The sequence below is a fragment of the Achromobacter sp. 01N37 genome (genome assembly GCF_056399725.1).
Genome location: NZ_JBFTRX010000006.1, coordinates 228,677 through 284,619 on the forward strand (window position 1 = coordinate 228,677; position 55,943 = coordinate 284,619).

53 protein-coding genes and 1 tRNA gene (2 of these 54 running past the window's edge) are annotated in these 55,943 nt (G+C 64.3%); 38 read left to right on the top strand and 16 right to left on the bottom strand.

Going from position 1 to position 55,943, the window contains the following annotated elements:
• From AC1DSJ_RS16535 to AC1DSJ_RS16560, 6 genes are all read left to right on the top strand, one after another.
• A protein-coding gene (locus AC1DSJ_RS16535) for a glycoside hydrolase family 19 protein (RefSeq protein ID WP_476760344.1) crosses the window boundary here: on the top strand, positions 1–410 show its 3' end. 2,179 nt of this gene lie to the left of the window's left edge; only the last 410 of its 2,589 coding nucleotides appear in the window; its start codon lies beyond the left edge, outside the window; the stop codon is at positions 408–410.
• A gap of 732 nt (positions 411–1,142) precedes the next feature.
• On the top strand, positions 1,143–1,853 hold the full coding sequence (locus AC1DSJ_RS16540; protein WP_054427576.1) for a GntR family transcriptional regulator: 711 nt from the start codon (positions 1,143–1,145) through the stop codon (positions 1,851–1,853).
• Positions 1,853–4,468 carry a Fe/S-dependent 2-methylisocitrate dehydratase AcnD gene (gene acnD / locus AC1DSJ_RS16545; protein WP_441371701.1) on the top strand — a complete coding sequence of 872 codons (2,616 nt, stop codon included), beginning with the start codon at positions 1,853–1,855 and terminating at the stop codon, positions 4,466–4,468. Before AC1DSJ_RS16540 ends, acnD begins: the two co-directional genes overlap by 1 nt.
• Positions 4,469–4,553: 85 nt before the next feature.
• Positions 4,554–5,738: a 2-methylaconitate cis-trans isomerase PrpF gene (gene prpF / locus AC1DSJ_RS16550; protein ID WP_441371655.1), complete on the top strand. Its 1,185-nt coding sequence runs from the start codon at positions 4,554–4,556 to the stop codon at positions 5,736–5,738.
• A gap of 554 nt (positions 5,739–6,292) precedes the next feature.
• Complete coding sequence (locus AC1DSJ_RS16555; RefSeq protein WP_054427573.1) at positions 6,293–7,981, top strand: sodium:solute symporter family protein; 1,689 nt, start codon at positions 6,293–6,295, stop codon at positions 7,979–7,981.
• A gap of 31 nt (positions 7,982–8,012) precedes the next feature.
• Positions 8,013–8,135, top strand: coding sequence for a putative transporter small subunit (locus AC1DSJ_RS16560; protein WP_217483381.1), 123 nt, complete (start codon positions 8,013–8,015; stop codon positions 8,133–8,135).
• Here the strand turns inward: AC1DSJ_RS16560 and AC1DSJ_RS16565 are convergent.
• Positions 8,124–8,558: a PaaI family thioesterase gene (locus tag AC1DSJ_RS16565; RefSeq protein ID WP_054427572.1), complete on the bottom strand. Its 435-nt coding sequence runs from the start codon at positions 8,556–8,558 to the stop codon at positions 8,124–8,126. The genes AC1DSJ_RS16560 and AC1DSJ_RS16565 overlap by 12 nt on opposite strands.
• A gap of 4 nt (positions 8,559–8,562) precedes the next feature.
• Complete coding sequence (locus AC1DSJ_RS16570; RefSeq protein ID WP_342066767.1) at positions 8,563–9,363, bottom strand: IclR family transcriptional regulator; 801 nt, start codon at positions 9,361–9,363, stop codon at positions 8,563–8,565.
• A gap of 169 nt (positions 9,364–9,532) precedes the next feature.
• Here AC1DSJ_RS16570 and AC1DSJ_RS16575 point away from each other — a divergent pair, with 169 nt between their 5' ends.
• The 10 genes from AC1DSJ_RS16575 to AC1DSJ_RS16620 all read left to right on the top strand — a co-directional run bounded on the left by AC1DSJ_RS16575 (position 9,533) and on the right by AC1DSJ_RS16620 (position 20,946).
• Complete coding sequence (locus AC1DSJ_RS16575) at positions 9,533–11,119, top strand: acetate--CoA ligase (RefSeq protein WP_441371656.1); 1,587 nt, start codon at positions 9,533–9,535, stop codon at positions 11,117–11,119.
• A 20-nt stretch (positions 11,120–11,139) separates the two neighbouring features.
• Entirely contained in the window at positions 11,140–12,285 is a 1,146-nt protein-coding gene (locus AC1DSJ_RS16580) for an FAS1-like dehydratase domain-containing protein (protein WP_054427569.1), read from the top strand.
• Positions 12,286–12,441: 156 nt separating this feature from the next.
• On the top strand, positions 12,442–13,698 hold the full coding sequence (locus AC1DSJ_RS16585) for a CaiB/BaiF CoA transferase family protein (protein WP_427945055.1): 1,257 nt from the start codon (positions 12,442–12,444) through the stop codon (positions 13,696–13,698).
• A 41-nt stretch (positions 13,699–13,739) separates the two neighbouring features.
• The gene (locus AC1DSJ_RS16590; RefSeq protein ID WP_175170990.1) at positions 13,740–14,705 is read left to right on the top strand and encodes a Bug family tripartite tricarboxylate transporter substrate binding protein; all 966 of its coding nucleotides are present in this window, start codon (positions 13,740–13,742) and stop codon (positions 14,703–14,705) included.
• A gap of 255 nt (positions 14,706–14,960) precedes the next feature.
• A complete protein-coding gene (locus AC1DSJ_RS16595) occupies positions 14,961–16,391 on the top strand; it encodes a gamma-aminobutyraldehyde dehydrogenase (protein ID WP_054427566.1) in 1,431 nt (476 codons plus the stop codon).
• A 9-nt stretch (positions 16,392–16,400) separates the two neighbouring features.
• Entirely contained in the window at positions 16,401–17,186 is a 786-nt protein-coding gene (locus AC1DSJ_RS16600) for a nuclear transport factor 2 family protein (protein WP_054427565.1), read from the top strand.
• 51 nt (positions 17,187–17,237) lie between these two features.
• Positions 17,238–18,011, top strand: a complete 774-nt coding sequence (locus AC1DSJ_RS16605; protein WP_441371657.1) for a FadR/GntR family transcriptional regulator — start codon at positions 17,238–17,240, stop codon at positions 18,009–18,011.
• Between the two features lie 116 nt (positions 18,012–18,127).
• On the top strand, positions 18,128–18,898 hold the full coding sequence (locus tag AC1DSJ_RS16610; RefSeq protein WP_346551665.1) for a cache domain-containing protein: 771 nt from the start codon (positions 18,128–18,130) through the stop codon (positions 18,896–18,898).
• Between the two features lie 94 nt (positions 18,899–18,992).
• Entirely contained in the window at positions 18,993–19,364 is a 372-nt protein-coding gene (locus tag AC1DSJ_RS16615; RefSeq protein WP_346551667.1) for a DUF805 domain-containing protein, read from the top strand.
• Between the two features lie 172 nt (positions 19,365–19,536).
• Positions 19,537–20,946, top strand: coding sequence for an NAD(P)/FAD-dependent oxidoreductase (locus AC1DSJ_RS16620; protein WP_342066825.1), 1,410 nt, complete (start codon positions 19,537–19,539; stop codon positions 20,944–20,946).
• On the opposite strand, the gene AC1DSJ_RS16625 is transcribed toward AC1DSJ_RS16620, so the two are convergent.
• Entirely contained in the window at positions 20,943–22,346 is a 1,404-nt protein-coding gene (locus AC1DSJ_RS16625; RefSeq protein ID WP_441371658.1) for an MFS transporter, read from the bottom strand. The two genes, AC1DSJ_RS16620 and AC1DSJ_RS16625, sit on opposite strands and share 4 nt — an antisense overlap.
• A gap of 157 nt (positions 22,347–22,503) precedes the next feature.
• Between AC1DSJ_RS16625 and AC1DSJ_RS16630 the strand changes: the two genes are divergently transcribed.
• Positions 22,504–23,406 carry a LysR family transcriptional regulator gene (locus tag AC1DSJ_RS16630; protein WP_441371659.1) on the top strand — a complete coding sequence of 301 codons (903 nt, stop codon included), beginning with the start codon at positions 22,504–22,506 and terminating at the stop codon, positions 23,404–23,406.
• 35 nt (positions 23,407–23,441) lie between these two features.
• On the opposite strand, the gene AC1DSJ_RS16635 is transcribed toward AC1DSJ_RS16630, so the two are convergent.
• On the bottom strand, positions 23,442–25,034 hold the full coding sequence (locus AC1DSJ_RS16635; protein WP_441371660.1) for an argininosuccinate lyase: 1,593 nt from the start codon (positions 25,032–25,034) through the stop codon (positions 23,442–23,444).
• A 431-nt stretch (positions 25,035–25,465) separates the two neighbouring features.
• On the opposite strand from AC1DSJ_RS16635, the gene AC1DSJ_RS16640 reads away from it, so the two are divergent.
• Positions 25,466–26,260, top strand: a complete 795-nt coding sequence (locus AC1DSJ_RS16640) for a YggS family pyridoxal phosphate-dependent enzyme (RefSeq protein ID WP_054427557.1) — start codon at positions 25,466–25,468, stop codon at positions 26,258–26,260.
• A 155-nt stretch (positions 26,261–26,415) separates the two neighbouring features.
• Positions 26,416–27,624, top strand: a complete 1,209-nt coding sequence (locus tag AC1DSJ_RS16645; RefSeq protein ID WP_427945069.1) for a benzoate/H(+) symporter BenE family transporter — start codon at positions 26,416–26,418, stop codon at positions 27,622–27,624.
• A gap of 35 nt (positions 27,625–27,659) precedes the next feature.
• Here the strand turns inward: AC1DSJ_RS16645 and pdxR are convergent, their stop codons facing one another.
• The 4 genes from pdxR to AC1DSJ_RS16665 all read right to left on the bottom strand — a co-directional run bounded on the left by pdxR (position 27,660) and on the right by AC1DSJ_RS16665 (position 32,167).
• Positions 27,660–29,159: a MocR-like pyridoxine biosynthesis transcription factor PdxR gene (gene pdxR, locus AC1DSJ_RS16650; protein ID WP_441371661.1), complete on the bottom strand. Its 1,500-nt coding sequence runs from the start codon at positions 29,157–29,159 to the stop codon at positions 27,660–27,662.
• A 64-nt stretch (positions 29,160–29,223) separates the two neighbouring features.
• A complete protein-coding gene (locus AC1DSJ_RS16655) occupies positions 29,224–30,000 on the bottom strand; it encodes an SDR family oxidoreductase (RefSeq protein ID WP_441371662.1) in 777 nt (258 codons plus the stop codon).
• 24 nt (positions 30,001–30,024) lie between these two features.
• Entirely contained in the window at positions 30,025–30,939 is a 915-nt protein-coding gene (locus AC1DSJ_RS16660) for a beta-keto acid cleavage family enzyme (protein ID WP_427945072.1), read from the bottom strand.
• Positions 30,940–30,952: 13 nt separating this feature from the next.
• Entirely contained in the window at positions 30,953–32,167 is a 1,215-nt protein-coding gene (locus tag AC1DSJ_RS16665) for an ABC transporter substrate-binding protein (RefSeq protein WP_342066826.1), read from the bottom strand.
• Between the two features lie 251 nt (positions 32,168–32,418).
• On the opposite strand from AC1DSJ_RS16665, the gene AC1DSJ_RS16670 reads away from it, so the two are divergent.
• Positions 32,419–33,084, top strand: coding sequence for a cyclic nucleotide-binding domain-containing protein (locus AC1DSJ_RS16670; protein WP_175171049.1), 666 nt, complete (start codon positions 32,419–32,421; stop codon positions 33,082–33,084).
• Between the two features lie 109 nt (positions 33,085–33,193).
• A complete protein-coding gene (locus AC1DSJ_RS16675) occupies positions 33,194–33,571 on the top strand; it encodes a hypothetical protein (protein WP_342066778.1) in 378 nt (125 codons plus the stop codon).
• A gap of 7 nt (positions 33,572–33,578) precedes the next feature.
• Here the strand turns inward: AC1DSJ_RS16675 and AC1DSJ_RS16680 are convergent, their stop codons facing one another.
• From AC1DSJ_RS16680 to AC1DSJ_RS16690, 3 genes are all read right to left on the bottom strand, one after another.
• A complete protein-coding gene (locus tag AC1DSJ_RS16680) occupies positions 33,579–34,805 on the bottom strand; it encodes a type II toxin-antitoxin system HipA family toxin (protein ID WP_441371663.1) in 1,227 nt (408 codons plus the stop codon).
• The gene (locus tag AC1DSJ_RS16685) at positions 34,805–35,218 is read right to left on the bottom strand and encodes a helix-turn-helix domain-containing protein (protein ID WP_441371664.1); all 414 of its coding nucleotides are present in this window, start codon (positions 35,216–35,218) and stop codon (positions 34,805–34,807) included. Before AC1DSJ_RS16685 ends, AC1DSJ_RS16680 begins: the two co-directional genes overlap by 1 nt.
• Before the next feature lie 271 nt (positions 35,219–35,489).
• Positions 35,490–35,563 (bottom strand) — tRNA-Gly (locus AC1DSJ_RS16690).
• Positions 35,564–35,759: 196 nt separating this feature from the next.
• Here AC1DSJ_RS16690 and trmB point away from each other — a divergent pair.
• The 5 genes from trmB (at position 35,760) to lysM (ending at position 38,927) form a co-directional block, all read left to right on the top strand.
• Positions 35,760–36,608, top strand: a complete 849-nt coding sequence (trmB, locus tag AC1DSJ_RS16695) for a tRNA (guanosine(46)-N7)-methyltransferase TrmB (protein ID WP_441371665.1) — start codon at positions 35,760–35,762, stop codon at positions 36,606–36,608.
• The gene (pip, locus tag AC1DSJ_RS16700; protein WP_054427547.1) at positions 36,608–37,549 is read left to right on the top strand and encodes a prolyl aminopeptidase; all 942 of its coding nucleotides are present in this window, start codon (positions 36,608–36,610) and stop codon (positions 37,547–37,549) included. Before trmB ends, pip begins: the two co-directional genes overlap by 1 nt.
• An 11-nt stretch (positions 37,550–37,560) precedes the next feature.
• A complete protein-coding gene (thiS, locus tag AC1DSJ_RS16705) occupies positions 37,561–37,761 on the top strand; it encodes a sulfur carrier protein ThiS (protein ID WP_006222389.1) in 201 nt (66 codons plus the stop codon).
• Between the two features lie 356 nt (positions 37,762–38,117).
• Positions 38,118–38,438, top strand: a complete 321-nt coding sequence (locus tag AC1DSJ_RS16710; RefSeq protein ID WP_054427546.1) for a hypothetical protein — start codon at positions 38,118–38,120, stop codon at positions 38,436–38,438.
• Positions 38,439–38,480: 42 nt separating this feature from the next.
• Positions 38,481–38,927, top strand: coding sequence for a peptidoglycan-binding protein LysM (lysM, locus tag AC1DSJ_RS16715; RefSeq protein ID WP_054427545.1), 447 nt, complete (start codon positions 38,481–38,483; stop codon positions 38,925–38,927).
• Between the two features lie 310 nt (positions 38,928–39,237).
• On the opposite strand, the gene ffh is transcribed toward lysM, so the two are convergent.
• Positions 39,238–40,644, bottom strand: a complete 1,407-nt coding sequence (gene ffh, locus AC1DSJ_RS16720) for a signal recognition particle protein (protein WP_054427544.1) — start codon at positions 40,642–40,644, stop codon at positions 39,238–39,240.
• A 106-nt stretch (positions 40,645–40,750) separates the two neighbouring features.
• On the opposite strand from ffh, the gene AC1DSJ_RS16725 reads away from it, so the two are divergent.
• The 4 genes from AC1DSJ_RS16725 (at position 40,751) to AC1DSJ_RS16740 (ending at position 43,141) form a co-directional block, all read left to right on the top strand.
• A complete protein-coding gene (locus AC1DSJ_RS16725) occupies positions 40,751–41,593 on the top strand; it encodes a cytochrome C assembly family protein (protein WP_054427543.1) in 843 nt (280 codons plus the stop codon).
• Position 41,594: 1 nt separating this feature from the next.
• Positions 41,595–41,846: a PP0621 family protein gene (locus tag AC1DSJ_RS16730; RefSeq protein WP_054427542.1), complete on the top strand. Its 252-nt coding sequence runs from the start codon at positions 41,595–41,597 to the stop codon at positions 41,844–41,846.
• Positions 41,847–41,922: 76 nt separating this feature from the next.
• Positions 41,923–42,501, top strand: coding sequence for a 1,6-anhydro-N-acetylmuramyl-L-alanine amidase AmpD (ampD, locus tag AC1DSJ_RS16735; protein ID WP_175171003.1), 579 nt, complete (start codon positions 41,923–41,925; stop codon positions 42,499–42,501).
• A gap of 19 nt (positions 42,502–42,520) precedes the next feature.
• A complete protein-coding gene (locus AC1DSJ_RS16740; RefSeq protein WP_054427540.1) occupies positions 42,521–43,141 on the top strand; it encodes a glutathione S-transferase family protein in 621 nt (206 codons plus the stop codon).
• Between the two features lies 1 nt (position 43,142).
• Here the strand turns inward: AC1DSJ_RS16740 and AC1DSJ_RS16745 are convergent, their stop codons facing one another.
• Positions 43,143–43,961 (bottom strand): IclR family transcriptional regulator, encoded by an 819-nt coding sequence (locus AC1DSJ_RS16745; RefSeq protein WP_054427539.1) that lies wholly within the window; start codon positions 43,959–43,961, stop codon positions 43,143–43,145.
• A 307-nt stretch (positions 43,962–44,268) separates the two neighbouring features.
• On the opposite strand from AC1DSJ_RS16745, the gene AC1DSJ_RS16750 reads away from it, so the two are divergent.
• Genes AC1DSJ_RS16750 through AC1DSJ_RS16765 form a run of 4 tightly spaced genes read left to right on the top strand, consistent with a single transcriptional unit; the run spans position 44,269 to position 48,540 of the window.
• Positions 44,269–45,408, top strand: coding sequence for a 2-dehydro-3-deoxygalactonokinase (locus tag AC1DSJ_RS16750; protein WP_441371666.1), 1,140 nt, complete (start codon positions 44,269–44,271; stop codon positions 45,406–45,408).
• A complete protein-coding gene (locus AC1DSJ_RS16755; protein WP_054427538.1) occupies positions 45,405–46,058 on the top strand; it encodes a 2-dehydro-3-deoxy-6-phosphogalactonate aldolase in 654 nt (217 codons plus the stop codon). Before AC1DSJ_RS16750 ends, AC1DSJ_RS16755 begins: the two co-directional genes overlap by 4 nt.
• Positions 46,055–47,203, top strand: coding sequence for a galactonate dehydratase (dgoD, locus tag AC1DSJ_RS16760; protein ID WP_054427537.1), 1,149 nt, complete (start codon positions 46,055–46,057; stop codon positions 47,201–47,203). Before AC1DSJ_RS16755 ends, dgoD begins: the two co-directional genes overlap by 4 nt.
• Before the next feature lie 26 nt (positions 47,204–47,229).
• Entirely contained in the window at positions 47,230–48,540 is a 1,311-nt protein-coding gene (locus AC1DSJ_RS16765; RefSeq protein WP_441371667.1) for an MFS transporter, read from the top strand.
• A 76-nt stretch (positions 48,541–48,616) separates the two neighbouring features.
• On the opposite strand, the gene AC1DSJ_RS16770 is transcribed toward AC1DSJ_RS16765, so the two are convergent.
• The 3 genes from AC1DSJ_RS16770 to AC1DSJ_RS16780 all read right to left on the bottom strand — a co-directional run bounded on the left by AC1DSJ_RS16770 (position 48,617) and on the right by AC1DSJ_RS16780 (position 51,645).
• Complete coding sequence (locus tag AC1DSJ_RS16770) at positions 48,617–49,816, bottom strand: MFS transporter (protein WP_054427535.1); 1,200 nt, start codon at positions 49,814–49,816, stop codon at positions 48,617–48,619.
• 244 nt (positions 49,817–50,060) lie between these two features.
• A complete protein-coding gene (locus AC1DSJ_RS16775; RefSeq protein ID WP_441371668.1) occupies positions 50,061–50,858 on the bottom strand; it encodes an IclR family transcriptional regulator in 798 nt (265 codons plus the stop codon).
• Positions 50,848–51,645: an IclR family transcriptional regulator gene (locus AC1DSJ_RS16780; RefSeq protein ID WP_441371669.1), complete on the bottom strand. Its 798-nt coding sequence runs from the start codon at positions 51,643–51,645 to the stop codon at positions 50,848–50,850. Before AC1DSJ_RS16780 ends, AC1DSJ_RS16775 begins: the two co-directional genes overlap by 11 nt.
• Positions 51,646–51,813: 168 nt before the next feature.
• On the opposite strand from AC1DSJ_RS16780, the gene AC1DSJ_RS16785 reads away from it, so the two are divergent.
• The 4 genes from AC1DSJ_RS16785 to AC1DSJ_RS16800 form a co-directional block, all read left to right on the top strand.
• The gene (locus AC1DSJ_RS16785) at positions 51,814–52,980 is read left to right on the top strand and encodes an acyl-CoA dehydrogenase family protein (RefSeq protein ID WP_441371670.1); all 1,167 of its coding nucleotides are present in this window, start codon (positions 51,814–51,816) and stop codon (positions 52,978–52,980) included.
• A 68-nt stretch (positions 52,981–53,048) separates the two neighbouring features.
• Positions 53,049–54,032, top strand: a complete 984-nt coding sequence (locus AC1DSJ_RS16790; protein ID WP_054427532.1) for a Bug family tripartite tricarboxylate transporter substrate binding protein — start codon at positions 53,049–53,051, stop codon at positions 54,030–54,032.
• A 26-nt stretch (positions 54,033–54,058) separates the two neighbouring features.
• Complete coding sequence (locus AC1DSJ_RS16795) at positions 54,059–55,222, top strand: acyl-CoA dehydrogenase family protein (RefSeq protein WP_441371671.1); 1,164 nt, start codon at positions 54,059–54,061, stop codon at positions 55,220–55,222.
• 14 nt (positions 55,223–55,236) lie between these two features.
• Positions 55,237–55,943: the 5' portion of an acrylyl-CoA reductase family protein gene (locus AC1DSJ_RS16800; protein WP_441371672.1), read on the top strand. Its footprint extends 289 nt past the window's final position; the window shows 707 of its 996 coding nt (coding positions 1–707); the start codon lies at positions 55,237–55,239; its stop codon lies beyond the right edge, outside the window.

The following is a 55,943-nucleotide window of genomic DNA, read 5'->3' on the forward strand; positions in this document are numbered from 1 at the left end:
TAACGGGGCGAGCCAACTATAGAAGATATGAAGAATATCGCCGAATCAACGTAACCCTTGAACCTCATCAACTTTTGCTTGAGCAAGATGCATATTCAGCTTGTGACGCGTCCGGCTTCTATTGGGTCGCGGAACGAACTCGAGATAGGACACTAAACCCCCCGGACAGCGCCAACAAATATCGGTGGCGATTAGATGGCCTCACCAACATAAACACAAGAGCGGATATACAGAACTTTCAAGACTTGAATGCCGGCTCACACATTACCGCCGACGTATTAAATGTGACTCTTCAAGTAAATCGCGCAGCGCTGCACTTGAACAAGAGAGTGATGTATTTTTCCCACGCATATCAAGCGGTATCAGACGATATTTTGATTACCCTTCCTGGCGGCAACATTCGATCATGAAAAGGAAAATGACGTTAGGCGGAATACTCATCTGCATCAGCACTGTATTTTTCGATTCCCGAGCTTCAGACCGGGTGACTGCCTTTGACTTATCTTCTGTGTGCGGATATTCGGTCGAGTCATCTCGACCATTAGATATTCAAGCCACTGGCTGCAGACTGTTTTATGAAGATAAAGTTAACAGTCCTGCGTTCTACGGGAGCATTAACTCTTTCAAGTCAAGCGAGAAGTTTTATGTTGACCTAACGCATCTTAAGTATGTGAATGGCCGATTACATTCCTTAAGAAACGACTACTACGATGGAGCGCGCGACACGAGACAGACCATTATTAAGAGACGACACTATTCGTTCCCGCATAAAAACAAACAGAACACCGTAATAATTACGCGCCTGGAGGTCGACTACCTAAGGGAAACACCGGGTTCTTCAGAAATAGAGTCCGTCAAAGAGCAATACGATTGCTGGGACGGCGTGGCCTACGGCACCACTTTTGGCGTTCGGTATTCGCTCTGCTCCTTAGTGGATGCCCGCTCAGCCGAGCTATTTTCGAATACGCGCTGGCAATACCAAGTCATACAGAGCCTCAAAATCCAGTAGGGGACGCGCGCTCCCCGCAAGCCCCTCCGCCGCTTGCACCTTGCCCCATCCCAAGCTAAATTGTTGACAATCTGGCGTCCAAGCACGCCTTATCCCGATTTTTACCCCTGAAACCGGATAGATTGTTGACACAATGAGCAAAGTGCTGACCCTGCCGGGCACCGTGCCGGGCGATGGTGAAACGCTGTCGGATCACATCTTCAAGAAGATCCAGGCCGCTATCGTCAAAGGCGAGATCGCCCCGGGCAGCAAGATTTCCGAGCCCGAGCTGGCGCGCATTCATGGCGTGAGCCGCGGGCCGCTGCGCGAGGCGCTGCATCGGCTGGAAGGCCAGAAGCTGCTGGTGCGCGTGCCGCATGCGGGCGCGCGTGTCGTGTCGCTGTCGCAGCAAGAGCTGTCCGAACTCTACGAAATCCGCGAATCGCTGGAAGGCATGGCGTGCCGGCTGGCTGCCGAACGCATGCCGCCGTCTGAAATCGCTGAACTGCGCGGCGTGCTGGAAGCGCACGAGCGCGACGCGGCCTTTCAAGCCGGGCTGGGCTATTACCAGCAGGAAGGCGATTACGATTTCCACTACCGCATCGTCAAGGGCAGCGGCAACCAGATGCTGTTTCGCATGCTGTGCGACGAGCTCTATCAATTGGCGCGCATGTACCGCATCCAGTACTCGACCACGCCCAACCGGCCGCGCCAGGCCTACGCTGAACACCACCGCATTCTTGACGCCATTGCCGACCGCGATGGCGAGCTGGCTGAAATCCTGATGCGGCGGCACATCCGTGTGTCGCGCATCAACATCGAACAACAGATCGCGCAGAGCAAGCAGCAGCGCACGGAGGCATGATGAATCACTCGTACCGCAAGACCCTGCCCGGCACCCGCCTGGACTATTTCGATGCGCGCGCCGCCGTCGAAGCCATTGCGCCGGGCGCTTACGCCGGCCTGCCCTATACGTCGCGTGTGCTGGCTGAAAACCTGGTGCGCCGCTGCGACCCGGCCATGCTGACCGATGCGTTGAAGCAGCTGATCGAACGCCGCCGCGACCTGGACTTTCCGTGGTTTCCGGCGCGCGTGGTCTGTCATGACATCCTGGGCCAGACCGCGCTGGTGGACCTGGCAGGCCTGCGTGACGCCATCGCCGAAAAAGGTGGTGACCCGGCCAAGGTGAATCCGGTGGTGCCGGTGCAGTTGATCGTGGACCATTCGCTGGCCGTGGAATTTGACGGCACCGACCCCGACGCCTTCGCGCGCAACCGCGCGGTGGAAGACCGCCGCAACGAAGACCGCTTCCACTTCATCGACTGGACCAAGCAGGCGTTTCGCAACATCGAAGTCGTGCCGCCGGGCAACGGCATCATGCACCAGATCAACCTGGAGCGGATGTCGCCCGTCATCTACACGCAAGACGGTGTGGCGTTCCCCGATACGCTTGTCGGCACCGACAGCCACACCCCGCACGTGGACGCGCTGGGCGTCATCGCCATCGGCGTGGGCGGCCTGGAAGCAGAAAACGTGATGCTGGGCCGCGCGTCGTGGATGCGCCTGCCGGACATCATCGGCGTTGAACTCACCGGCCGCGCGCAACCCGGCATCACCGCCACCGACGTGGTGCTGACGCTGACCGAATTCCTGCGTAAGGAAAAGGTGGTGGGCGCGTACCTGGAGTTCTACGGCGAAGGCGCCGCCAGCCTGACCTTGGGCGACCGCGCCACCATTTCGAACATGGCGCCCGAGTACGGCGCCACCGCCGCGATGTTCTCGATTGACCAGCAGACCATCGACTACCTGCGCCTGACCGGCCGCGAAGACGACCAGATTGCGCTGGTGGAAACCTATGCCAAGACGGCGGGCCTGTGGTCCGACAGCTTGAAGACCGCCGAGTACGAACGCGTGCTGCGTTTTGATTTGTCGACCGTCGTGCGCACGCTGGCCGGCCCGTCGAACCCGCATCGCCGCCTGCCCGTGTCGGATCTGGCCGCGCGCGGTATTTCCGGCGTGGTGGAAAACGAACCCGGCCTGATGCCGGATGGCGCGGTCATCATCGCCGCCATCACCAGCTGCACCAACACCAGCAACCCGCGCAACGTGATTGCCGCCGGCCTGTTGGCGCGCAACGCCAAGGCCCGCGGTCTGACGCGCAAGCCCTGGGTGAAGAGTTCGCTTGCGCCGGGCTCCAAGGCCGTGCAGCTGTATCTGGAAGAAGCCGGCCTGCTGCCCGACCTGGAAGCGCTGGGCTTTGGCGTGGTCGCGTTTGCCTGTACCACGTGCAACGGCATGTCGGGCGCGCTGGACCCGAAGATCCAGCAAGAGATCATCGACCGCGACCTCTATTCCACCGCCGTGCTGTCCGGCAACCGCAACTTCGACGGCCGCATCCATCCCTACGCCAAGCAGGCCTTCCTGGCGTCGCCCCCGCTGGTGGTGGCCTACGCCATCGCCGGGACAATCCGCTTTGACATCGAACGCGACGTGCTGGGCCGGGACCAGAATGGCCAGGAGATCCGCCTGAAAGACATCTGGCCCAGCGACGAAGAGATCGACGCCGTGGTCAAGTCCGCCGTCAAGCCGGAACAATTCCGCAAGGTGTACGCGCCGATGTTCGGCATTCAGGATGACCGCAAAGCCGGCGTCAGCCCGCTGTACGCCTGGCGCCCGCAAAGCACCTACATTCGCCGTCCGCCGTACTGGGAAGGCGCGCTGGCCGGCGAGCGCACGTTGCGCGGCATGCTGCCGCTGGCCGTGCTGGGCGACAACATCACCACCGACCACCTGTCGCCGTCCAACGCCATCCTGCTGGATAGCGCGGCGGGTGAATACCTGGACAAGATGGGCCTGCCCGAAGAAGACTTCAACTCGTACGCGACCCATCGCGGCGACCACCTGACCGCACAACGCGCCACCTTCGCCAACCCCAAGCTCTTTAACGAGATGGTGACCAACGACGACGGCAGCGTGAAGCAAGGCTCGCTGGCGCGCGTGGAGCCCGAAGGCCAGGTCATGCGCATGTGGGAAGCCATCGAAACCTATATGGACCGCAAGCAGCCCCTGATCATCGTGGCCGGCGCCGACTACGGCCAAGGCTCGTCGCGCGACTGGGCCGCCAAGGGCGTGCGGCTGGCGGGCGTGGAAGCCATCGTGGCCGAAGGCTTTGAGCGCATCCACCGCACCAACCTGATCGGCATGGGCGTGCTGCCGCTGGAATTCAAGCCGGGCGTGAACCGCAAGACGCTGGTGCTGGATGGCACCGAAAGCTACGACGTCATCGGCGAACGCAAGCCGCGCGCTGACCTGACGCTGGTGATCCACCGCCGCGATGGCGAGACCGTGCACGTGCCCGTCACCTGCCGTCTGGACACGGCGGAAGAAGTGTCGATCTACGACGCGGGCGGCGTGCTGCAACGCTTTGCGCAAGACTTCCTGGAAGCCGAATCCGCCACCGGCGCCAAGCAGGCCGGCTGAGTATGCCTTCGACTGGCGGGCGCCCGCGCTCGCCGGTCTTTCACACCGAATCCGCACATTCGCACCGAGACATCAGGACAACCCCATGGCCCATGCTCCCCAGACCAAGATTGCCGCCACCTACATGCGCGGCGGCACCAGCAAAGGCGTGTTCTTCAAGCTGGACGATCTTCCCGAATCCGCCCGCGTACCCGGCGCCGCGCGCGACGCGCTGCTGATGCGCGTGATCGGCAGCCCCGACCCCTACGGCAAGCAGATCGACGGCATGGGCGCGGCAACGTCCAGCACCAGCAAGACCGTTATCGTCGGCAAAAGCACGCAGCCCGATCATGACGTGGACTACCTGTTCGGCCAGGTCTCCATCGACCAGCCGTTCGTGGACTGGAGCGGCAACTGCGGCAACCTGTCGGCCGCCGTCGGCCCATTTGCCATCACCAACGGCCTGATCGACCCCGCCCGCGTGCCTGCCAACGGCATCGCGGTAGTGCGCATCTGGCAGGCCAACATCAAGAAGACCATCATCGCCCACGTGCCGATGACTGACGGCGCGGTGCAGGAAACTGGCGACTTCGAACTGGACGGCGTGACCTTCCCCGCCGCCGAATTGCAGCTGGAATTCATGGACCCGGCCGAAGACGGCGACGGCGGCTCGATGTTCCCCACCGGCAATCTGGTGGACAACCTGGAAGTGCCGGGCGTGGGCACGTTCAAGGCCACGATGATCAACTCGGGCATTCCAACCATCTTCCTGGACGCGTCCGCGCTGGGTTACACCGGCACGGAACTGCAGGACGACATCAACGGCGACGCTGCGGCGCTGGCCCGCTTCGAAACCATCCGCGCGCACGGAGCGCTGCGCATGGGCTTGATCAAGAACATCGAAGAAGCCGCCGCCCGCCAGCACACGCCCAAGGTGGCGTTCGTGGCGCCGCCCAAGGCGTATGAATCTTCCGCCGGCAAGGCCATTGGCGAAGGCGACGTCGACGTGCTGGTGCGCGCGCTGTCCATGGGCAAGCTGCACCACGCCATGATGGGCACGGCGTCGGTCGCCATCGCCACCGCCGCGGCCGTGCCCGGCACGCTGGTAAACCTGGCGGCAGGCGGCGGCGAACGCGATCAGGTGTGCTTCGGCCACCCCTCCGGCACGCTGCGCGTGGGCGCGCAGGCGCAGTTGGTGGACGGCGAATGGAAGGTCACGAAAGCCATCATGAGCCGCAGCGCGCGGGTGTTGATGGAAGGGCGGGTTCACGTGCCAAACGTCGGATTCTGAGCCGGAATTGATCGTCTCCGGTTGCGAGCAAACACTCGCAACCCCCATTTTTACCGGGTTTTTTAGGCCTGAAGGGTAGACGCCGACGTCGTCTATCCCTATACTCTTGGCCTGTTGTTACTCATCACCGGACCCTGACGATGCATCGTCATCCCAGGGCAACCGTCACACGGCCGCGCACAGCGGCCCGGCGCCAGCGCCGAAACACCACCACCCAGCCGCCAGGCTTATACCGGCGGCTGCGGAACAAAAACCTGCTTACCCAGCAGGACCATTGCTCACCGCATTGAGCTGCGCCTGCATCTAGGGCTTCGAGCTATGGCGTCGAATTACGCGTTCTGACTACGCGCTCGAACGACGTCTTCGTTTCCATGATGCGCCGGCCCGATGCCGCAGCAAGACACCATCACGGTGTGTCTTGTGTCTTGTCCACCCCGGGCTGCCATCCCCTGCCCGGGCGGGCAGGCATGTGATCGCGCGCGCGAAACGTGCAACCCCTGCGCCGCGATCAATGGTGTTTCGTGCCTGGCCGTCTACGAGCAAGGACCTACACGATGCAAGAGAGTGTTTTCTTCCAGTTATCGGCCACCACGGCCATTTTGTTGCTGGCCGGCTTCTACGGCGCCACGTTTCTCATGTCGCTATTCATCGGCGAAAAGCACGAGAACGTGGATGGCTTCATGGTGTCGAACAACGCGGTCGGTTTCGGCCTGTCGGCCGCCAGCATGATCGCGACCTGGATCTGGGCGGCGTCCTTCTACGCCAGCGCCACGTCCGGATTCAAGTACGGCTTGTCCGGCCCGCTGCATTACGGCTTCTGGGGCGCGTTGATGATTCTGTTCATCTACCCCTTCGGCAAACGCTTCAGACAGCTGGCGCCCAAGGCGCACACGCTGGCCGAAGTGATCCATGCGCGCCACGGCACGTCCAGCCAGATGATCATGGCGGTGTCGAACATTGTGGGCAGCTGCATCAGCTTGATGGTGAACTTCACAGCGGCAGGCGCGCTGGTGTCGATACTGAGCCCGCTGACGTTCATCCAGGGCGTGCTGATCGCCGGGCTTGGCGTGCTGTCTTACACGCTGTGGTCGGGCTTTCGCACATCTGTCATGACCGACTTCGCGCAACTGGCGGCGATGATCATCGCCGCCGTCATCATCATCCCGCTGATCTTCTTCAACGCGGGCGGGCCAGACTTGCTGCAAGCCAACATGTGGCGCTTGAACAGCGACCAGGCCGACTTCTATTCGACCAAAGCCATCCTGGAACAAGGCGCGCCCTACTTCGTGGCGGTGCTGGCCTACGCCATCGGCAACCAGACCATCGCGCAACGGCTATTTGCCGTGCGTGAAGACTTGATCAAGCCCACGTTCCTGACGGCCACCATCGGGTACGGCGCGGTGGTGATCGGGCTGGGCATGCTGGGCCTGCTGGCGTTGTTCGTCGGGCTTGAGCCCGCCAACGGCGACATGAACAACATCATTCCGCAGATGGCGTCGACCTACTTGCCGCCGTTTGGCATCGCGCTGTTCTTTCTGCTGGTGGTGGGTTCGCTGTCGTCCACGGCGGACTCCGACCTGGCTGCGCTGTCGGCCATCGTCATGACGGACGTCTACGCCAAGAACCTGGCGCGCGGCCGCCCGGACCCGCGCCGCATGCTGTGGTGGGGCCGCGCCACCATGATCATCGCCACGATGATTGGCGTGATCTTCGCCAGCCTGCGCCTGGACATCCTGGTCATGCTGGTGTTCGTGGGTGCGTTGTGGGGCGCGATCGTCTTTCCGGTGATCGCCAGCTTCTACTGGGACCGCGTCAACAACCGCGCATTCGTGTGCTCGGTGCTGTCCGCCGTGGCGCTGTTCACGATCGTGCGTTTTGAACTGCTGCCCATGACGGGCGTGATCGCCGTGTTCTTTGAAATCTGCGCGGCCGTGGGCGGCGGCGTGGTGTTGGGCTTGATGACGTTCGGCTTCTTCGGCCGCACCGCCGCGATTGCCGTGGGCACATTGGGCGTCATCGTCATGCTGCCCGCCTTCATCGGCAACCTGCGCGACTACATCGTGCTGCTGGCATCGCTGACCGCTTACGGCGCCAGCGCCATCGTGTGCGTGGCGCTTAGCCTGCGCAACCGCGAACGGTTTGATTTCTCGCTGCTGGCAGACCGCGTGACGTCGTTTCATCACGAGCAGGAGGTCATGATGAAAGCGCCTTCAGGCAAGCTTTCCGCCGACGCCGCGCAATGAAACCCCAGCCATCAACACCAAGGAGATTGATATGTGGTTGACCGCCTATTTTCTGATCTGGCCGGCGATATCCGCGGCCATTCTGGCGATCTTGTGCGTGACGCTGTGGAAAGATATCCGCGCGGCGAAGCAAAGCGGCAAGTCAATGATCTGACGCGGCCGCCAGCACCTTCAACACCGCCGCGCCCGTTGCCACGACATGGCCGGCCACGCTTAATTCGCCGCGCATGAATACCAGGCTGGCGGTGGTGCGCATGACGTGGCCGCGCACTTCCAGAAATTGGCCGGCGCGCGCCGCCGTCAGAAAGTGCGTGTCCAGCTGCACCGTCACGCACGGGCGGCGGTCCAGCGCTTGCCAGGCGATGGCGCTCAAGCCGTGATCCAGCATGGCGGTCAGCAGGCCGCCATGCACCACGCCTGCGGGATTCAAATGGTCTGCTGTCGCCAGCAATCCATACGCCCACGCTTGCGCTTCCTTGCGCACCCACAAGGGGCCGATCAGCCCCGCGAATCCCGGCAAGGTCTTCTGATGCCAGCCATCGGCAGCCAGCGATTCGGCGGTGGGTGGCGCATGCATGGCATCAGCTCCGGGCGGACAACAGTTGCGACAAGGTCTGCGCTTCGGCCTGCAATTCCTTGGCCAGCGCATGGGCGCGTGCGTCGTCCAATTGCTCGGCCAAGCCCGCGGCCACCAACGAATGCGTCATGCGCTCGTGCTTGTCCAATACCGGCACCGCAATCACAACGACGCCGTTGATGTAGTGGTTGCGATCCAGGCTATAGCCATCACGGCGCACGGCGTCCACGTCCGCCTTCCACTCGGCGTATGGCGGCGCCTGATCCCAGCGCAAGGCCTTGAAGCGGCGTTCCAGTTCTTTATCCGATAGCTCGGAAAACGCGGCCACCAGGCGGCCCGTTGCGCTGATCAACGCGGGGAAACGGCTGCCCACGTCCACATGCAAACGGAACGGCGCGGTCGAACGCGATAGCGCCAACACCACCATGTGTTCGCTGCCCGCCACTTCCACACCGATCGCGGTGACGTTCGCGGCACTGGAAAGCTTGTCCAACACAGGCTGCACCAAGGCCGGAAAGGGACTGCTTTCGATCACGCTGCGCGCCAGCGTCAGCATGCCCACGCCCAGGCTGTAGCGCTTGGTGGCGGCATCCACTTTCACCAGGCCCTCTTCCACCAGCACACGAAGAATGTGCAGGCAGGTGCTGGTGACCATGTCCAGTTCCTGCGAGATCGCCTTCAAGGTCATCGGCGCGCCGCCCCGGCCCAGCAATCGCAGGATGGCGATTGACCGCGTCACGGCCGGCACGGGCCGCACGCGTGGCCCTGCGGCTGCGGGGGATTCCTGGGAACTGGCTTCGCTCATCTGCATCTCCGATTTTTACTGCGGCAAGCATACCTTGCCGGGCCTGCGGCGTCGCCGTTTTAGGATGCCCGTAATTGTCTATATACAATCAATAGACGCCATTGACAATTTAAAAGCCGGCGCGCATAGTCTGCCCAACGGATTGCCGAACCCACACAGGTACGACGACATGACGACGCTGACCCAGACCACTTCTTACGCGGACGCCCAGGCGCTCTGCTCCTCGGACAAGCTCTGGGAGCTGTTCGACGGCAACCGCGAGCAGATGAACATTGCCCACGAGTGCATCGACCGGCATGCGGGCAAGGACGATCCCGCGATCATCCTGGTGCGCGCGGCGGGCGGTGATGAGATCTACTCGTTTCGCCAGATCGCCGAGCTGTCGTCGCAATTTGCGCACGCACTGGTTGAGCATGGCATCCGCCCCGGCGACCGCGTGGCGGTGATGCTGGAACCGTCGCTGGCGTTCTACGTGGCGATGTTTGGCGCGATGAAAATGGGCGCCATCGCCGTACCGCTGTTCACCTTGTTCGGCCCCGACGGCATCCGCCTGCGTGTGCAGGACTGCAAGCCGCGCATGCTGGTCACCAACGCTGAAAAAGCGCCCATGGTGGCGGCAGGGGACGACATGCGCGTCGTCATTGCCGACGACACGTTCCTGGGCAAACTGGCCAGCTACCCCACGCACTACGCCTGCAATACGCGGGCCGACGACTTGGCCATCTTTCAGTACACCTCGGGCACCACCCGAGAATTGCCGGATGCCGTCAAACACACGCACCGCGCACTCGTCACGCTGATGCTGGCGGCGTTGTACGGCACCGGCGTGCGCCCCGGTGACCGCTTCATGTGCCCGTCATCGCCCGCTTGGGGCCACGGCTTGTGGCATGGCACGCTGGCCCCGTTGGCGCTTGGCGTGACCATTGGCGCCTACGCCGGCAAGTTCAACGCCGAACGCTTGCTGCAAGCCTTGCAGGATCACGCGTTCAACAACATCTCGGCCGCCGCCACGCACTACCGGATGATGCGCAATTCCGGCGCGGCAGGCCGCTACCGCTATCAACTGGACAAGGTGTCCTTCACCGGCGAACCCATCGACAGCGAAACGTCCGCGTTCGTGGAAGCCACCTTCGGCCGGCCCGTTTGCAGCATGTACGGCACCACCGAAATCGGCGTGTGCCTGGTGAACTACCCCGGCGCGACGGACTTCACGGTCAAGCCCGGCTCGCTCGGCAAACCCGTGCCTGGCCTGCGCGTTGAAGTGCAGGACGCCAACGGCGCGCCTTGCCCGCCCGGCGTCACCGGCGAATTGAAGCTGTGGCGGCGCGATGATTGGGTGGCCACCAAAGACCTTGGGCGTGTCGATGAAGACGGCTATTTCTGGCATGGCGGCCGCGCCGACGACGTCATCATCTCGGCCGGCTGGACCATGAGCGCCGTCGAAATCGAAGACGCCATCCTCAAACATCGCGACGTGTCCGAAGCCGCCGCCATCGGCGTGCCGGACGCGCTGCGCGGCCAGGTCGTCAAAGCCTTCGTGGTGTCAGCCCGCCCGGGCGACGACGCCTTCGTGGAAGAAATTCAGAACGCCGTGCGCAGCCAGCTGGCGCAGCACGAGTACCCGCGTCAGGTGGTGTTCGTGCCTGAACTGCCCAAGACGCCGGCCGGAAAGATCCATCGCCGAAAACTGCGGGAGCAAGAACTTGCAACCGCTGATGCATCAACCGTAAACGCCGCGCCCGCCGCGCACGTCTGACCATCCCCCCAGGAGACATCATGCTGACCAAGACCAAAATCGAACGTAGCTTCCCGACCATCACCGAGCAAGGCCTGGACGAACTGCGCGCCCGCATCGGCGTGAAGATCGGCGCCACCGCCGAACCGTGGTGCTACGAAGCCACGCGCGACAACATCCGCCACTACGCCCATGGCATTGGCGACGACAACCCCTTGTGGTCTGACCCGGAGTACGCGGCCAAGACCCAGCACGGCGGCATCATTGCGCTGCCCAGCTTCCTGTTTTCCACGAGCCGTATCGTGTCGGGCTACGTCGGCGGGCTGCCGGGCGTGCATGCGATGTGGTCGGGCGCAGATTGGACGTGGCACAAGACCGTCAAGCGCAACGACACCATCTCTACTGAGGCGCACCTGAAGAACCTGATCGAACACCAGACCCGCTTTGCCGGCCGCGCGATCCAGCAGATCTATCACGTGGACTTCTTCAACCAGGATGGCGACAAGGTGGCCGAGGCCGACAGCTGGTGCTTTCGCACCGAACGCGACCACGCCCGCGAGCAAGGCAGCAAGTACAAGGAAGTGCGCGCCCGCGAACCGCGCCGCTACAGCCCCGAAGAAATCAAGGAGGCCTACAAGCTCTACGCGCAGGAAGAAGTGCGCGGCGCCACGCCCCGTTACTGGGAAGACGTGAAGGAAGGCGAAGCGCTTCCCGTGATGTTCAAAGGCCCGATGACGGTGACCGGCTTCATCGCCTATGCGCAGGGCTGGGGCGGCCTGTACATCCGCGCCAACAAATTGGCGTGGCAACTGATCGACGCGCACCCGGGCGTGGGCATCACCAACCGCTTCGGCATTCCTGACGTGCCGGAACGCGTGCACTGGGAAGAAGAATTCGCGCTGGAAGTCGGCGCGCCGGGCGCCTATGACTACGGCCCCGAACGCAATTCCTGGCTGACGCATCACCTGACCAACTGGATGGGCGACGCCGGCTTCCTGCGCAAGTCCACGTGCAAGATCCGCCGCCACAACCCCGAAGGCGACATGCTGTTCTTCAAAGGCCGCGTCACGCGCAAGTACGTTGAAGACGGCCGCCATCTGGTCGAAATCGAACAGGAAGCCCGCAATCAGGACGACGAATTGTCCGTGCTGGGTTCCGGCGTGGTTGAATTGCCCACCCGCGCGTGATGTCAGCGTGATTCAAGCGTGACGTAATCGGGCCGCCCGGCGCACATCGCGCGCGGCGCGGCTTGTTTTCCCGACGGCTGACCAGCCGCCGCTGCTTGCCATGATCGCGCGCGTGCGCTTGCCGCCCGCGCGTCGGACATGACCATAACGAGGTCAATGATGTCTGGTTCATCGGAGCATGCTGCACACGCCCCCGACGCCCCCAACGCCCGCGCGCCGGGCGCGTTGGCAGGCTTACGGGTCATTGATCTTTCCCGCGTGCTGGCGGGGCCGCTTTGCACTCAGATGCTGGCGGACCAGGGCGCAAGCGTGATCAAGGTCGAGCCGCCGGGCGGCGACGAAACACGCATGTTGGGCCCGCCCGTCAATGCCGACGGCGACGCCGCCTACTTCACCGCCGTCAACCGCGGCAAGCGCGCGATCGGCCTGGACCTGTCACGCGCAGAAGGGCGCGACGTGTTGTTGCGCCTGTTGGAAGATGCCGATGTGCTGGTCGAGAACTTCATTCCCGGCACGATGGCCAAGTGGGGGCTGGACTACGAAACGGATTTGAAGGCCCGCTTTCCCCAACTGATCTATTGCGCCATTTCCGGCTTCGGCGAAGACGGCCCGCTGGGCGGCCTGCCGGGCTACGACGCCATCCTGCAAGCGATGTGCGGCTTGATGAGCGTGAACGGCGACGCCGCCAGCGGCCCCACGCGCATCGGCATCCCTATCGTGGACCACCTGACGGGCTACACCGCGCAGGCTGGCATCTTGCTGGCGCTGTACCACCGCGCACGCACCGGACGCGGCCAGCGCGTTGAGGCCACGCTATACGACACCGCGCTCAGCCTGCTGGTGCCGCACGCCGCCAACTGGATGCACACGCAGCGCACGCCGGGCCTGCTGGGCAGCGCGCACCCCAACATCGCACCGTATGACCGCTATGCCTGCCGCGATGGCGACATCTTCCTGGGCATCGTCAACGACCGCCAGTTCCGCAAGTTCTGCGACTACATCGGCCTGGCGCCCTTGCTGGAAGACGAACGCTTTGCCACCAACCGCCAGCGCCTGGAACACCGCGATGCGCTGCGCACCGCCATCGACGAAGCGCTTGCCCATCGCGCGCGCGACACCGTCTGCCACGACCTGATGCAGCTGGGCGTACCCGTCGGCCCCGTCCATACGGTGCCGGAAGCGTTCGAGCACGCACACACGCGCCACCGCGGCATGCGCATCGACCGCGACGGCTATCACGGCATCGGCGCGGCCACTCGCCTGTCGGATGCGCCCGCGCGCCTGCGCCGCCTGCCCCCTGCTTATGCGCAGCACACCGACGAGGTCCTCCGGGAGGCCGGCCTCGACGACACCCACATCGCGGCCCTGCGCGAGCTGGGCGTCTTGCCACGCAGGCCTCCTTCGAAGCCGTAGCAACACGACCGACCGCCCATAAAAAAATCCAGGAGACCACCATGAAGACACTACGCTTGATCGCCGCGCTAGCGGCGTCCTTGCTGTTCACGCAGCCTGCGGCCGCGGCCGACAGCTACCCCTCGAAACCCATACGCATCATCGTTCCCTATCAAGCCGGGCAAGGCACCGACGTGGCCGGCCGCTACCTGGGCGAGTACCTGGCCAAGGCGCTAGGGCAAGCCGTCATTGTCGAAAACCGGCCCGGCGCGGGCGGCAACATCGGCGCGTCCGAAGCGGCGCGCGCCACGCCCGACGGCTACACGCTGTTGATGGGCACGAACGGCACGCATGTGCTGAACCAGTACATGTACGCGTCCACCAACTTCGATCCTGAAAAAGATTTCGAACCCATCATGCTGGTCAGCTCGTTTCCGATGGTGCTGCTGACCACGCCCGCGTCGTCCTACACGAGCCTTGCCGACTTGCGCGACGCCGCCAAGGCCAAGACCGACAGCGTCAACGTCGGCATGCCCAGCACCACGGCGCGGCTAGTGTTTGAACTGCTCAAGCAGCAAGGCGTGTCCAGCTTGCGCGGCATTCCCTACAAGGGCTCGGCCACCGCCACCACCGACCTGATGGGCGGCCAGGTGCAGATCGGCATCGACACCGTCAGCGCCGCGCGCTCGTTCATCACGGGCGGCAAACTGCGCGCGCTGGCGGTAACGTCATTGAAGGAATCGGCGCTGCTGCCCGGGGTCAAGCCCGTATCGGCCCAAGGCTTACCAGACTTTCAGGTGATTGCGTGGAATGGCTTGTACGCCCCCAAAGGCACGCCGCCCGCCGTCGTGCAGAAGCTGAACGCCGAACTGACAAAGATTCTGGCGCGCCCCGAAGTGCAGCAACGTCTGTTGGAGTTGGGGCATGAACCGGGCGGCGGCACGCCGGGCGAACTGGCCGCCTTTGCCCGCAGCGAACGTCTGAAGTGGCAGCCACTGATTGTTCAGGCGGGGCTGAAAGCGGAATAGCGTCTTTCGCTTCACCCGGCATAGAACGAGCCCAGGCCTTGCGCCTGGGCTTTTTCATGGGGCGGCGCCGGGCTACTGGCTACTGGCTACTGGCTACTGGCTACTGGCTACTGGCTACTGGCTCCTCGCTACTGGCCACTGCCTACCGCGTGACCGAGTTACCGGGTTAACCCCAGCAGAATTAATACCTATAACATCAGAGAATATATTTATTGGAGACACCACCCCACCCATCCCTAATTCCGGGAGAAGACCATGGCAATGCCCACCCTCAAGCATTTCATCAACGGCCAATACGCGGAGTCCTCGGGCTCCGAGTATTTTGATTTGATCAGCCCCGTCACCGGCAAGCCGATCGCCCGCTCTCCCAACGCCAACGATGCCGACGTTGACGCCGCCTACGCCGCCGCCCGCAACGCGTTCAAGACCTGGGGCCGCAGCACGCCTTCCGCGCGCCAGCAGGCGCTGCTGAAACTGGCCGACGCGGTCGCCGAAAACAGCAGCCGCCTGGTCGACGCCCAAAGCCGCAACACCGGCCAGCTCAAACACCTGATCGCCTCTGAAGAAGTCGCCGTGTGCGTCGACCAGATCCGCTTCTTCGCCGGCGCCGCCCGCTTCCTGGAAGGCAAGGCCACGGGCGAATACATGGAAGGCCTGACCTCCAGCATCCGCCGCGAACCCTTGGGCGTGGTCGGGCAAGTCACGCCGTGGAACTACCCGTTGATGATGGCCGTGTGGAAGATCGCGCCGGCGCTTGCGGCGGGCAACACCGTCGTGCTCAAGCCCAGCGACAGCACCCCCGAAAGCACGCTGCTGCTGGCCGAGATTGCCGCGCCCTTCTTCCCCGCCGGCGCCTTTAACGTGGTGCTGGGCAACGCCGCCACCGGCGCCAAGGTGGTGTCGCACAAGACGCCCGCGCTGGTATCCATCACCGGCTCAGTGCGCGCCGGGCTGCAAGTGGCCGCCTCCGCCGCCGCCAACCTGACCCGCGCCCACCTTGAGCTGGGCGGCAAGGCGCCCGTCGTCATCTTCGAAGACGCCGACCTGGACCGCGCCGCGCAGCACATCGCCATGACCGGCTACTTCAACGCCGGCCAAGATTGCACCGCCGCCACCCGCGTGATCGTGGCCGAATCCGTGCATGACGCGTTCGTATCGAAACTTGTCGCCGCCGCGCGCGACACCCGCTTTGGCGAGCCGGACGACCAAGACGCGCTCTACGGCCCGCTGAACAACGCCGCCCAACTGGAACGCGTGCAAGGCTTCATCCAGCGCCTGCCCGCCCATGCCCGCGTCGAAACCGGTGGCCGCCAAGCTGCGCGCCCCGGCTACTACTTCGAACCCACCGTCATCACCGGCCTGCAACAGCAAGACGAAGCCATCCAGACGGAAGTCTTCGGCCCGGTCATCACCGTGCAGAAGTTCAAAGACGAACAAGACGCCATCAGCAAAGCCAACGACGTGGAATACGGCCTGGCCTCCAGCGTCTGGACGCGCGACCACGGCCGCGCCCAACGCCTGTCGCGCGAGCTGGACTTCGGCACCGTGTGGATCAACACCCACATCCCGCTGGTAGCGGAAGCGCCGCATGGCGGGTTCAAGCGCAGCGGCTACGGCAAGGACTTGTCCGCCTATGGCTTCGAGGAATACACGCGCGTGAAGCACGTGATGAGCGCTCACGACTAAGGACCGGCCATGACATCCATCCACACGCAAGCCGATCGCACGCGCGAGCTCGTCACTCGCGCGCACCATGAACTGTTCAACCTGCACAACACGGGTGCGCTGGAACGCCTGTTCTCGCCGGCCTTCATCGAACACTCCGCGCTGGTCAAGGACGGCATCGACGGCTTGTTCAAGCTGCTGCACGACCACCCCGCCATTCAGTACGACGCGCATCGCGTGCTGGTGGATGGCGATCTCGTCGCCTTGCACGGCCGCTACACCGGTCTGGATGCCGAGCCCCTGGTGGGCTTCGACATCTACCGCGTGGCCGATGGCTTGATCGTCGAACACTGGGACGGGCTGGTGCCCGAAGCCGCGCCCAACGCCAGCGGCCGCACGCAGCTGGACGGCCCGACGGAACCCCGTGCGGGCCAAGACACCGACGCCAACCGCGCCCTGGTCACGGCCTTCTTCAAGCGTGCACTGATTGAAGGCGACTACACCGCATTCAGCGACTACGGCAACGGCGAAGGCTTCCATCAACACAGCCCGGATATCGCCGACGGCACAACGGCCGTCATCGACTTTCTGAACCAGCTGCGCAAAGACGGCCAGGAACTGAAGTACAGCCGCACCCACCGCAGCGTGGCCGAAGGCGATTTCGTGCTGACGCATTCGGAAGGCAGCATCGCCGGCACGCGCCACGCGTACTTCGAACTGTGGCGCGTCCAAGACGGCAAGGTCGCTGAACTCTGGGACGCCATCATGCCGGTGCCGGACGACCGGCAGGCGGCGCACGCTCACGGCATCTTCTGACGGCGCCCATGGCATGATGCACGTTTCTCTTTTCCGCCCCGGAGTCCGCCCATGACCGCCCACGCCATCGTCTATGCCCCCATCGGCCAAGGCACGCGCTCGGATCAGGTTGTTGAACGGCTCAGCAACGCCATCGTTGCGGGGCTGCTTCATGCCGACGAGCAACTGCCCAACGAGAACGAGCTGTCGCGCCTGATGGGGGTGTCGCCCGTGACCGTGCGCGAAGCCTTGAACACGCTGCGTGCGCGGCAACTGATCGACACCCGGCGCGGGCGCAACGGCGGCAGCTTTGTCTGCCCCGTGCCGGCGGACATGCTGCGTGACCGCCATCCGCTGCGCCTGGCCACTTCGGGCGATCTGGCTGATCTGGGCGAATTGCATTGCGCCCTGATCAGCCACAGCGCAAGGCTTGCCTCGCAGCGGTCCACACCGGATGAACACCAGCGGCTGGCGCAACAGATCGACCTGTTCGAAGCGGCCGCTGACCCGCAAGCGCGCGCGCAGGCCGACATGCGCTGCCTGCTGATGCTGGCCAGCCATGCGCAGTCGGCCCGGCTGGCGAACCAGGAACTGGAAGTGCAGGCGGAATGGGCGCCGCTTGCGGCATCGCTGTATCAAGACGCCACGCTGCATGCCGACGCCGTGGCGGCGTACCGGCGCTTGCAAGAGGCGTTGACCCAAGGCGACGAAGCCGCTAGCGGTGAACGGGCGCAAGACATGATCGGCGCAATGACGGATTGCCTGCTGGAACACAAACTGCGGCTGGATGCGCTGGGGGGTCAACCGCCCCCCCAGCCGACAGCAAGCCCGCCACCAACCCGCTGACAACAGTGACTGACAACGCCCGCTGAACAAGACGGCTGGAAAAAGCCGCTGGGTAGGCTGCTGAAACAGGCTGCTGAAAACAGCAGCCCCCCCCCCAGGCAAAGAGGAGACGGCAGATGAACGAAGACGCAAACATCGATCGCGCCAACGGCATTCTGGAATGCGTCTTGAACGATGCGCAGAACACCGCAAGCGCACTGGCGGACGCCACGGCCCAGATTTTTTCGGGCCAAACGCCGGCCCCGGACAGCGGCCTGCGGCTGTCGGCCGAACAGCGGCGCGCGTTGCAGACCCACATCCAGGTGGCGCTGCGCCTGAACCCCTGGTGCAACGGCGCGGGCTTTGCCAGCTATGCCGCGCCCGAAGGCCCCGAAGACGGCTATTGGACGCTGGAGTGGTGGCACCAAGAGGGGCGATCCTTGCAGCAAGCGCAGCTGGAACGCAATCAGGAAACGCGCCGCCGGCTGGACTTCCGTGCCTTCGCCTGGTTCGATGAGCCCGCCCGCCGCCACCGCCCCATCATTGAAGGCCCGTATGTGGACTACATCTGCAACGGCGCCTACACCATCACCGCTGCGCATCCGGTGCTGGTCGGCGATGCGTTCGCCGGTGTGGCGGCCGTAGACGTACTGGTCTCCACCCTGGACCGCATGCTGCTGCCCGCCTTGCGCAGCATCGGCACGCCGGCGCTCGTACTGAACGCAGACTCACGCGTCGTGACCTCTACCGCGCGCGGTGTCCGCCCCGGCACCCTGTGGCAAGCCAAAGACGGCGACCGCCTGATTGGCGCTCCCAACGCGCTGCGCCTGGCCGTACTGCCAACGCCGCCGTCCCGCACGCCACGCGGCCATCCCGCCAGCGCGCATCCGCTGCGCCACCCCGGCTGACGCGCCGGGGCCACGCCCCACTCCCATTGACTTCGTACGCTCCGCGCCCTTGCTGGCGCGGCCGGCGCACATCTTTTGCAAACTGGAGAACCCCATGAAGTGGTATCTGCAAGCCCTGAAACACTACGCCGTCTTCAACGGCCGCGCCTCGCGCAAGGAGTACTGGATCTTCGTGCTGTTTCAAATCCTGGCCGTGCTGGCGATTTCCGCCGCCGAACGCGCGGCCGCCGTCGCCAACCCCGAGATTCTGTTCGGCTGGTACACCGCGGGCTTTCTGCTGCTGACCTTGCTGCCCGCGCTGGCCGTGACGATCCGCCGCTTGCACGACACCGGCCGCAGCGGCTGGTGGGGCTTGCTGCACGCCGTGCCTGTCGCCGGCACGCTGCTCTTGCAGGCATTCATGCTGCCCGCCAGCGCGCGCGGACGAAACCGCTACGGCCCTGCCCCCGCGCCGGTGATGGCGTAAGCCGAAAGCCCTTGAATCCAGGACCTTAGACATGACACTGAACCGACGCGATTTCATCCTAAAAACCGCGGTTGCGACCACCGCGGCAAGCGCCGTGGGTGCGCTGGGCCTATGGCCCAAGCATTCCGCCGCACTGACCTTGGCGCCCGCGGGCGTTTCGCCCTCGGCCTCGATGCTGCCGCCTTCAGAGCTGCTGCAAGACGCACGCAAGGTGCCCACGCGGCTGGGCATCGACCCCCGCATCTGGAACTGGCGCAGCGACGCCAGCGCGTCCGATCCCATGCCCGCCAACTACTACGAAGCATCGTTGTCGGACTGGCCCGCCTTCGGCGGCTTGCCGGGCGACCTGCATTGCGAAGTTGTCGTCATCGGTGGCGGCCTGCTTGGCGCATCCACGGCGTTGCACCTGGCCGAAGCGGGGGTGGATGTCGTGCTGATCGAAAAAGACCACATCGGCTCGGGCGCGTCCGGCCGCAACGGTGGCCAGATGACGCCGGGGCTGGCGCGTTGGGAAGCCGGCACCATGCTGGAAAACCTGTCGCCCGATGAAGCCCAGCGGCTGTGGCGCTTTGCCTCGGTCGAAGCCATGGAAACCGTGGACGGTTTGCGCCACCGCCACGGCTTCGATTGCGACCGCCAATACGGCCACATCACGGCAGCGGTGCACGCAGGCCACATGGGCGCGCTGGTCGACAACGCCGATGCGCGCCGCCGCCTGGGCGATGACAGCGTCAAGATCATTGGCCGCCATCAATTGAACGAGCAGCACGTGAAGTCCGACATCTACTTCGGCGCCGCCATCGACAGCGGCGGCGGCCAGGTGCAGCCGCTGGCCCTGCTGCGCGGGCTGATTCACGCCTTCGTGAAACTGGGCGGCAGGGTGTATGACGGCACGGCCGCGCAAGCCATCGAAGAATCACCGGGCAGCACGCTGGTGAAGACGGCGCAGGGCGCGCTCAAGGCCACCAAGGCCGTGGTCTTGGCCGTGCACAGCGCCACGTTCCAGTTCATGCCGGGCAGCGCCACCACCGTGCCATTCTTCACCTATGTGGCCGTCACACCGCCGCTGGGCAATACGCTGGACGCGCTCATCCCATCCGGCCTGCCGGTCTACGACACGCAACTGCAAATCGATTACTACCGCCCCGTGCGCGACAACCGCCTGCTGTTTGGCGGACAAGGCACGGGCAACTCGTGGTCACCGCGTGACGTCAACAACTACCTGCTCGACCGCATCAAGACCGTGTTCCCGCAACTGGAAAATCCCGAGCTGGAATATTCCTGGAGCGGCATCAGCGACCTGACCTTGAACGGCGCAACCGACAGCCGCAAAAGCGCGGGCGACGTGCCGGTATACATGGTGCACGGCTGGAGCGGGCACGGCGTGGCGCAGACGGTGCGCATTGGCCGCGCGATCAGCGACGACCTGACCGGCCGCAACAATGACTACGCCATGCTGACGCGCTTTGATCACGCCGGCATTCCGCTGGGCCGTCATCTGTCGCCCGTTGCGATTCCGCTGATCAAGGGCGCGCTGGGCGTCAGGGGCTTGATCAACCCCGCCGACATGGTGTCGTTCTAAGCCGGCACGCGCGCCCGGCGCTGGCCCATGGCGGCAATGGCCACGGCCAGCACCAGCAACGCCGCCGCCAACGCATAGGTGCCACGCATGCCTGCCGCCAACGCGGCGGGCGGCGCCATCCGCACGTCGCCCGCGCCGGACGCCCACGCGAATACCGCGCCCATCAACGATGCCCCGGTAATAAACCCCAGATTGCGCGACAGGTTCAACAGGCCCGAGACCGCACCGCGCTGATCCGCCCCGGCGCTCGCCATGATGGCGCTGCTGTTGGCCGCCTGAAACAGCGCATAGCCGCTGGTGATGACCACCAGCGGCGCCACGTAGCCCACTGGGCCAAACGTCAACGGCGCCAGCGGCAACAGCGTTGCGCCTATCGTCATCGCGACGAGCCCGGCCAGCATCACGCGTTGCGCGCCGTAACGGTCCACACTGCGGCCCGCCGGCACACCGGCCAACGCGGCCACGGCGGGTCCGCAAGACATCACCAGCCCCACTCTCGCCGCGTCCAGGCCCAACGCGCCCGCCAGATAGAACGGGCCAACCACCAACGTCGTCATCATCACGGTGGAGACAAGCGCATTCGTCGCTACGCCAGCGCTCAAGATCGGTTCGCGAAACAGCGCCAGCCGGATCAACGGCGATGCCGACCTTGCCTGCACTCGCACGAACATTGCGGCGGCGATCACCGCGACCGCCAGTAGCGCCAGGGTGGTTACGCCGAGGCCGCCGCCTGCCGTCATCGCCAACGCATAGGCGGCGACACCCACCGCCAGCAGCACCGAACCCGTGGCGTCAAAGCGCGCCCCGGGTTGAGCGGCATGCGCAGTGTCCTGAGGCAAATGCCGCCAAGCCAAGCCAAACAGCGCGGCGCCCAAGGGCAGATTGATCAGGAAAATCGACGGCCAGCCGAATCCGCTGATGAGCGCGCCGCCCAGCGTCGGACCGAGCGCGGTGCCGATGGCCGACATTGTGCCCAGCAGCCCCATCACGCTGCCCGTCTTCTCCTTGGGTACGGCCACGCTGGCGAACGCCATCGTCAGCGCCATCATGATGGCGGCCCCCACCCCTTGCACGGCACGCGCGGCGATCAACCCGCCCAGCCACGGCGACACGCCGCACAACAGCGACCCCGCCGTGAATAGGCCGATGCCCAGCAGCATCAGCCGCCGGCGGCCCATCACATCGCCCAAGCGCCCTGCGCTGACGATCACCGTGGTGATGGCCAGCAGATACGCCAGCACCACCCATTGCACCGGGGCGAAGCCCGCATCAAAGGTTTGCGCGAGCGTCGGCAACGCCACGTTCGCAATGCTGGTGCCAAGCGCGGGCAACAGCATCGCCAAGGACAGGCTGGCCAGTAATGGCCGGGAAGCAGGCATAACGGGATGAGAAGATTGCACGATCAGGCCTAGAGGAATGGCTTGCCAACATGGCGCGCTGAAACCATCCTAGACTTGTGCGTCATTAGGCGGAAGACGCAGCATTTGCATTGAATACCTGCACGGAACGCCATGTCATGACGCGCACATCTGCGCGCCGCCATGCTACGTTTGCGACATGGCTTCCCCCGACCTTAATCTGCTGATCACCCTGGACGTGCTGCTGGACGAAGGCAGCGTCGCGCGCGCGGCGCGCCGGCTGCGCTTGAGCCCATCAGCCATGAGCCGCGCACTGGCTCGCTTACGGGAAACCACGGGCGACCCGCTGCTGGTGCGCGCCGGACGTGGCCTCGTCCCTACGCCACGGGCGCTTGAGCTGCGCGGCCGGGTGCATACGCTGGTGCAAGACGTCGAAGCAGTGTTGCGCCCTGCCGAACAGCTGGATCTGGCGCGTCTGGAGCGCACCTTCACGCTACGAACCAGCGACGGGTTTGTGGAAAATGTCGGGCCGATTCTGCTCAACCGCATCGGCCGGGAAGCCCCGGGCGTGCGGCTGCGCTTCATGCAGAAAGCGGACAAAGACAGCGCGCCGCTGCGCGAGGGCGAAGTCGATTTGGATACGGGCGTGGTCAGTGACGCCGCCAGCCCCGAACTGCGCACCCGCGCACTCTTCCAAGATAGATTCATCGGCGTCGTGCGCGCCGGCCATCCGCTAAGCGGCGGCAAGGTAACGCTTGCCCGCTACGCCAACGCACACCACATTCTGATGTCACGGCGCAATCGTGAGACCGGCCCGGTCGACGACGCCTTGGCCGCCACGGGACGCAAGCGTCATATCGCCACCACCGTCGGCGGATTTTCCGCCGCGCTGGCGCTGGCCCGGCACTCGGACCTGATCGCCACGGTGCCCGAGCGGCACACGGGCAATCTGCGCACCGGGATGCACAGCTTCCCGCTGCCCTTCCCGATGCCCGCGTTCACGGTGTCGATGCTGTGGCATCCCCGCATGGACGGAGATGCCGCGCATCGCTGGCTGCGCGGGTGCGTGCTGGACGCGGTCCAGCAGTTGCCCGCGCGCTGACGCGACGCGGGTTATTTGGCCGCTTATTTTCCTGCTTACTTGGCTGCACTGGCCGCGGTGGCCGCAGTGGCCGCAGTGGCCGCCAGCGCATCAAACTTCTTATCCAATTCGGCAAGCGACTGGTTGATGTGATCGCGGCGGTCTTTGATCCACTTGCCTTGCGAGGCCAGTTGCTCGCGCGCTTCTTTCAGCATGCGATCCATCTCGGCCGGCTGCGGGCCGCCGCTGGTGGCGCGGTTCTTCACGATGGCGACCGGGTCCAGCGTGGAACGGAACTCGGCTTCGCTCATCGGCAGTTCATTGCCGTACTTGGAATCCTTCATCGCATCGGCGTAGATGCGGCGGGCCTGTTCATACGGGAAGTCCAAGGGCTTGATGTTGTTGGTCTTGGCGTAGGTGACCACTTCGGAGGCGAAGTGATGGCCATCGCGGAACGGCAGCTTGTACTTGCGCATCAGCACGTCGGCCAGTTCCTGCGATGCGGTCCAGTCGCTGTTCAGTTCTTCCAGCGCGCGGTCCGGGCTGATGACCATGGCCTTGAGCACGCGGTCCCAGCGCTTGAGTGCCGAGATACCGCTGTCGACCATGGCGGAATTCTGCTTCACGTCTTTGGGGTCGCTCATGCCCGGCGTGATGTTGTGCGTCTGGATGACGGGGCCCATCGCCAGCGTAATAGCGGTGGACGCGTCGCTGCGGGTGTCATTCAGCAGACCGGGGTTGCGCTTTTGCGGCATGGCGCTGGACACATAGGTATTGCCGCCGCCCTCTTCCAGCAGAATCCACGGGCGCGACTGCGCGTACTGGGTCATGACGTCTTCAACAAAGTTGCCGGTACGCAGCGCGATGCTGGTGACGATCGACGCCACTTCCACCGGCTGGTCCATCGACGAAATCTGCGAGGCATCGTAGGCGTTATCCACCAACGCTTCAAAGCCCAGGTATTGCGCCATACGCTTGCGGTCCAGCGGCCAGCTGGTGCCGTTCAACACGGTGGTGCCCATGGGCGAACGGTCGATGCGCACATAGGCTTCGCGGATGCGCTGCGCGTCGCGCGCCAAGCCTGCCGCCTGGCCCAGCAGATAGTGTCCGTAGCTGTTGGGCTGCGCGGCCACGCCATTGGTGTAGTTCGGCACGACGGTGCCGGCGTGCTTGGCGGCCAGTTCCACCAGCGTAGTGGACGTCTTGTTCAACTGGTCGGCCAGTTCCAGCAGCTTGTCGCGCAAGATGGCGCTGCGGTAGGTGGCGTGCATGTCCTGGCTGGAGCGGCCCGCATGCAGCAGGGTCACGTCTTCGCCGGCCGCCTTGATCAGCAAGGGTTCAAAGGTAATGACGCTGGCCGGGCGCTTGGCGCCGGGCTGGTTGCCGTCGTTGATGACCTTGGCCACGCCTGCGGCCAGGCGCGGCGCCATGGACTTGTCCAGCAGCCCTTCATCGGTGTTGATGACGGCGGTGGCCTTGTTGATTTCTCCCAGCCAGAAGAAGGGGTCGCGCGGCACGGCGGTGGCGGCAGGCGCGGCAGCGGCGGGCGCGTTGGCGGGTGCCGTCGCGGGCGCCGCTTGGGCCAGCGCGGCATGCGTGCTCAGCGACAAGACCAGGGCGGCGCCCAGGGTGGGAAGAAACTGTCTCATGGCTTTCTCGTTATGGGAATCGTTATTGGGGTGCTTGTGGCGGTCGACATCGAAGCCGATAGGGGGATCGATAGAGAAGCCGACTCCAGGGCGGTTGGCTAGTTTATGGAAAAGCCCCCGGCCCGAAAACCGGGTATTACACGGATATCCCGCGAATGCGTAACAAGAGCCCTCCAGGCTGAATAGTTCCTGACGCGATGACGCAGCGCAAAAAAATTGCGGGGCGACGCCGCTGACGCTGAGCGGGAACGAGAGTTAGCCAGGCGCCCTGATTCCTGACGCGCCCCAGTTCGTCGTGCATCTCATAGCGGTATGGCGGGATGCCAAAAAGTGGCCGGGTCCGTCAGGCCGCTTTGCTTCTAGAATTCCAGCACGCACTGCGCGCGCCCGCGCGCGGGCGGGATTCATTCAGCAGCACCGGGAGACTCATCTTGACCCAACCGACCAACGCCTTGGCTCACGCGGATTACCCGCCCGCCCAAACGGTCGAAGACTTCACTGCGAACCTTGCCGCCGTGCAACACCGCATCGCCCAAGCCTGCGAACGCGCCGGCCGCGATGCCGGCAGCGTGCGGCTATTGCCCGTCAGCAAGACCGTGGACGCGGCGCGCGTGCGGCTGTCGTACGAAGCAGGCATCCGCTATCTGGGCGAAAACAAGGTGCAGGAAGCGTATTCCAAATGGGAAGCCTTGAGCGACCTGCCCGACCTGCGTTGGTCCGTCATCGGCCATCTGCAAACCAACAAGGCCAAACTGGTTGCGCGCTTCGCGTCAGAGTTCCAGGCGCTGGACAGCCTGCGCGTGGCCGAAGAGCTCGACCGCCGGTTGCAGGCCGAAGGGCGTGCGCTGGATGTGTTCGTGCAGATCAATACGTCGGGCGAAGCCAGCAAGTACGGGCTGGCGCCGGAAGACGCCGCCGCCTTCGTGCAGGCCTTGCCCGCATTTCAATCGCTGCGCGTGAAGGGGCTGATGACGCTGGCGCTCTTCGCAAGCGACGCCGCGCGCGTGCGGCCATGCTTCGTGCGCCTGCGCGAGCTGCGCGACACGCTGCGCCAGACCGCCCCGGCAGGCATCGACCTGGCCGAGTTGTCGATGGGCATGTCGGGTGACTTCGAACTGGCCATTGAAGAAGGCGCAACGGTCGTGCGCGTAGGCCAGGCGATTTACGGATCGCGCGCGCTGCCCGACAGCCACTACTGGCCTGCGACGGGCAAGCCGGAAAACTGAAGGGAAGGAAGTACACAACAGGCGGCAAGAATGGGCGGATAAGTGGTCTGTTTACTATGCATAAAGTGGCATGAATAAACAGTCCACTTGAATCCTACACTTTGCGTGGAGTAAGGCTGCGCGCATTGCAGCCGTTACGCACTGTGGAGTGATTCATGCATTCAACGCCGGCCCGCCTGCAACCCGCCGACTTCTTCGCCCCGACCGTCGCCGCCCTGATTTCTGTTCTGGTGAACTACGGCGGCACCTTTGTCCTGGTCTTCCAGGCTGCCGAACTGGCGCAACTGACGCCCGCCCAGACCACGTCCTGGGTATGGGCCGTGTCCATCGGCGTCGGCGTCACGGGCGCGTTCCTCAGCTTCCGGTACAAGGCTCCCATCATCACCGCCTGGTCCACGCCGGGCGTGGCGTTCCTGGCCACGGTGATGCCCTTCACACCCTATGGCGAAGTCATCGGTGCGTACATGCTGTCGGCACTGGGCTTCATCGTATTGGGGCTGTCCGGTGCGTTCGAAAAGCTGGTCCGTATGATCCCCGCGGGTATCGCCGCCGGCCTCTTGGCGGGCATCCTGCTGCAATTCGGCGTCAACGCATTTGGCGGCGCCAGCGCCGACCCCTTGCTGGTGATCGTGCTGGTGATTTGCTATGCATTGCTCAAGCGGTATACCTCACGCTTTGCGGTGGTTGGCATCTTGGTGATTGGCGTCACGATGCTGCTGGCGCAACAACGTATCGACGTCTCGGCCATCCACCTCAGCCTTGCCACGCCCGTGTTCGAAACGCCGCGCTTCTCGTTGCATGCGCTGTTGGGCGTCGCGTTGCCGCTGTTCATCATCACGCTGACCGGGCAATACATGCCGGGCATGCTGGTGCTGCGCAATGACGGATACAAGACCAGCGCCAGCCCGATTCTGACCGTCACCGGCTTGGGCTCGTTGCTGATGGCGCCCTTTGGCGCGCACGCGTTCAACGTTGCGGCCATCACAGCAGCCATCTGCACCGGCCCCGACGCGCACCCTGACCCGCGCAAGCGCTACATCGCGGGGCTGGCATGCGGGGTCTTCTACATTCTGGTGGGCACCTTCGGCGTCACCCTGGCGACGCTTTTCATGGTGCTGCCCAAGACCTTCATCACCACGCTTGCCGGGCTGGCATTGCTGGGCGCCATTGGCGGCAGTCTGGCCAATGCCATGGCTGATGCGCGCACGCGCGAAACGGCGCTCATCACGTTCCTGGCAACGGCGGCCAACGTTACGTTGTTGGGCGTGGGTGGCGCATTCTGGGGGCTGGCCGCCGGGCTGACTGCGCACCTGCTGATACACGGCGGCAGCCGCGCGCTGCTTGGCAGCCCGGCCAAGCCCTAACCATGCGAGGGGTGCTATGGGGCTTTTTGGGGCAGCTACTTCTTTCGTAGCGCCTGTGACAAGCGCTTAACGGACGTATCGATCTCATGCGCCGTCAACGAGGAATAGCCCAATATCCACCCTTGCCGCTTTTCGGCGCCGGCATACAGGCGGCTCAAGCCCGGCAGTTGCAGGCCAGCGGCCGCCGCCAGCCGGATGGTCTTGGCCTCTGACCACCCCCGCGCAAGCAAACAAGGAATCTGCAGTCCGCCTTCTGGACGCAAGGCGGTGACGACGTCAACCAGATGCGTGTTCAGCGCTTGCAGCATGGCGTCGCGGCGCGCCGCATACAGCTTGCGCATGGCGCGCACGTGGGCCGCGTAATGCCCGTCTTCCATGAAGCGCGCCAGCGTCAATTGCAGAATCTGCGGCGTATGCCCGTCCATGATGCTGCGCGCGCGCGTGAAGGCGCCAACCAGCTCGTGCGGCAACGCCATATAGCCCATACGCAGGCCCGGGTAGAGCGTCTTGCTGAAGGTGCCGACGTAGAGCGTGCGCTGATGTTTGTCCACGCCCTGCACGCACGCGGTTGGCAGACCGTCGTAATGGAACTCGCTGTCGTAGTCGTCCTCGATGATCCACTTTCCCTGCTCGGCCGCCCAACGGGTCAGCTCCAGGCGGCGCGCCAACGACAAGGTGGCGCCGGTGGGGTACTGATGCGACGGCGTCACGTACACGCAGTTCGCACCGCTGCGATCCGCACGCAGCAGATCCATGCGGATGCCGTCCTCGTCCACATCGATCGGCACGATTTTCGCTTCGGCCGCTTCAAACGCCTTTTTGGCGCCGAAGTATCCCGGGTTCTCAAGCAGGATGGGCTTGCCCGCGTCCACCAGCAATTGCGCGCACAGAAACAACGCCTGCCGCGTGCTGCTCAACACCAGAATCTGATCCGCAGATACCTTGGCGCCCCGCTCCAGATTCAGATAGGCGGCAATGGCCTTGCGCAGCGGCGCAGCCCCTTGCGGGTCGCCATGCAGCAGCACGTGGTCCCGATAGTCCTTCAGCGCCTGCCGCTGCAAGCGTTCCCAGACATCGGTGGGAAACGTGCGTGTCTCGGGCAGCCCGGTGGCAAACGCCTTGACCGCTTGCTGGTCCGCCACCCCGCCGCTATCGAAAATCATCCGGCCCCGGCGGCTCAACCCGGCTGCCGGCGCCGGCACGCCGCGCTTGTCATCCTGGAGCTTGGCGCGGCGGCCGGCAGCGCCGCGCAGCTGGGCGCCTACCGTGTCAGACACATAGCTGCCTGAACCCCCGCGCCGCACGATATAGCCGTCGCGATGCAGCTGTACGTATGCGTTTTCAACGGTGTCGCGCGCAACACCCAGCGACGTGGCCAGCGTGCGGGTGGCGGGCAGCTTGATGCCCGCATCCAGCGCGCCATCCAGGATCAGCGCGCGCAGCGCCCGTTGGATGCGTTGATGCAGATCCAACGGCTGAAGATCGGCGTCGTTCAGCCGGATCTTCAGCGTGTCCAGTTCAAAAGCCTTGGCCATGCGGTCTGCCTGATGGATAAGATTGAATCAATCAAAGCAGGCCATTCTATCCGCACCGAAACGCTTAGCCCAGGTACTCCACGTTGCCGCAAACCGAGATGCTTTGCCCGCTGATGACCGCGCCTTCGTCGGAGCACAGAAAGGCCACTTGATTCGCCACATCTTCAGGGCGAGTCATGCGGCGCAGCGAAACCTTCTCCACCAGCTGTTCACGCATCGCATCGTTGCTGACGCCGCCGGCTTCTGCGCGCGCCGCGATGACGCGCTCGACACGGTCGCCCGACACCACGCCCGGCAGAACCGAGTTGACGCGAATGTTGGACGGGCCCAGTTCCATGGCCCACGTCTGCGTCAGCCCCGCCAAGCCGAACTTGCTGGCGCTGTAAGGGCTGCGCAGCGAAAAGCCAAGCCGGCCCGCCACCGAAGAAATATTGATGATGGCGCCGCCGCCCGCTGCCCGCAGCAAGGGCACGGCGCTGCGCGCGCACAGGAACGTGCCGGTCAGGTTGACGTCCAGCGTGTGCTGCCAGGCGTCCAGTGTGGTGTCTTCCAGCCGGCTGGTGGGGCCGGACACGCCCGCGTTGTTGATCAGCGCATCCAGCTTGCCCCACCTGGCGGCCAAGCCGCTGAACAACTCCGCCACCTGCGCTTCGCTGGACACATCGGTCACGCTGACGCTCAAACGCGGGTTCGCCGTGCGCGCGGCATCGCAGGCTGCGGTATCGATATCGCACACATGCACTTGCGCGCCAGAGGCCAGGAATTTCTTCGCGATTGCCAAGCCGATGCCTTGCGCGCCCGCAGTGATCAGGACGCGCTTGCCATTCAAAGATTCAATCATGTTGTCTCGTCAAGAAAGTAGCGATCACAGCGCGAACTCGGGGCGGATACCGCTTTTCAACGGCAGGCCCATGATTTCGCGCGCTTCGGCGGGCGTAGCCGGCTCCATGTCCATTTCGCGGATGATGCGCACGATGCGCTCGGTCAGCTGAACATTGGTGGCCAGTTCCCCGTGCCGGTAATACAGGTTGTCTTCCAGGCCCACGCGCGCATGGCCGCCCAACAGCAAGGCGCTGATGTTGGCCTCGAGTTGCGACGGCCCGATGCCGCTGACGCAGAAAATGCTGTGCTTCGGCAGCAGGTCCACCATCATCTGCAAATGCCGGGGCGAGAACGGCATCGCGTTCTGAAAATTGCGATGCACATTCATGACCAGGTTGATGAAGTGCGGCCCTTCATCCAGCCCTTCTTCGATCAGCGTGGTGGCGTCTTGCAGGATATGCGTGGGGCTGAAGACTTCCCACTCGGGCTTGATGCCGCGCGCCTTCATGCCGGCGGCAAGCTCGCGCGCTTTGGTCAGCGGCGTGTTCATCAGGTATTCGCGGTCGCCAAACGCCAGGTTCAGCGTTGTCGCGTCCAGCGTGCACATTTCGGCGCCGGCATCCATTCCTTTCAACCGCTCTTCCCACAGAATTTCCCACGTGCCGGGCGAGGTTTCTTTCACCATGTCGCCATGCACGCCGCCACCGGTGGAGTTATTCAGGATGATGTCGCAGCGCTCGCGGATGCGCTGGTTCATGTCGCGGTAGATCGCCGCGTTGCAGGTCGCCTGGTCGTCGGGCCGGCGCGCATGCAGCGCCACCACGCTGGCGCCCGCGTTGTAGCAACGGTAAACGTCGTCTGCGATTTCAGCCGGTTGCGTGGGCAGATGCGGGTTCTGGGTTTTGAATGCCATGCCCCCGGTCGGGGCGATGGTCACAATGACTTTGCGTTTTGCCATGTTGGTCTCCCATTCACTTCCAGAGCGCGCAGCGGGTTTCGGCTTGCTTGGTAAAGGCCTCGTTGCCGTCAATCGTCTGCAGCACCTTGAAGTAGTCCCACGGTTCTTTCGATTCGTCCGGCGTCTTCACCTGCAACAGGTACATGTCATGCACGACACGGCCATCCGGACGCACGACGCCATCCTTGATGTACATGTCATTCAGCTTGTTTTCGCGCAGATACGCCAGCACGCGGTCGGCATCATCGGTGCCCGTGGCCTTGACCGCGCGCAGGTATTGCAACGCCGCGGAATAATCGGCCGCCTGCAGCGACGACGGCATGGCCTTGCGGCGCTCGTAGAACTTCTGGCTCCAGGCGCGCGTGGGTTCCGATGCGTTCCAGTACCAGCTGTCGGTCAAGTACATGCCCTGCGTGGCGGGCAGGCCCATGGCGTGGATGTCGTTGATGAACATGATCATGCCCGCCAGCCGCATCGTCTTGGTCACGCCGAATTCGTTGGCGGCCTTGATGGCGTTCGTGGCGTCGGCGCCGGCATTGGCCAAGGCAAGAATGTCCGCCTTGCTGCTTTGCGCCTGCAACAGGAACGATGAAAAATCGTTCGCCGACAAGGGATGCTTGACGGACCCCACCACCTTGCCGCCGCCCGCTTCAACCACCTTCGTCGTATCCGCTTGCAACGCGTGGCCGAATGCGTAATCGGCCGTCAGGAAGTACCAGCTTTTACCGCCCGCCTTGACCACCGCCGCGCCCGTGCCACGCGCCAACGCGACCGTGTCGTACGCGTAGTTCAAGGTGTAGGGCGTGCATTGTTCGTTGGTCAGCGCCGGGGCGCCCGCGCCCACCACGATGATGGGCTTCTTCTTGTCGGCCGCTACCTTCGACATGGCCAGCGCGGTGCTGGAGTTGGTGCCGCCAATCAGCATGTCCAGGCCGCGCTGGTCGAACCATTCGCGCGCCTTGGCTGACGCGATGTCGGCCTTGTTCTGGTGGTCTGCCGTCAAGAGTTCGATCTTCTTGCCGTTGATCTCGCCCCCCATTTCCTCGATGGCCATCTTGATGGCTTCCGCCCCGCCCGGGCCATCGGGGCCCGAGTACACGCCAGACAGGTCCGTGATGAAACCGATTCGAATAACATCGTCCGAAATCTGCGCGTGGGCGGCCGTGGCGTTCAATAGCGTGGCGGCGACGCCGAAGGCGAGCGCGGTGCCGGACTTGATGCGTGGCATTGACAACATACCTGTCTCCTCTTATGTTTTTTGGCTCTTGTGCGTCTTGAATGGGTCTTGACGCTTTGGGCCTCAACTATTCTGGGACTGGCCCCTGGCGCGAACAGTCACCATGGTGACAAAGCGCCCTAGGGTTTACCTGAGCGCCGTCACCCCTGCTGAACGGAGAAAACATGCGCGGACCGCCTGACAGCGTAGGCAGCCAGACTCCCGGCGCAAAGCGCAAGCCTGCCCTATGCCCGGTAGACAAAATGTTGAGCGTCGTCCCCTGGTACAACGGCTTGCCGGCGCTTGAGCGCAACCTGGTCCGCTCCGAACTGCGCACGGTGTCGCTCGCCACGGGCGAGTACCTGTTTCGCGCGGGTTCGAAATCGCTGGGCTGGTATGGCGTGGTTGAAGGCCTGGTGAAATGGACGTCGCCGGGCGCGGATGGCAAGTCCCTGTCGCTGGCCGGCTTCAGCATCGGCAGCTGGTTTGGCGAAGCCACCATGCTGCGACGCGAACGCTTTGAATACGAGGTGATTGCGCTGCGCCCGAGCCGCATCGTCATCCTGCCGCGCGATACCTGCGAACGGCTGTGGAACCACAACATCGAATTCACGAAGGCATTGACGATGCATCTGGCGCAGCGGGTCAACTGGCTGATGGCCAGCTACACCGGCAACGTGCTGCTGGATGTGGACACCACCGTGGCCCGCGCCGTGGCGGCGCAATTCGATGCCGAACGCCATGCGGATACGCAGGGGCGATTGAAGATATCCCAGGAAGAGATCGCCAGCTTGTGCGGCGTGTCCCGCCAACGCTGCAACGCCGCGCTGACGCGGCTGGCGCGCGCGGGAGTGCTACAGACGCACTACGGCGGAATGACGATTCTGGATAAGGATGCGCTGTACAGGCGCGCGTTGATCAATGGATGAAGGGTTTTGGACAGTGAGCCGCAATATCACCCAGGGGCGCCGGACTTGGCTGCCCCTTGCCTGGTTGTTCCTTGTACTGGCCTGTCTCTTGCTGCCGGCGGCGGGCTGGATGTTTCTGAAGTCGCCCTATGAACCCAAGGGCGCCACGTCGGCGGCGTCGGCGTTTATCCGTGACATCTACGCAGATGACTGGCAACGCGCTTATGACCTGACCTTCAAGAATGGCAACACCGGCCGCACAATCGATGAATTTCGCGCCGTTGCGGCTCGCCAATTCTGCGGACGCGTGTCCGTGCTGAAGTATTGGAGTCCGCTGCAAACCCACGGCAACCGGCTGCGCCGCTGGTTAAAAGGCGTGCCGCTGGATCAAGATCAGGTCTGGGTGGAATTCCATGACTCGGCATCGGGATGCATGATGTCGTTCGAAATCCGGCGCACCCAGGACGATCAGTGGAAAGTCTTCAACTTCCAAAGCCATGCGGGGTGAGATCAGGTCAGGCAAATGCGCGGTCGAAATCCACAAGGTCGGTAGGCTGCATGCCTAAACCCTTGGCCATCACGCGCCAGCTGTCGACGGCTCGCGCCACCTCGGCCCACATTGCATTGGCTTCCTCCGCAGTCAATCTGAAGTAAGGCGCCCCTTCCATCAGCACGTCCCGACTGTCAATGGGGCCGGAATCTTCAGTCAGCCATGTCTTGCTTTCGCGTCGGTCTCCGGGCATTGGATTGAGGTCGAATGCGGGCGACAGACGCCATCCATGTTGACGCGCGTCATACAGAAACCCACTATTACGCAAATGATCGTCGGTGTTGCAGATCAAAAAATTGAAGACCAGCCTGCGCCACAACTCATGGATGTCGGCAATAGGATTGGCGCCCTCCTGCAACAGGACGTCCACCAGTTCCGTATACGCGTGCACGGCATCTCGGCCAGTAGACTGAAGCATCGTCGCGGCCGACACGTAGGGAATACGACCGCCATCAACGGTGCGGTCGAATCGCCGAATGATGGCGACGGCTGTTCCATTGATCAGTTCTACACGCGCTGCGGCCGCGTTGATGCCCGCCTTGGCGGCGAGATGCATGGCCAGCACCTCGCCTCGAATCACGTCGCGCTGGTCAGACTGGCTGGGGAATTTTCCCAAAGCCAGGCGGCCATCCGTATCTCGAACGGTGGACTTGGGGCGGGCCCCGCCCAGCGAGGTGCCTTGCCCCAGCAGATATTGCAGGTCTTGCTCGCTTTCTGTGCCGGCTTCTAACGCGCGGGCCGCGTTCACGACCCTGCCCAGCTCCACCAACGGGGGAATATGCCAATGCGTTCCACCCGATCGCAAATAGACGTTGGCTTGAGGATCAAACAGACGCAACGCGCCGACACGGGCCTCGTCATCGACCCACATCAAGAAATCGACAGGTTCAAGCGCAGGCGTATCTCGGTCTTGCTGCCTCAACCGAGCATGGGCGCGCCTGATCACGCGTTCGCCCCAGGAGTCCGGCCCCGTGTCCTCGAGCGCGCGAAAAAAAACGTCTTGTGGATGTTGAACACTTAAAACCGGCAACAGGTCGGGCGATAGCGCAAAAAATCGAGAATCCCGCAGCCAACGCTCGTCGTAACTGAACGCGCTGCGCTTGCCGCTGCCCAGATGAAGTCGCCCCACGACCTGGCCTTTGGAACCTAGATGTACCTCGAGATCCTGACGCCGTGATGTTTTGGTAGCCATCAAAAGCCCTCCAACTCATCGGTGTCATCCACATCTCTCTTTTTGGCTGTCGCGGAATGCGCTGCCTGCGCGTTGCCACGTCGAGCGCTGCGCACCCGTTGGGGCAGTTGCTCCCGCACCAGTTCCATCCCCAGGGAGTCATTCTCGGTAGCCATCACCTTCACCAAGTCCTCAAGGCGGCCAAGCACATGCAAGGCGCGGAGGAAAGTATGGAAGGCAGTGCCAGGATAGCCATCTTCCATGCGCCTTACCGTGCTCAGCGATGTGCCAATGCGCTGCGCCAGATCTTCCTGGCTTAAACGCCGCACCCTGCGCGCGGCCGAGATGTCTTGCCCCAGGCGGTGCAACGCGCGGTCTACAGGGCGTGGCATCGCAACGCGTGGGCCGGGAGTTTTCTGCGTGGAAGTTGGCATACGCGCACCTGCTCAGATATGAATAAAAATAGCCGTTAGGCGTTCATATTTGAGCACATGGTCAAACTTTGATCAACCAAACGATTCAGCAATAACCATTCATATATGACTTATTAAATTGTTATAAAAGTCATATTTGATCAACTCTGACGAAGATCGTTCAGCTCCATGGCAGGTAAACCATAAGCGGCTAGGAAGGTACGGTATGGGGAGTGTGCAGACAGGCTCAGCGCAGCCAGCAAAAAGCGGCGGAGAAATCTGAAAAGGATTGTGGAGCGGGTGAAGGGAATCGAACCCTCGTATGAAGCTTGGGAAGCTGCCGTTCTACCATTGAACTACACCCGCTCAGGTGTCGTGCCACGACGCAGGGCCGGGGCAGAGCCGAGGATTATAGCGCGGGATTTTTGGAATCTTCGGATGATTTTTGCTTCCTCTTTTACTTCCCCTTCCAGTGGTCCCCATCCCTGGAATTAAATGTGTCCCTAATTTAGTCCATCCGGCCGACTCCGCCCCGGCGCGGCTGCCACTACAATTCGGGGCTATGAATACGCCTAACTCCGCGAACCACCCCGCGAACTCCTCCGCGGACACACCCGCGACGCCTTCCGTGAACACCTCTGACACCACCGCCGGCTCTTCGGCAGCGGCGCCTGCCGCCGCCCCCGTTTCCCCCGAGACGCAGGCTGCGCTGGCCAGCACCGCCCATGCGCCGAACAGCCCGGGCGCGACGCATATCCGCAGCTTCGTGCATCGCCGCGGCCACATCACCCAGGGCCAGTTGGCCGCGCTGGAACGTCTGATGGGCGAATGGTCCATTCCGTACGCCCCCCGCCGTCTGGACCCCACCGCCGCGTTTGGCCGGCAGGCGCCCACGGTGCTGGAGATTGGTTTCGGCATGGGCGAGACCACCGAGAAGATCGCGCTGGCCCGTCCGGACGACAACTTCCTGGGTGTGGAAGTGTTCAACGCCGGTGTCGGCTCGCTGCTGCGCCGCATTGAAGATTCCAAGATTCAGAACCTGCGCATCATCCAGCACGATGCGGTCGAAGTCGTGCGCGACATGATCGCGCCGGACTCGCTGGCGGGCGTGCACGTGTACTTTCCGGACCCGTGGCCCAAGAAGCGCCATCACAAGCGCCGCCTGTTGCAGCCCGCGTTCGTGTCGCTCTTGGCCAGCCGCATTGCGCCGGGTGGCTACATCCATTGCGCCACCGACTGGGAAGACTACGCGGTGCAGATGCTGGAAGTGCTTAGCGGCGAACCGTTGCTGGCCAATACGGCGGACGGCTACGCGCCCCGCCCCGATTACCGCCCCCTGACCAAATTCGAGACACGCGGCCTGCGCCTGGGCCACGGCGTCTGGGACCTGATCTTCAAGCGAGTCGCCTGATGCTCTATCCGCCGATCGAACCCTACCGCCACGGCACGCTGGATACCGGCGACGGTCACCAGATCTATTGGGAAATGTCGGGCAATCCGAATGGCAAGCCCGCCGTGTTCCTGCATGGCGGCCCGGGCAGCGGTTGTTCGCCGGTGCATCGCCAGCTGTTTGATCCGCAGCGCTACAACGTGCTGTTGTTCGATCAGCGCGGTTGCGGGCGGTCGACGCCGCACGCCAGCCTGGACAACAACACGACCTGGCATCTGGTGTCGGACATTGAACGCCTGCGCACCGAGATCATGGGTGCGGACAAGTGGCTGGTGTTCGGTGGTTCGTGGGGATCGACGTTGGCGCTGGCCTATGCCGAAACGCACCCTTCGCACGTCAGCGAGATGGTTGTGCGGGGCATCTTCGGGCTGCGCCGCGCCGAGATCCAATGGTTCTATCAGGAAGGCGCGTCGTGGCTGTTCCCCGACCGCTGGGAAGAATATCTGGCGCCCATTCCGGAAGCGGAACGCGGCGACCTGGTGGCGGCGTATCACAAGCGCCTGACGGGCAATGACGCGGCCGAGCAATTGCGCGCCGCCAAGGCCTGGAGCAAGTGGGAAGACAGCACCATCACGCTGCTGCCCAGCCCGCGCCATCAGCAAAGCCATGCGGCAGATCGCGCTGCGCTGGCGTTTGCGCGCATCGAGAACCACTACTTTGTGAACGCCGGCTTCATGGAAGAAGGCCAGCTGATCCGCGACGCGCACAAGCTGCGCGGCATTCCCGGCACCATCGTCCAGGGACGCTACGACGTCTGCACACCCGCGCGCACCGCGTGGGATCTGCACCGCGCCTGGCCCGAAGCCGAATTCCATCTGGTGCCGGACGCGGGCCATGCCTTTGATGAACCCGGCACCTTGGCGCGCCTGATTGCCGCCACCGACGCCTACGCAAAACAGTGAGGAGACCTGATATGCACATTACGTTGAACGGCGACGCGCGCGAATTTCCGTTGGACACCACTGTCATCGAACTGCTGCAAACGCTCGGTTATGCGGGCAAACGCGTGGCCGTGGAACGCAACGGCGAGATCGTGCCGAAGAGCCAGCACGAGCAGACCACGCTGACGGATGGCGACCAGATCGAGATCGTCGTGGCGGTGGGCGGAGGCTGATTGCCCTGACGGTTGCGCGGCTCTTCTTGGAGCCGCACTTCGCACGGTTTTATTGCGCCGCAAATACGCGCCGCAAACACGAAGGGCCGCTGATTCAGCGGCCCTTTGCTTATGCATTTTCAGCAGGGTTCATGACGCACGGCACCATGTGCACGATGAGGATTGCGGCGCGCGCGTGACGCCACCTGCAAAGTGACGAGCAATGTTGCGTAGTCTGGCAAGCGACTAGCAACCTGTTACACGTTAACCCCTCGTCTCGCGGCGTTTACGCGAGTAATAATCGTTGCTGCTGGCGTCGTACGTTGTCGTGTTGTTGTTCTAGCGTTGCACATCGCCCCACGGGGCAAGGAGGCATCATGAACACCGCGGTCATCATCAATCTTCTCATCCAGCTTGTCGCAGGCGCCGCCGCCGGCAACGGATTGGGAAAAATGCTCCAGCAGTTCAACCTTGGCCCGTTGGGCAATACCATCGCCGGCGCGATTGGTGGCTTGGCGGGCGGTTCATGGCTGGCGCCCATGATCACGGCCGGCGCGGGGGCAGCGGCAACGGCGGGCAATGCAGGATTGGATCTTTCAGCGATTGCGGGGGACGTGGTGGGCGGCGGCATTGGTGGCGCCGTGCTGACCTTGATCGCCGGAATCGTACGCAAGATGTTCGTGGGCCGCGCGCCCTGAAGACAATCGTTTTCTCACCGCTACATCGATAAAGGAAACACTATGGGTCTGCTCAATTTCATCAAGGACGTAGGGGAAAAACTCTTCGGCGCCAGCGAGGCCAAGGCCGCGACCGCAGACGAGTTGAAGAAAGAGCTGGATAAGCACGGCCTGAACGCGGATGGCCTGCAAATTACCGTGGACGGCGACAAGGTCACGGTGGCCGGCGAGGCGCTAAGCACCGAAGCCGCCGAGAAGATTTCCCTGGCGCTGGGCAACACCGTCGGCGTTGCGGCGGTGGATAACCAGTTGAAGGTGAAGCAGGCCACGCCCGAAGCCAAGATGTACACGGTGCAAAAGGGCGACAACCTGTGGAAGATCGCCGAAGCGCAATACGGCAAGGGCCAGGGCGCGAAGAACACGCTGATCTTTGAAGCCAACAAGCCGATGTTGACCAGCCCCGACAAGATCTACCCGGGCCAGGTGCTGCGCATTCCGCCGCTGTCGTAAGCGGCAACTGAACCCAAACAACCCGGAGAACACCCATGCGTTTTCCGGATTGTGTCGCGGCGCGGCGCCCCCTGCCTGCCGCGATTGCTTGGCCAGACGCAATGTCTGGCCATTTTTTTGGCAGGAAGCACACGCGCTGCGAGGCCTCTTTTCCCGCCGGGCCGCCCCAAGGGAAAAGCGCCCCCCTGGGGGGCAGGAAGCGCACGCAGTGCGCGCGCCGTGGGGGCTCTATTTCCCGCCGGGCCGCCCCAAGGGAAAAGCGCCCCCTTGGGGGGCAGGAAGCGCACGCAGTGCGCGCGCCGTGGGGGCCTTATTTCATGCCGAAGCGGCCCAAGCCCTTCATGCCGCCCATGGCGCGCATCATCTTTGCCATGCCGCCCTTCTTCATCTGCTTCATCATGCCTTGCATCTGCTCGAACTGAGCCAGCAGGCGGTTGACCTCTTGCACCGGCACGCCGGAACCCGTTGCGATGCGGCGCTTGCGCGAGGCCTTGATGAGTTCGGGCTTGGCGCGTTCGGCGGCCGTCATGGAATTCAGGATGCCTTCCGTGCGGCGCAACTGCTTTTCCGCCTGGCCGCCTTGCAGCTGGCCCGCGGCCTGCTGGAACTGAGCCGGCAGCTTTTCAAGCAGCGAACCCATGTCGCCCAGCTTCTTCACCTGGCCGAGCTGGTCGCGGAAATCGTTCAGGTCGAACTTGTTGCCCGACTTGATCTTCGCCGCCAGCTTCTGCGCTTCGGCGATGTCGATATTCTTTTGCGCCTGTTCAACAAGCGAAACGATATCGCCCATGCCCAGCACGCGTTGGGCCATGCGGTCAGGGTAGAAGGGCTCAAGGCCGTCCAGCTTTTCCGACACGCCGACAAACTTCAGCGGCTTGCCGGTGACGTGGCGCACGGACAGGGCCGCGCCGCCGCGGGCGTCGCCGTCCAGCTTGGTCAGCACAACGCCCGTCAGCGGCAGCGCGTCTGCGAAGGCGCGCGCGGTGTTGACCGCATCCTGGCCCTGCATGGCGTCCACGACGAACAGCGTTTCCACCGGCTTGACCAAGTCATGCAGCGCGCGAATTTCGCGCATCATGGCCTCGTCGATGCCCAAGCGGCCGGCCGTATCCAGGATCAGCACGTCGTAGTGGTGACGGCGAGCATGGTCCACCGCGCCGCGCGCAATGTCTTCGGGCTTCTGGCTGGGGTCTGACGGCAGGAAGTCGACGCCGACCTGTGCGGCCACGCTCTTCAACTGGTCAATAGCGGCCGGACGATACACGTCGGCGGACACCACCAGCACTTTCTTCTTGCCGGTCTTGCGGCCGTGCTGCGTATGCTGGCCTTCGGACAGCCAGCGGGCGAGCTTACCGGTGGTGGTGGTTTTACCGGCGCCTTGCAGGCCGGCCATCAGGATGACCGCGGGCGGTTGCACCGCCAGCGACAATTCGTTGGAATCGGCGCCCAGGTCGCCGCCCATCAGGGCAGTCAGTTCCTTGTGGACGACGCCGACCAGGGCTTGGCCCGGGCTGAGGCTGGCGGCCACTTCTTCGCCCAGCGCCTTTTCCTTTACGCGGGCGACGAATTCACGCACGACGGGCAGGGCCACGTCGGCTTCCAGCAGAGCCATGCGCACTTCGCGCAGCATCTCCTGGGTGTTGGCCTCGGTCAGGCGGGCTTCACCGCGCAGCGTCTTGACGACGCGCGAAAGGCGTTGAGTTAGGTTATCGAGCATGAGAGGCGTTTCCGCTTAAACTAGTTGATTGAACGGTGGCCGCAGGCGCGGATTCTGCGCTTTCGGGTGACATGCACCCCAAGGCCCCATCCAGACAACGGTTTCTATGTCACTAGGCATTGTATTTCACACAGCGGCTGCCTTGGCGTACGCAGTGCTCGGGGGGTCACTTTGGGCCCGCCTGGCCGGCGCCGGGGAAGTGGAGCAGACGGGCAAAATCGCCCGTCTGTGCCTGCTGGGGGCCCTGGTTCTCCATGGAATCGGGCTGCAACAATCGATGCTGGGCGCCCAGCATCTGTTCATTGGGTGGGCACTGGCCCTGTCTGCGGCCATTTGGCTGGGCATGGTGGTGTTCTGGCTGGAGAGCCTGCTGGTACGCATTGACGGCCTGCAATTGCTGTTGTTGCCTGCCGCCGCCATCGCCAGCGCCCTGGCCGCCGTGTTTCCGCAGGGGCAATTCGTGCCCCACGCCAATGACGCCTGGCTGCGCGTGCACCTGCTGATCGCGCTTGCCGCCTATGGCCTTATCACCATCGCCGCCCTGCACGCCATGATGATGGCGCTGCTTGACCGCCACCTGCACCGGCCACTCGACGCCCCGGCCCAACGCAGCATCATCGGCCGCGTGCTGGACTCTCAGCCGCCGCTGCTGGTGCAAGAGCAACTGCTGTTCCGTATTATCTGGATCGGTTTCATCGTGCTGACATTGGCGGTGGGCTCGGGGTCGATCGCGTCGATGAAGCTGACGGGCAAGATCCTGCCGTTTGACCACAAAACCGTTTTCACCCTGCTGTCGTGGCTGACGTTCGGCGTGCTGCTGGTGGGCCGCCACATCCGGGGATGGCGTGGCCGGGTGGCGCTACGCTGGACGCTGACGGGTTTTGGTTTTCTGATTCTGGCCTATACCGGCAGCCGGTTCGTGCTGGAAATGATTCTGCATCGAGGCTGACGTGGGCAAGTTGTTGTTCTGGGTGGTTCTGATCATCGCGGTGCTGTTCGTTGCCCGCATCGCCGCCCGCATGGCGGCGGCACGGCAGGCGGACGAGCAACCCAAGACCCGCCGCAGCGCGCCTGCGCCGGCGGCGCCAGAGTCGATGGTGCGGTGTGCGCATTGCGGCATCCATCTGCCGCGCTCCGAAGCAGTGCTGCAGAACGGGCTGACCTGGTGCAGCACCGAGCACGCGGCCTTGGGCAAAAAGTAAGTCCCCACTCCAGATTTGGGAGGCAGCGGGGACCACGGCATAATGCCTGTTGGATTCACCACGCAAGTTCTCTCCCATGGCTCTGCTTCTGGATCGACATGGCTGGCTGGCGCCCGCCCCCGGTGTTACCCGTTTGCCCTCGCCCAACCGCGACGCGCGTCCTGCTGGCGCGCAAGTGTCGCTCTTGGTGCTGCACAACATCAGCCTGCCCCCCGGGCAGTTTGGCGGCCCCGAAGTGGCCGGGCTGTTCCTGAACACGCTGGACTATTCCTCGCACCCCTGGCTGGAACGGCTGCGCGGCTTGCGCGTGTCGGCGCACTTCTTCATCCGCCGCGATGGGCGCATCATTCAGTTCGTATCCACCGACCAGCGCGCCTGGCATGCTGGCGTGTCGCGCTTTGGCGGCCGCGAACGCTGCAATGACTTTTCCATCGGCATCGAACTCGAAGGCACGGATACCCTTGCCTATGCCGACGAACAATACGCGGCGCTGCGCAAGCTGACGCCGGTGCTGCGCGCACGTTATCCCCTGGCTGCGGCCTGGGGGCACGAACACATTGCCCCGGGCCGCAAAACGGACCCCGGGCCTGCTTTCAACTGGACGCGTTTTTCGCGCGACAGTGGCTTTGCGCGGCGGCAATTGCCGCCCGCCTGACACGACTCAAGGACTGGATATGTTGAAGATCTGGGGACGCCTGACTTCCGTCAACGTGCAGAAAGTGATGCTGGCCGTGCGCGAATTGGCCCTGCCGCACACCTTTACGCCCGCCGGCGGGCCGTTCGGCGTGGTGGACACGCCGGAATACGCCAAGCTCAATCCCAACCGCACCGTGCCCGTCATCGACGATGGCGGCTTTGTGCTGTGGGAATCCAACGCCATCGTGCGTTATCTGGCCGCGCGCTACGGCGCGGGTACGCTGTGGCCGGAAGACGCGTGCATGCGCGCCGACGCCGACCGCTGGATGGATTGGCAGGCAACCGAATGGCAAGGCGCCATGGGCCCCGCGTTCCTGGGCCTGATCCGCACGCCGGAAGACAAGCGCGATCACGCCGCAATTGAACATTCGGTGAAGCGTTCGAACGCCCGCGCCCTGATTCTGGACCAGGCGCTGCAAGGCCGCGAGTTCATTGCAGGCCGCCATCTGACGATGGGTGATATTGCGCTGGTCTGTTCCGCCCACCGCTGGCTGGCCCTGCCGATGGAACGCCCCGACACGCCGGCGCTGTCCGCCTGGTATCGCCGCGTGATGATGCGCCCCGCGCCGCAGGGCGTGCTGACCTTGCCGCTGGAATAACTCAGCCGCGGTCGACCTTCCAGCCCATCTCCGCCGAAATGCCCGCCGCCGCGCCCTGCACGACGGCGACCATTTCGCGCATCCGTTCCAGCGACATATAGGGCACGGTGCTGGACACGCTGATCGCCGCCACGATGCCGCTGGACGCGTCGCGCACGGGCGCCGCCACGCAGCGGATCGACGGCTCGTTGTCTTCCAGATCAAACGCATAGCCTTGCGCCGCGTATTCGCGCATACGGTCGCGGAACGCTTCCCAGGTCTGCTGCCCGCCCGGCGCACGCGATGACACTGGCGCGCCGATGCGATGCAGCGCCTTCCATTGCGGCTCTTCGGTATCCAGCAATAGCGCCTTGCCCACGCCGGTCGCGGCCAGCGGCATGCGGTGGCCCACGCGCGAACGCATCTCCAGGCCCTTCTTGCCGGGGATCTTCTCCAGATACAGCACTTCGTCGTTGTCGCGCACCGCCAGGTGAATGGTGTCGCCCGTCAGTTCAGCCAGGCTGTCCAAATACGGACGCGCCAAGGTCGCCATCGGAAACGCTTCACGCGCCTGAAAACCCAGCTCAATCAGCTTCGGCCCCAGCACATAGCCCACGCCCGGCAAGGCGCGCAGATAGCGCTCTTGCACCAGGCAGCTGGCCAACCGGTGGGTGGTGCTGCGCGCCACGCCAATGCGCGCGCAGATTTCCTTCAAGTCGCGCGCCCCGTCGGCCACGGCTTGCACCACGGCCAGCCCGCGCATCAACGTTTGCGTGCCAGCGGGCGCGGCGGCATCGGGGTCCAGGGACGGGGGGCTAGCGGAAGTGAGGATGGCGGTCATGAAACAAGGCTACACAGCAAAAACGAAGGACAACAACGACGGCAAGCATAGCCGGGCGCCGTGATGCGGGGTGCCAGTGGGCAGCTCCCGGGTGGGATAAGCCCGGCCTCTATTCCCTATATGTGGGATTAAATTCTATATTTTGAGATTTTTCAAGCGCTGATCTAGAATTTTTCGCAACGCACGCCCGACGCATTTCTTGCGCCCGGCGCGCCTCAGACAACAAGGCCTGCCATGCCCGCCCACCCACGCCTGCGCTCAGGCGCTCAGGGAAACGGGCATCGCAGCCAGAGACGAGACAGATCAGATGACTACCGGATCGCCTGCCCGCGCGGCGCTTATCGCGCTGGATTGGGGCACCTCATCGTTGCGCGCGTACCGGCTGGACGCCACCGGCCGCACGCTGGACACCCGCCACTTGCCCTGGGGCATCATGCGCCTGCCACAGCCCTTGCAAGACGGCGCCGCCAGCACGGCATTGTCTGGCTTTGACTTGGCCTTTGAACAAGCTTGCGGCGACTGGCTGCGCGCCGAACCCGCCTTGCCCGTGATCGCCTGCGGCATGGTCGGCAGCGCGCAGGGCTGGAAGGAAGCAGCCTACCTGGACGTGCCGGTCGACCTGGAACGCATCGGCACCTTGCTGACCGTGGTCGAACGCACGGGCGCCGGCCCCAACGCCACCCCGCTGCACATCGTGCCCGGCCTGATCCAGCGCCACGGCCTGCCCAACGTGATGCGCGGGGAAGAGACCCAAGTGTTCGGCGTGATGTTCGACCAGCCCGGCGCATCCGACACCCACCCCGCCGACAGCGTGCTGATCGGCCTGCCCGGCACGCATTCCAAATGGGTCAACGCGCGCCGAGGCCGCGTCACGCACTTCGACACCTTCATGACCGGCGAGGTCTACGCCGCCTTGCGCGGCCACACCATCCTGGGCCGCACGATGAGCGACGCGCCCGCCGCCGACATGGCGGCTTTTGAGCGCGGCGTGAAAGTGGCCGGCGCCCCGGCCGGCCGCGCCGGTGTGCTGTCCACCATCTTCAGCACGCGCGCGCTTGGGCTGACGGGTGAACTGGCCAGCGCATCCCAAGCGGATTATTTGTCGGGCCTGTTGATTGGCCACGAAATCGCGGCGCTTGCCGAGATGCTGCGCCAACAGGGCGAACTGCCCCGCATTGTGCTTTGCGGCGAACCCGCGCTGTGCCAGCGCTACATCCTGGCAATGCAGCACTACGGCCTGGGCACGCCTGAGCAAGCGCAGAACGCCACCGAGCGCGGCCTGTGGCACCTGGCCATCTGCGCCGGGCTGATCACGGCCGATGCCGCCGCGCCGACATCGGCCCTCGCATCGGCTGCGACATCGTCTCCCGCTTCGGCCTCGGCTTCGACATCACCTTCCGCTTCGGCTTCACCTTCTTCTTCGGCCCCGCCTAGGAACCCCACATGAACCATCCCGGTCTGCAAACCGCCATGGCCCACTGCGGCCTGATCGCCATCCTGCGCGGCATCCAACCCACGGAAGCCGAAGCCATCGGCCACGAGCTCTACGAAGCAGGCTTTCGCCTGATTGAAGTGCCGCTGAATTCGCCCGACCCCTTGGACAGCATCCGCGCCATGCGCGCCGCGCTGCCCACCGACTGCCTGATCGGCGCCGGCACCGTGCTGAACCCCGACGACTGCGCCCGCATTCAGGACGCGGGCGGTGAACTGATTGTGATGCCGCACAGCGACCCCGCCGTGATCCGCGCCGCCAAAGCGCTGGGCATGGCGTCCTGCCCCGGCGTCGCCACGCCCACCGAAGCCTTCGCCGCGCTGGCTGCCGGCGCCGACGTGCTGAAGATGTTCCCCGCCGAACAACTCGGCCCCGTCGTGCTGAAAGCCTGGCGCGCGGTGATGCGCCCGCCGATTGCGCTGGTGCCCGTGGGCGGCATCACGCCCGACAACATTTCCGTTTACGCCCAGGCGGGCGCCAGCGGCTTCGGCCTGGGCTCCGCTTTGTACAAACCCGGCCTGTCGGCCAAAGACGTCGGCCAGAACGCGCGCGCATTCGTCGCGGCCTGGCAACGCGCCTATTCCGTCCAGGAGACTCAAGCATGAAGATCACCAAGCTCACTACCTACATCGTGCCGCCCCGGTGGTGCTTCCTGAAAATCGAAACGGACGAAGGCATCGTCGGCTGGGGTGAACCCGTCGTTGAAGGCCGCGCGCACTCGGTCGCCGCCGCCGTTGAAGAACTGTCTGACTACCTGATCGGCAAAGACCCGCGCAACATTGAAGACCACTGGACGGTGCTGTACCGCGGCGGTTTCTATCGCGGCGGCGCCATCCACATGAGCGCGCTGGCCGGCATCGACCAGGCGCTGTGGGACATCAAAGGCAAGCATCTGGGCGTGCCGGTGTCGCAGCTGTTGGGCGGCAATGTGCGCGACCGCATCCGCGTGTATTCATGGATTGGCGGCGACCGCCCGGCCGACACCGCAGCCGCCGCCAAGAGCGCCGTCGACCGCGGCTTCACCGCCGTGAAGATGAACGGCACCGAAGAACTTCAGTACATCGATTCCTTCGACAAGGTCGAGAAGTGCCTGGAGAACGTGGCTGCGGTTCGCGACGCCGTCGGCCCGAACGTGGGCATCGGCGTGGACTTCCACGGCCGCGTTCACAAGCCCATGGCCAAGGTGCTGATGAAAGAGCTGGACCCGTTCAAGCTGATGTTCATCGAAGAGCCCGTGCTAAGCGAACACTACGAAGCGTTGAAGGAACTGGCGCCGCTGACGTCGACCCCCATCGCGCTGGGCGAACGCCTGTTCTCGCGCTGGGACTTCAAGCGCGTGCTGTCCGAAGGCTATGTCGACATCATCCAGCCCGACCCGTCACACGCGGGCGGCATCACCGAAACCCGCAAGATCGCAGCGATGGCCGAAGCGTATGACGTGGCGCTGGCGCTGCATTGCCCGCTGGGCCCGATTGCGCTGGCCACCTGCTTGCAGATCGACGCCGGCTGCTACAACGCCTTCATCCAGGAACAAAGCCTGGGCATCCACTACAACGCGGCCAACGACCTGCTGGACTACGTCAGCAACCGCGAAGTCTTCAAGTACGAAGACGGCATGGTCGCCATTCCGCAAGGCCCGGGCCTGGGCATCGAGGTCAACGAGGAATACGTAAAGGAACGCGCCGCCGTGGGCCACCGCTGGCGCAACCCGATCTGGCGTCACGCCGACGGCAGCTTCGCCGAGTGGTAAGCCGATAAAAGAGAGAGGAGACCCCCTTGTCCACCGCCACCCACCCGGGCCTGCAAGCCGCCCAGCGGCCCACGCGCAGCCGCTACATCATCATGGTGATGCTGTTCATCACCGTCGTCATCAATTACCTGGACCGCAGCAACCTGTCCATCGCCGCGCCCGCGCTGAAGGACGAGTTCGGCCTGGACACCTGGCATGAAGGGTTGATCCTGTCGGCCTTCGGCTGGACCTACGCCGCGATGCAGATCCCCGGCGGCTGGCTGGTCGACCGCGTGTCGCCCCGCGTGCTGTACGCCGCCGCGCTGATCCTGTGGTCGGCAGCGACGTTCTTCATGGGCTTTGCCAGCAGCTTCATCATTCTGTTCGTGCTGCGCCTGGCCGTCGGCGCGCTGGAAGCGCCCGCCTACCCGATCAACAACCGCGTCGTCACGACCTGGTTCCCGGAAAAGGAACGCGCCACCGCCATCGGCTTCTACACGTCGGGCCAGTTCGTCGGCCTGGCGTTCCTGACGCCGGTGCTGGCCTGGCTGCAACACCACTACGGCTGGCACATGGTGTTTGTCAGCACGGGCCTGCTGGGCATCGTGTGGGGCGTGCTGTGGTACCTGATCTACCGTGAACCGCGCCAGTTCAAAGGCGCGAACGCGGCCGAAATCGAACTGATCCAGCAAGGCGGCGGCGTGGTCGATCTGGACCGCAGCGTCAAAGCTAAAAAAACGCCCTTCAACTGGAATGACTTGGGGCTGGTGATGTCCAAGCGCAAGCTCTGGGGCGTGTACCTGGGCCAGTTCTGCCTGACGTCCACGCTGTGGTTCTTCCTGACCTGGTTCCCGACCTACCTGGTGAAGTACCGCGGCATGGACTTCATCAAGTCCGGCTTTCTGGCGTCGGTGCCGTTCCTGGCCGCGTTTGTCGGCGTGCTGTGCTCAGGCGTGCTGTCTGACTTCCTGATCCGCCGCGGCGCCACCGTCGGCCTGGCGCGCAAGCTGCCCATCATCCTGGGCCTCTTGATCTCGACATCAATGATCGGCGCCAACTTCACCGACTCCACGCCGTGGGTCATCTTCTTCCTGGCCGTCGCGTTCTTCGGCAACGGCCTGGCGTCGATCACCTGGTCGCTGGTGTCAACGCTTGCGCCCGTGCGCCTCTTGGGCCTGACGGGCGGCGTGTTCAACTTCGTCGGCAACCTGTCATCGATCTGCACCCCGATCGTGATCGGCCTGCTGGTGTCGAAAGACAGCTTCGCCCCCGCCATCGTGTACGTATCGTCCCTGGCCTTGCTGGGCGCGCTGTCGTACATCCTGCTGGTAGGCAGGGTGGAGCGGATCGAGGCTTGATGCCGGGGCGGGAGAGACACCCGCCACAAAAAAAGGCCGCGCTACCCAGCGCGGCCTTCTTCTTCCACTACCCCAATCAGCAACCCTGCACGGCCAGCTTCCGGCGGCGCACATTGCTTGCCCGCTGCACCAGCACCAGCGCCAAGCCTGCGACGGCGATCACGGCGCCAGCGATGGGGACGGCGGCGTAGCCCATGCCCGCCGAGATCACCGCGCCACCCGCTGCGGCGCCTACCGCGTTGCCCAGGTTGAATGCGCCCACGTTCACCGACGACGCCAGCCCCGGCGCATCGGTGGCGGCGCGCATCACGCCCATCTGCAAGGGCGGCACCACCGCGAAGGTCGCCACGCCGAAGATCAGCAGCGAGATTGCCGCGCCGACTTGCGTGGAAGCGATCCACGGGAACGCCAGCAGGTCGATGATGACGATCACCAGGAACGTGATCAGCGTGCCGTCCAGCGAGCGGTCGGCCATGCGGCCACCCATGCCGTTACCCAGCGTGAAACCCAGGCCGATCAGCACCAGCATGCCGGTAATGAAGGCGGGCGATGCGCCGGTAATGTCCGCCAACGTGGGCGCAATGTAGGTGTACAGCGTAAACATGGCGCCCGCGCCCAGCACCGTCGTCAGCAACGCCAACAGCACGACGGGGCTCTTCAGCACCGCCAGTTCGTGGCGCACGTTGGGACGGCGGCCGGCTTCACCAGCAGGCAACGCGAACCACAGCGACAGCATCGCAATCAAGCCCAGCACGGCGGTAGCGGCAAATGACATGCGCCAGCCGATTACCTGCCCCAGCCACGTCGCCGCGGGCACGCCGCCCACGTTGGCGATGGTCAGGCCCATGAACATGGTGGCCACCGCACTGGCCTGTTTGTGGCGCGGCACCACGCTGGCCGCCACCAGCGAACCCAGGCCAAAGAACGCGCCGTGGTTCAAGCTTGTGACCAGACGCGCCAGCAGCAGCGTCGTGTAGTTGGGCGACAGCGCGGACAGCACGTTGCCGATGGTGAAAATTGCCATCAGCAGAATCAAGGCCTTGCGCCGCGACCAGCGCGAAAACGCCAGCGTCATCAGCGGCGCGCCCACCATCACGCCGATCGCGTACGCGCTGATCAGCATGCCGGCGCTGGGAATGGACACGCCCACCCCCTCGGCAATGACGGGCAACAGGCCCATGGGAGAAAACTCGGTCACGCCGATGCCAAACGCACCGACGGCGAGCGCCAACAACGGCAGGCCGGCTTTCACCGGTTGAGTATCTTGCGGGTTCATGCAGGTTCCTTGGGTTCGACGGCGCCGGCAGGATGTTCCTGGGGCGTTGCCGGCCAGAATGGCGGGCGCATCGGGGAGACAGGCCTGCAGTATGACGGCAGCACCTTTGCGGAAAAAGCCGTCTGACAGCCAAACACTTTTGACTTGGAGTCACGAATCGGCGGGATGGCGCATCCGTCCCCCGCACCATCCCCGCCGGCACATTCGCGACGACAGCCGATATGGCGTCCCCTATCGCAGGCCCCTACGACAGCCCCAGCAACCGCTCGGTCTCGCGCGCCAACCCCACCAGCCGCGGCCCCAGATCTGCCGCCCGCGCACGATACGGGCCGTCGCCCGACGGCACGCCGCAGTTGAAAACGTACAACAGCGACTGATACGGCCGGCACAACGGCGCCGCGAAACCGTACGCATCCGGACGCCACTGCACGTTATTGCCGCAGTACCCCTTCTGCTCCAGATCACGGCTGGCCGGCTCCAGGCTGGGGAAGTGCTCCGCGTAGTGGCGCGGATCGGCCACGCGCAGCTGGTTCAAGACGGCCGCCCGCTCGGCCTCTGGCGCCCGGCATAGCCAGGCCTTGCCGGCTGCGCTGGACAACAGCGGCAACGCCGCGCCGATGTCCGGGCGGGTCTGCAAGGCGTCGTTGGACCGGGCGGTTTCCACATAGACCATTTGCAGCCGGTCGCGCACCACCAGCGACACCGCGCCGCACGCGTGATCCGCCAGCTGTTTCATCAGTGGCCGCGCCAGCTGGCGAATCTGCATGCTGGCAAGCAAGGGGTAGCTCAGCGCCAGCACCGAGGCGCCCAGCCGGTAACGCGCCGGCGGCCCCGAACGCAGCAGAAAGCCCAGCTCGACAAGCGTATGCGTCAAGCGCGCCACGGCGCTTTTCGACAAGCCCGTCTGCTGCGCAAAATCTTTGTTGGCAAGCTCTGGACGGTCTGCCCGGAAGCAGGCCAGGATATCGATGCCATGCGCCAGCGTGGTGGCGAAATCGCGCTCGCTGGACGGTGCGCGGAGTGGCGGAGATTCAATCGGCATCTTGGCGCTCCAGCATTTTCTCAACGCGGTCCACCAAGGTCAGCAACCGCGGCGCGATGCGCCGGCGCAAGTCACCCGCTCGCAACCGCCGCACAGGCACGCCGCAATTGAACACAAACACCTGCCCGTCCACACGCCGGCGCATCGGCACTGCCACGGCATGCACATCGGCGTGCCACTCGCCTTCGGCCACGCAGAATCCATGCGCGGCATAGTCGCGCCGCGCCGCTTCCCAACCCGCCGCATGACGCTGCCAGGCCTCGGGTTCTTGCCGGCGCAACGACGCAATCAACGCCTCGGCTTCGCCTGCATCGGCCTGCGCCAGCCAGGCGCGGCCCATGGCGGACGCCAGCAGCGGCAACATGGCGCCGATATCGGGCCGAAACGCCACCGCGTCGTGGCCCCGGCACGTTTCCACGTACACCATGTGCGCGCCGTGATGCATGCCCAGCGACGCCGACCCGCCCGCCGCATTCGCCAGCCGCGTCATCAACGGGCGCGCCAGTTGCCGCAGCTTGATGCTGGCCAGCAAGGGGTAACTCAACGACAGCAGCGCCGTGCCCAGCCGGTACCGGCGCAGGCTGGCGTCGTAACGCAGCAGGCCGCGCTGAACCAGCGTGTCGGTCAGCCGCGAGATCGTGGCTTTGGACAGGCCCGTGCGGTCAGCAAGTTCGCGATTGCTGAGCGCGGGCTCGCCGTGCCGAAAAGTTTGCAGCACCGACAGGCCGTGCGCCAGCGTCGTGGCGAAAGCGGGATCAGGATGGCGGCTGCCTTGGGGCGTGGTCATGGCGACGATCATAGAGCAACGCCACCCGTCCACAGCATCAATCCGTTCAAGATATCGAAACACTTGTCTCGCATTCGGCGCCGCTTTGCTAGCCTGGATTCTCAGTCGGCCCGGTACGGATTTGCCTTCCCAGGCGGCTACGACATCTAGAAAAAATGGAGACACCTCATGATCCGGGACCCCGACGGCTTCCCCGCCTTTATCGATTCGCTGCGCCGCTTCGTCCGCGAACAGCTGGTACCGCGCGAAGCCGAAGTGGCCCGTCTGGATGCAGTGCCGGATGACCTGGTGCGCGCCATGGCCGAGCAAGGCATGTTCGGCTATTCCATCCCCGAGGCCTACGGCGGCGCGGGGATGAGCACAGAAGAATTGATCCGGGCGGCTATCGAACTATCGCAATGCTCGGTAGCGTTCCGCGCCCGGGTGGGCACCAACACCGGCATCGGCTCCGAAGCGCTGGTCGCTGACGGCACCGAGCGGCAAAAGGAACATTATCTGCCCCGGCTGGCCTCGGGCGAACTCACCGGCTGCTTTGCCTTGACCGAACCGCAAGCAGGTTCGGATGCCACCGCCTTGCGCACGACGGCGGTGCGCGACGGCGACAGCTATGTCTTGAATGGCGAAAAGTGCTTCATCACCAACGCCCCGCTTGCGGGTCTGTTCACCGTCATGGCCCGCACGGACCCCGACGCGCCGGGCGCCAAGGGCATCTCGGCCTTCATCGTTGAACGCGGCACGCCGGGCCTGTCCACGGGCAAGCCTTACGACAAGATGGGCCAGGCCGGCTCACCCGTGTCGTCCGTGCATTTTGACAACTGCCGCGTGCCCGCCGCCAACCTCATCGGCGGCCAGGAAGGCATGGGCTTCAAGACGGCCATGAAAGTGCTGAACAAGCAGCGCATCCACTTGGCGGCGTTGTGCATCGGCCCCGCCATTCGCATGCTGGACGACACCATGCGCTTCGTCGCCGAGCGTGAACAGTTCGGCAAACCGTTGATGGACTTCCAACTGATCCAGGCGATGCTGGCCGACTGCCAGACAGAAATTCAAGCCGCGTTGGCGCTGGTCTTGCAAACGGCGCGCGAACGCGATGCCGGCCAGGACGTGACGTTAAACGCGTCGATCTGCAAATACTTCGCGTCGGAAATGTGCGGCCGCGTGGCAGACCGCTGCGTGCAGATGCATGGCGGCTATGGCTACATCGCCGAGCAAGGCATTGAACGCTTCTACCGCGACGTGCGCCTGTTCCGCCTGTATGAAGGCACCAGCCAGATTCATCAATTGACCATCGCCCGCCACACGCTGGCCCAAGCTGGCTACACGCCCAGCCGTTAGGCCTGGACGACACCCCGGGGACCGCAGCCACAAGAAGCCGGCGGCCCTGCAAACCAAAGGAGACTGACATGCTGCACAAGCACTTGCCGAAGTGGATCGGCGCCATGGCTGCCGCGTTTGCCTGCGCGGCGCTGCCGCCCCAGGCCGCGGCCGCCTACCCCGACAAGCCGATCCGGCTGATCATTCCGTTTGCCCCTGGCGGGTCTACCGACATCCTGGGCCGCTTGCTGGCCGAGGCCTTGCACCCCATCCTGGGGCAGCCCGTCATCGTGGAAAACAAGCCGGGCGCAGGCGGCAACATCGGCGGCGACTTCGTTGCGCGCGCCGCGCCCGACGGCTACACGCTGCTGCTGGCGGCAGCCGGGCCAACGGTCATCAACCCCAGCCTGTACGCCAACATGCCGTTCAATCCGGCCAAGGACTTGACCGCCATCACCTGCATCGAACGCGAACACAACCTGATGGTCGTGACGAAATCGATGCCCGTGAAAACGCTACAGGAATTCCTGGTCTACGCACGCAATCACCCGGGCAAGCTGTCGTTCGGTTCGCCCGGCAATGGCTCGCCCGCGCAATTGGCCGGCGAACTGCTCAAGCAAAAGGCCGGCCTGCAAGCCGAGCACGTGCCGTACAAAGGCACCGGCCCCGCCATCACCGACCTGGTCGCCGGCCATATTGATTTCATGATCGACAACATGCCGGCGCTGCTGCCGCAAGTCAAAGCAGGCAGCCTGCGCGCGCTGGCGGTGCCCAGCGATGCGCGCGCAACGGCCTCGCCCGACATCCCCACGTTCAGCGAAGCGGGTATGCCCGGCTTCGAAGTCATGGCCTGGAAAGGGCTGATGTCGCCCGCCAACACGCCGCCTGCGGTGGTCGACCGTCTGCATGCCGCCGTGGTCAAGGCGCTGCAAGACCCGCAGCTGCGCGCACGTTTCCAGGAACTGGGCGCCGAACCCTTGGGCAGCACGCCTGCGGAATTCGCCAAGCAGATCGCGGATGAAACCGTGTGGTGGGGCAAGCTGGTGCAGTCCACCGGCACCCGCATTCAGTAATGCCTACACCGTCAGCCGAGGCTCACATGACCGCTCATCACCCCGACGACGACGCCATTGCGGAACTGTGCGAACGCGTGCGCCGCTTCGTCGATGACGTTGCTATTCCCGCCGAGTCCCCCGCCATCGCTCGCGACGTCAGCGCGCTGGACGCCTGCGTGGCGCGCTTGCGCATACAAGCCCGCGAAGCCGGCCTGTATGCGCCGCAGTTGCCGAAGGAATGGGGCGGGCTGGGGTTGGGCTGGCGCGCGTTGGCTCAGGTGCTGGAAGCCGCCGGGCGCGGCTTTCTGGGGCCGGCCGCACTGAACTGCGCCGCGCCCGATCAGCCCAACATGCTGACCTTGTTGCGCTTAGGCACGGCCGCCCAGCAAGAAAGATATCTGCGGCCACTGGTGCGTGCCGAACAACGCGCCTGCTTCGCCATGACTGAACCCGCACCCGGCGCCGGTTCCGACCCGTCCATGCTGCGCACCCGCGCCACGCAACACGGCCAGCGTTGGGTGCTGAACGGTCACAAGCAATTCATCAGCGGCGGCGTGGGCGCGGACTTTGCGCTGGTGCTGGCGCAAACGGACGTCGGTGCGACGCTGTTCTTGGTGCCTGCTGGCACACCCGGCTACCGCGTCGTGCGGGACATCGGCATGGTCACCGGTTATCAGATCGGCGGCCACGCCGAGATTGAATTGTCCGGCTGCGAAGTCGGCCCTGACGCCGTGCTGGGCGAACCCGGACGCGGCCTGGAATACGCGCAACTGCGGCTCGAACCCGCGCGCCTGTCGCACTGCATGCGCTACATCGGACGCGCCCGCCGCGCATTGGAAACCGCACAAGCCTATGTGGCCCAGCGCGAATCCTTCGGCGCGCGGCTGGCCGACCTGCAACAGATTCAGGCGATGGTGGCCGATTCGCATATCGATCTGCACGCAAGCCGGCTGATGACGCTGGATTGCGCAAGCCGCATGGATGCCGGGTTGCCGGTCAAGCAGCACAGCGCCATGACCAAAGTGTTCGTGTCCGAAGCCGTGAACCGCGTGGCGGATCGCGCGGTGCAGATGATGGGCGCGTTGGGGCTATCGGACGACACGCCCGTCGCCATGATCTGGCAGGAAATGCGCCCGTTCCGCATCTACGACGGCGCCAACGAACTGCATCGCGCCACGCTGGCGCGGCGGTTGTTGAAGCACGCCTGACCTCTGGAGCTGTGATGTCTGATCTTCAATTCCAAGCCTATCGCTTGCATGGCGGCGCCAATGGTGCCCCCCCGCAAGGCCGCTTCGACACCTTGTCCGTCGACGAATTATCCGCAGGCGACACGGTGATCAAGGTCGCGTACGCCGGCCTGAACTACAAAGACGCGCTGGCCCAAGCGGGGCGCGGCAACATCGTCCGTGCGTACCCCCGCATCGGCGGCATCGACTTGAGCGGCACCGTCGTGCGCTCCGCCGACCCCGCGCTTACGCCGGGGCAGCCCGTGGTGGTGCACGGCTTTGGCATCGGCGTGGATTGCGATGGCGGCTATGCGGAGCTTGCGCGCGTGCCGCATGAATGGGTGCTGCCCTTGCCTGCCGGCATCAGCCTGCGCGACGCCGCCGTGCTGGGCGCCGCGGGCTACACGGCCGCGCTTTCCTTGCATTGGATGGAGCATTGCGGGCTGACCCCCGATCAGGGCGACGTGCTGGTCACGGGTGCAACGGGCGGCGTGGCGGGCATCGCCATCGACATCCTGAGCCAACGCGGCTACCGCGTCTGCGCCATGTCCGGCAAACCCGGCGCCGAAGATTATCTGCGGTCGTTGGGCGCGGCCGAGGTCATCACCCCGCCCGATCTGTCCGCCCCGATCAAGCCGCTGATGAGCGCGCGCTGGGCCGGTGTCATCGACTCCGTAGGCGGCAGCCTGCTGGCCCATGCGCT

Coding starts and splice junctions, on each gene's coding strand:
- AC1DSJ_RS16745 (WP_054427539.1), bottom strand. CDS start 43,961: ATGACCGCCATCCTCACTTCCGCTAGCCCCCCGTCCCTGGACCCCGAT.
- AC1DSJ_RS16635 (WP_441371660.1), bottom strand. CDS start 25,034: ATGAGACAGTTTCTTCCCACCCTGGGCGCCGCCCTGGTCTTGTCGCTG.
- AC1DSJ_RS16785 (WP_441371670.1), top strand. CDS start 51,814: ATGATCCGGGACCCCGACGGCTTCCCCGCCTTTATCGATTCGCTGCGC.
- AC1DSJ_RS16670 (WP_175171049.1), top strand. CDS start 32,419: ATGTTGAGCGTCGTCCCCTGGTACAACGGCTTGCCGGCGCTTGAGCGC.
- AC1DSJ_RS16620 (WP_342066825.1), top strand. CDS start 19,537: ATGCTGCCGCCTTCAGAGCTGCTGCAAGACGCACGCAAGGTGCCCACG.
- AC1DSJ_RS16610 (WP_346551665.1), top strand. CDS start 18,128: ATGAACGAAGACGCAAACATCGATCGCGCCAACGGCATTCTGGAATGC.
- AC1DSJ_RS16585 (WP_427945055.1), top strand. CDS start 12,442: ATGATGTCTGGTTCATCGGAGCATGCTGCACACGCCCCCGACGCCCCC.
- AC1DSJ_RS16770 (WP_054427535.1), bottom strand. CDS start 49,816: ATGAACCCGCAAGATACTCAACCGGTGAAAGCCGGCCTGCCGTTGTTG.
- AC1DSJ_RS16665 (WP_342066826.1), bottom strand. CDS start 32,167: ATGCCACGCATCAAGTCCGGCACCGCGCTCGCCTTCGGCGTCGCCGCC.
- AC1DSJ_RS16790 (WP_054427532.1), top strand. CDS start 53,049: ATGCTGCACAAGCACTTGCCGAAGTGGATCGGCGCCATGGCTGCCGCG.
- acnD (WP_441371701.1), top strand. CDS start 1,853: ATGAATCACTCGTACCGCAAGACCCTGCCCGGCACCCGCCTGGACTAT.
- AC1DSJ_RS16725 (WP_054427543.1), top strand. CDS start 40,751: ATGTCACTAGGCATTGTATTTCACACAGCGGCTGCCTTGGCGTACGCA.
- AC1DSJ_RS16630 (WP_441371659.1), top strand. CDS start 22,504: ATGGCTTCCCCCGACCTTAATCTGCTGATCACCCTGGACGTGCTGCTG.
- AC1DSJ_RS16755 (WP_054427538.1), top strand. CDS start 45,405: ATGAACCATCCCGGTCTGCAAACCGCCATGGCCCACTGCGGCCTGATC.
- prpF (WP_441371655.1), top strand. CDS start 4,554: ATGGCCCATGCTCCCCAGACCAAGATTGCCGCCACCTACATGCGCGGC.
- ampD (WP_175171003.1), top strand. CDS start 41,923: ATGGCTCTGCTTCTGGATCGACATGGCTGGCTGGCGCCCGCCCCCGGT.
- ffh (WP_054427544.1), bottom strand. CDS start 40,644: ATGCTCGATAACCTAACTCAACGCCTTTCGCGCGTCGTCAAGACGCTG.
- AC1DSJ_RS16775 (WP_441371668.1), bottom strand. CDS start 50,858: ATGCCGATTGAATCTCCGCCACTCCGCGCACCGTCCAGCGAGCGCGAT.
- AC1DSJ_RS16590 (WP_175170990.1), top strand. CDS start 13,740: ATGAAGACACTACGCTTGATCGCCGCGCTAGCGGCGTCCTTGCTGTTC.
- AC1DSJ_RS16580 (WP_054427569.1), top strand. CDS start 11,140: ATGCTGACCAAGACCAAAATCGAACGTAGCTTCCCGACCATCACCGAG.
- AC1DSJ_RS16740 (WP_054427540.1), top strand. CDS start 42,521: ATGTTGAAGATCTGGGGACGCCTGACTTCCGTCAACGTGCAGAAAGTG.
- trmB (WP_441371665.1), top strand. CDS start 35,760: ATGAATACGCCTAACTCCGCGAACCACCCCGCGAACTCCTCCGCGGAC.
- AC1DSJ_RS16595 (WP_054427566.1), top strand. CDS start 14,961: ATGGCAATGCCCACCCTCAAGCATTTCATCAACGGCCAATACGCGGAG.
- AC1DSJ_RS16685 (WP_441371664.1), bottom strand. CDS start 35,218: ATGCCAACTTCCACGCAGAAAACTCCCGGCCCACGCGTTGCGATGCCA.
- dgoD (WP_054427537.1), top strand. CDS start 46,055: ATGAAGATCACCAAGCTCACTACCTACATCGTGCCGCCCCGGTGGTGC.
- lysM (WP_054427545.1), top strand. CDS start 38,481: ATGGGTCTGCTCAATTTCATCAAGGACGTAGGGGAAAAACTCTTCGGC.
- AC1DSJ_RS16565 (WP_054427572.1), bottom strand. CDS start 8,558: ATGCATGCGCCACCCACCGCCGAATCGCTGGCTGCCGATGGCTGGCAT.
- AC1DSJ_RS16795 (WP_441371671.1), top strand. CDS start 54,059: ATGACCGCTCATCACCCCGACGACGACGCCATTGCGGAACTGTGCGAA.
- AC1DSJ_RS16780 (WP_441371669.1), bottom strand. CDS start 51,645: ATGACCACGCCCCAAGGCAGCCGCCATCCTGATCCCGCTTTCGCCACG.
- AC1DSJ_RS16560 (WP_217483381.1), top strand. CDS start 8,013: ATGTGGTTGACCGCCTATTTTCTGATCTGGCCGGCGATATCCGCGGCC.
- AC1DSJ_RS16660 (WP_427945072.1), bottom strand. CDS start 30,939: ATGGCAAAACGCAAAGTCATTGTGACCATCGCCCCGACCGGGGGCATG.
- AC1DSJ_RS16710 (WP_054427546.1), top strand. CDS start 38,118: ATGAACACCGCGGTCATCATCAATCTTCTCATCCAGCTTGTCGCAGGC.
- AC1DSJ_RS16655 (WP_441371662.1), bottom strand. CDS start 30,000: ATGATTGAATCTTTGAATGGCAAGCGCGTCCTGATCACTGCGGGCGCG.
- AC1DSJ_RS16540 (WP_054427576.1), top strand. CDS start 1,143: ATGAGCAAAGTGCTGACCCTGCCGGGCACCGTGCCGGGCGATGGTGAA.
- AC1DSJ_RS16570 (WP_342066767.1), bottom strand. CDS start 9,363: ATGAGCGAAGCCAGTTCCCAGGAATCCCCCGCAGCCGCAGGGCCACGC.
- AC1DSJ_RS16605 (WP_441371657.1), top strand. CDS start 17,238: ATGACCGCCCACGCCATCGTCTATGCCCCCATCGGCCAAGGCACGCGC.
- AC1DSJ_RS16575 (WP_441371656.1), top strand. CDS start 9,533: ATGACGACGCTGACCCAGACCACTTCTTACGCGGACGCCCAGGCGCTC.
- AC1DSJ_RS16600 (WP_054427565.1), top strand. CDS start 16,401: ATGACATCCATCCACACGCAAGCCGATCGCACGCGCGAGCTCGTCACT.
- AC1DSJ_RS16750 (WP_441371666.1), top strand. CDS start 44,269: ATGACTACCGGATCGCCTGCCCGCGCGGCGCTTATCGCGCTGGATTGG.
- pip (WP_054427547.1), top strand. CDS start 36,608: ATGCTCTATCCGCCGATCGAACCCTACCGCCACGGCACGCTGGATACC.
- AC1DSJ_RS16555 (WP_054427573.1), top strand. CDS start 6,293: ATGCAAGAGAGTGTTTTCTTCCAGTTATCGGCCACCACGGCCATTTTG.
- AC1DSJ_RS16645 (WP_427945069.1), top strand. CDS start 26,416: ATGCATTCAACGCCGGCCCGCCTGCAACCCGCCGACTTCTTCGCCCCG.
- AC1DSJ_RS16615 (WP_346551667.1), top strand. CDS start 18,993: ATGAAGTGGTATCTGCAAGCCCTGAAACACTACGCCGTCTTCAACGGC.
- AC1DSJ_RS16680 (WP_441371663.1), bottom strand. CDS start 34,805: ATGGCTACCAAAACATCACGGCGTCAGGATCTCGAGGTACATCTAGGT.
- AC1DSJ_RS16675 (WP_342066778.1), top strand. CDS start 33,194: ATGTTTCTGAAGTCGCCCTATGAACCCAAGGGCGCCACGTCGGCGGCG.
- thiS (WP_006222389.1), top strand. CDS start 37,561: ATGCACATTACGTTGAACGGCGACGCGCGCGAATTTCCGTTGGACACC.
- pdxR (WP_441371661.1), bottom strand. CDS start 29,159: ATGGCCAAGGCTTTTGAACTGGACACGCTGAAGATCCGGCTGAACGAC.